We start from the raw sequence: 52,266 nt of genomic DNA, 5'->3' as shown, positions 1-52,266 counted from the left end.
TAGCCGACGCCCACATTCATCCCTTGACCGGAAGACGCCGGATCAGGCCTACTTCAACGCGCTGGCACCAATGACGGTGGCGGCATAATCGAGGCGGAAATCCACTTAGCGAAACGCCCGAAACTGTTCAGACAAACCGCGCCAGCTCTGTAGACGAGCTTCTGAAGCTTCATTGCGGTCATCTTGACCTGCTACTGAACTTTCATCCAGCGGCGGTTAGAGCCTCGGCGGCTTTGAATACGCCAAGTGGCGTGGTGTGAGCAACCGGCGGAAACGCGAAGCTTTCATCTTGCGCAGCGTTGGAGCCGGTTGCGGCGATGGTCCCGGCATAGTCTGCCGGGGTCTGATATCCGAGCGATGAGTGCGGCCGGAAATGGTTATAATCCTCAGCCCATTCAGCGATGGCGCTGCGGGCATGATCGAGGCCGAAGAAGAGGCTCTCGTTGAGCAACTCGTCGCGCATCCGACCGTTGAAACTCTCGACATAGCCGTTCTGCATTGGCTTTCCCGGCGCGATATAGTGCCACTCGACCTTGTGATCCTTCGACCAGGCAAGAATGGCATTCGAGGTGAATTCGGTGCCGTTGTCGGAGACAATCATGTCAGGCTTGCCGCGTCGTTCGATCAGCGCCGTCAGTTCTCGGGCGACACGTCGACCAGAGATCGATGTGTCCGGGACCGCTGCCAGGCATTCGCGCGTCACGTCATCGACAATGTTGAGCACGCGGAAGCGTCGGCCGCAGGCGAACTGGTCATGCACGAAGTCCAGCGACCAGCGGGCATTGGCCTTCGCTTCAACCAGGATCGGCGCACGCGTGCCGACCGCACGCCGCCGGGCTTTCCGCTTGCGAACGGAAAGACCTTCCTCGCGATAGAGCCGGTAGATGCGATTGACCCCGGACGGCTCTCCGTCCCGCCGAAGCAGGACGAACAGCCGACGGTAGCCGAAACGACGCCGCTCATTGGCGAGATCGCGCAGCTTCGTCCGCAGTTCAACCTCCGGCGGTCGGCTTGACCGGTAACGGATCATCTTGCGGTCGGCGGATATAATCTGGCAGGCCCGCCGCTCCGAAAGACCCATGAGGGCCTTCAGATGCGTGACAGCTTCACGCTGGGCGGCGGGCCCTACCATTTTTTTGCAAGAAGCTCACGGAGCGCGGCTGCATCAAGCATCTGTTCAGCCAGCAGCTTCTTCAGCCTCGCATTCTCGTCCTCGAGCGCCTTCAGCCGCTTTGCCTCGGAGACTTCCATGCCACCAAATTTGGCTTTCCAGTTATAAAACGTTGCTTCTGAAATCCCGTGCTTGCGACAGAGGTCGGCCACCTTCGCGCCTGCCTCCTGCTCCTTCAGCACTGCAATAATCTGCTCTTCCGTAAATCTCTGCTTCTTCATTCGTCCGTCCCTTAATAGGCCGGACTCTAATCCATTCTGGAGGAAATTCTCAGTGGCAGGTCACCCTAGACCTTCCTCGGAGGCTACCCCTTCAACAGTTCATCACAAGCGGGCTCTCCCCCTGTTCGCGAGCGTTGCCCTCAGCAGCCTAGGAGCATTCGTCGGCCTCGCTCTGGTGCTCAACGCGACCAGGTTTGGGTCGATGGGCAGATACCAATTCGCTTCCCGCTCTGACGGCAATATCGTTCGAATGGACACCACCACTGGCGAAATGTCGCTCTGCTATGGCTTCAGCCTCGTTAGACCCAAGTGCCTACCCTGGGGGCATGATGACCGACCATTCAAGACAATCCCGCAGCCTGCGCAGGCCGGTCAGCCGGGAGGTGGCGAATGAGTGTGCAATGGCCCACCCGAGCATCAGTGCTTGTTGGCATTTCTCTACTAGCTCTAGCCTCCTGCTCCGACGATGAGCTGGCAACCCGCAAGCAAGCCTGTGTGGACTACGTCAAGTTTGAGGTGATGGCTCAGGAGGATAGGTCGCAATGCGTGACCGACGAGCAGACCTTCAAGGTCGCCGCAGACAAGATGGCTAGTAGGATGACGAAGAACGTTTACCGTATCTTGGCGGAGACCGCTCAGCGCACTGCAACATCAGCCCGCAGGGTCAACCCCGGCATATACCCAGAGCTTTCTAGTGGCGTGGATTCTATCTCGGCATCCATAGACGGCGAGGGATTGCCGCCTCATTTCTATATCGACATTGAGCAGGTAACTTTCGCTCCGCCGACAGATAAGGGCGACGCTCCACATAGCGCTTGGCAGATAGGCGGCTCTCGCAAAAACATCGCGCACGATACATGGAAACTCGACATTTCCGGCATCGGTCCCCACGACTTTGAGCAGGCTAACGACGTTTGCCCTATCGTTGCCTATTCAAGCACGCTCCCAGGCTGCGGTGCCCGCGTCTTCGTAGACGTTGAACCCGGCCTAGTCCCGGAAATGCCCGAACTGAAGGTAATAGCCATTGAATTTGCTCCACCGACAATCGACCAGGTCCGGCAAATCCTTCTCGAAAACGAGATGGTCCGGTGGCGGCCGAAACCAGCTAGCTAGTGCTGACCGCGTTCGCGCCCAGGGCGCCCTTTACAATCCGGAAGTAGCTGGCACGGCTTATACCGAGTTCTGCTTGTATCTGGGCGGGAGTCTTGCCATCGCGCTTCAGGGCAAGCACCTTGTCGGCTTGTCGTCTAGCGGTCGGTGCCCTGCCCGAATATTTTCCTTCCCGTTTCGCCTTGGCAATTCCTTCCTTCTGTCGCTCCAGCATCAACTCGCGCTCGAACTCGGCGATGGACCCCAACAGGTTTAGCATCAGCTTTCCTGTCGGTGTGGAGGTGTCGAGGTTGAGGGCCAGGATTCGCAACTCTACCCCCTTGTCTCGGAGCCGCGCCGTGATCGCCATGAGGTCAGCCACAGAGCGGGCAAGGCGATCAAGCTTGGTGACGACCAGAATGTCGCCCTCACGGACATAATCCAGAGCACGCTCTAATTCAGGCCGATTGTTCGCCACCGAGGAGACTTCCTCCGTGAAGATTTTGGCGCATCCTGCCGCCCGCAGATCGCGAGTTTGAGCTTCCAGGCCAGCCTTCTGGTCTGCCGTCGAAGTGCGGCCATAGCCAATTATTGCAGTCGTCATCGCAGCCCCTTGAGTCTCACTAGGATCAGTTTCAATGAGACCATTGGTATCAAAAGTCAATACGGTAGCTGTGTGAGACTATTAGGGAGACTTATGGGGAGACTCACAAGGGCTTGGCCTATTGAGACTTATGGAAGGATGGCGTTATAGGCTGGGTGCGTTGCTGAAGGAGGATGGGGCGCAAAATGACGACATCAAAAGAATTTTCAGTTGCACAACTAGTGGCCGAAGCGGAGTTTTCTGCACTGGTTGCGGCTTTCGGATTAAGCGCTTTCTCTACCGCCGATTTCGCTAGCCTATTGGCAAGCAAGCACCCGAATTTGTGGGAAAAGGTTGAGAAACGCTATGGAGCGGGCGGCAAAGGCGCAAAGGTGAGGTACACCGCCTATTCGTTCGCATCGCGCGTTTTGGACTATTGGTCACGACGCGGCTTGGTCGATAAACTCGAATACGAGGAAGCCCCATTGCACTGGGGAAGCGAGGTTATCAGGTATTGGGCACGAGATCGCAACCGGATCGAGGAGGTTCTTTTTCCGGATGAACTCATTCCAGGAGATAGGCTATTCGATGAAGGTGCGGCAATTCCAGTCCAGGTCAATCGCTACGAGCGTGACATGGAGGCCAGGCAGCATTGTATTGATCATTACGGATTGAGATGCTCGGTCTGCGACATTGATTTCGAAGAGCGATATGGTGAGCGTGGTGTGGGCTTTATCCATGTGCACCATCGCGTATCACTAGGTTCTCGTGCCAAATCGCATAAAGTCGACCCGGTGAGGGACCTTGTCCCTGTATGTCCCAACTGTCATGCGATGCTTCACCGAAAGCGTGATGAACTTACCATCGAAGCTCTACGCGAACTTATCAAGAAATAAGCACCTTCGACCTTTGCCAGGGTTGCGTGCCGCAGGTGTTGTGGCGGAAGGGGTTGGTCTAGTTCATGGCAGCCGGCCCCGTCCGCTTTCACCGCAAAAACAATCCCGTCACCCCCCACCGGGGGGGGAATCGCGCGGGAACTGGCACGTAGATCACCTCTCAAATGCGTGACCCCTAGTTTTATAGGGTGCCGCCCTGCTGGCCACGACACAGCCCGAATTTGCGGACGCAGTGTGTGAACGCTCATCAACCCTTGCTTGTGGGCCGACTAGCCAATAGGCTCTGGTTACGAAGATTATTGCGCTGATGAATGCGCGGAGAGCCGATGCGAAACAATCTCATTTTGGTGCCGGTGGTCTTATTGACCGTTGCGGTGTTGCCCTTGCCATACGGCTACTATTCCTTCTTGCGGTTAGCCATCACTTTGAGCGCGGCATATCTGGCATGGGAAGCCTACAGGGAGAAGGATGCATTCAATGGGTGGGCGCTTATTCTCTCGATGGTGGCGTTATTGTTTAATCCCCTCATTCCGGTGTACTTGGATCGCGGAAGTTGGTTCGTCATCGACCTTGCAGTAGCGGGCATCTTCGCGATGCGCTGGTATGTTAGTGCGGAAGGTGACAGCGAGGAGAAATCGGGAAGCTAGGTATCCGCTTCGGGATCGAGACGGTGACGCGCGACGGATTTTTTGTGTCATCTTGCACCCCGACATTCCAGTTGAACGTGCAGGCGACCTTGTGCCCGCCTTATTATCGCTCATGAGAAAATATCCCGACTGCCGGCCCTGAGCTTGGCAGCATAAGGCCGCATGGCGTGCCGTGTGGCAAGCGTCGGGGCAAAACGTCGTGCATTTGGCCGACTATGTGAGAGCGTTATCGCGGCGTTCGACTATCCCGGTTGCGAAGTCTTGAAAGACCTCCAGCATTCTCCGCGAGTGGGCGTGATACGGATTTCTCGCTGCGTCTGGGTTAAGCTGGAGGATGATGCCAGTAAGCACGGTCAAAGCCGCGAAAGCTTCGACTAAACGTGGGCCTTGGCGGCTACCGTGGAGCCCACCGTTGAATTCGTTGTCGAGGCGGTCCACTTCCTTTCCCCACCGCACTGCCAAGTCTGCGGGCGCATGCAGTGCAATGAAAGCCCAAAGCCGGTTTTTATACTGGGGTTGTCCCACAGGCCGCCCCCTATGCAATTCGGTTGACGCCGGGAACAAGGCATCAGCAAGCTGCTCTAAAAAGCGCCGACCGGAAAGGGCCGCTTGGGCGATAGCTTCTTCATTGTCACTATGGGGTAGTCGCTCAAAGGCCGCTGCAAGGGTCCAGAATAGCCTAGGGCTCAGGTCTTCAAGAATGAATGCGAAGTCTGAGGCTCCGTCATCACCATCCGGCGCGAGCTGCGATATCGTACGCTTAAAAACCGCTAGCTGGCTAAAATGCTCGGGAGTGTCGTAGTCATCAAACACGGTACCGTGTGCACCCCTATCCTCCCAACCAACATCATCAAACCCATACCGTCTTACCTCGTCTAGGTCACTCTCAAAGCAAGAATTCTCCTCATCACTCATAGTATAGAATATGCGGCATTTGCTTCCCATTATCCTGTACTGAGTGCCAATATAGCTGCGGAAATATACAAGATGAGGGCCGTAGGAGAAATCGAGCTCCATTGCGCCGAGATAAGCTTTCGTCCGGACCATATTCTTGTGCAATGCCATGGCTATTGGCATGGTGATATTATGAATCACAATGGTGTAAACTGTCGATTGACCAAATGTCTGGTTTAAGCGCTGCACATTTATCTCGGACCACTTAGGCGAAGCGTAAACGCTTTTGAATATTCTGGCTTCATCCACCAGAACGTCCCCTCGGCCCATTTTGACGTGCCGGCCGGACTGCTGCAGGATACCGGACTTAAAGAGTAGCGTATTGGCGGCTATCGCGTAGTTGCTATGGCGCCTAAGGCGCCCTGCGTCAAAGAGAAATGCAGCGTCCAATTTCCGTATCCCCGGTGCATCTAAAACTTGGCGGTCTTACGCTCATGCGTAGCCGCTTGTCCCCCACTCAGCCCGCATTCTCAGCAAGAACGGTTGGCCAAGCCCGCCGTTCTTTTCCACAAAGGCCAGCAGCTCCTCTTTCCACTCATCCAGACGCTCGGCAAGCATCGGGCCAATCCCTCCGCTAAGCTCGGTTGCCGCGAGTGCTTCGAGGATAGCATCAGGCGTCACCTCGCGGCCCAAGGTTCTCAACGCAATACCAACCGCAAGGGCATGCGCAACGAAAAGCTGCTAGGTGAGGCAGAACACGGCGTATCTCCGCCGGAACCCGACGGCAGCATGCAAAAGGTTGTGGCCTTTAGAGACCGTAACCGAGGCTTTGACGCTCCGCCGCTCTAGCGATCGCCTAGAACAACCCGCCCGTGCCGGTCCCCTGGCGCCGGCTTTCAGCCACACGCTCCTCGCAAACTTCCTGCCACATAGTATAGGTCGAAGCCACCATGTCTTGCAGTTCGTCCATCGAATAGAGCCGCATACCGCTGGCATCGAAGAGGCGCACAGATCGCTCACCATCGTCATGATCAGTGAAACGGATGATCCCGAGGTTAACAGCGGCAAAGTCCTCATCAGCAGCCCGAATGCGCTCGTGCATCATAGAGAACACAAAGCGCCTCCCGAGAACGGTGAGCCCCGTGCTCCGGCGAGGGTCAATGAAGAGGGCGTAGGGCCGCTCATCGATAGCGAGAACCATTGGGAGCCAGAACGTTACCTTGCGGCCCATGCTCATTGCCAGCGGGAAGAACTCGTGGTGCCGGCCCTTGATGTGAGCTGAAGTAGCGTAATTGTGCAGGGCCTTGGCGATACGAAGATTGTTTGTGATCTCGTCACCTGCCTTGCAGGAACGCTCTAGGCGCTCTTTCACCTTCGCAAAGGGAGTTGCTTCGGCTGTACCGAACATCGGCGGCTGAATGTTGAAGATATCGCCGTAGCATTTGCGAACATGGTCATATGAAAATGTTGGGAACCCGGCTCGCATTTTTCTGAGGGCCGCCCGCTTCATGTCATCCGGCAGGGGAGCAATTCGCGCCAGATCGGTATCAGGCAAAAGGGGTATCGTCATTCGGATCTCCAGACAACGGCTCGGAGCCAACTGACATCTTGTGATGTCGGAATCGGTCCCTGATAACAGTATCTGAGATTCGTAGGCCGAACGCAACTTCTGCCCTAGCTTGCTGGACGACATACCACCACGGCGAGTCCTTGGCGTGAGACAGGTCCACCAACCGGCCCGATGGCATTCGCCCATAAGAATTTAAGACTTGCTGAAGCAAACCAATTAGCCGGGGATCGTCGGGCGTCCGCAACGGCCGGGGTTGGCCCGTAAGGGGGTCTTGCCCGGTAGCTCTATATGAGATCGCAGCGGAACCAGCATCCTTGAAAGCACGATAGGCTGCTGGGTGTACAGGACCAAACTGCCAAGCCTCGAAGTACCCCGACACAAGAGGCACCTTGGTCTGCATGAGGTAAATGCCGTGAGCGAAATAAAGGAGCTTCTGGAGGGACAGGTTCGTAAGCTTGATGCCAAGCCGCTCAGCTTCGTCAAGCATGAGATTGGCGACAGCTCGTGGGTCATATCCCGTGGTCATGACATTAAGCTCGTCTCTCCGAATGAGGTCATGTGCTGCTCCCCTGATTCTTGCCCATGCTGATTCGAAAAGCTACACCTCGTTGCGTTAATATCCCCTGATACCTGAGAACCGTGGGTACTCGCCGTGGGTACTTATTTGGGTACTCGTCAAAGCACCGCGTCGCCGTAAAGCACTGATTTCAAAGAAAAATTACTAATTAAGGAAGATTTGGTGGAGCTAAGCGGGATCGAACCGCTGACCTCTTGCATGCCATGCAAGCGCTCTCCCAGCTGAGCTATAGCCCCATCAGGGTGGTCCGGTATTTCTTCCGGTCCTGGGATACTCCGAAGCGGGCTAACCCGGCGGAGTGGCGGCTTATTACTTGCGGTTTTCGCAGATGGCAAGCCTAAAAAAACGGCCCGGAGATTTTTTGTCGTCCGGGCCGTGATTTCTGTCGTATCAGACTTCGTCTTCGTCGCCGGTAACGCCGATGATGTCGCTCATGTCGTCATCTTCATCGTCTTCGTCGGCTTCGAGGAAGGTATCGTCGTCGTCATCGCCTTCGATCTCGACGTCGTCATCGCCCATGTCAGGAATGTCGTCGCCGCTCGCGCCTTCATCGGCGTCCTCGAGCGAGACGAGTTCGACTTCCGTGCTCTCGGTATCGACTTCCTGCACGTCGTCGTCTTCGCTTGCCGCCTCAGCGGCTGCTGCAGCCGAGGTTTCCTGGAAGAAGGATAGGGGATAGGATTTGCCGGTGTACGGAGAAACGATCGGATCCCGGTTCAGATCGTAGAACTTCTTGCCGGTTTCCGGATCGGTACGCTTGGTTCCAAGTTCCGTTTTCGCCACTATAAGCCTCGTGAGAATGGCCGAATACATTCGGCTGTGCCGTGTAAACCGGCGTTCTTTTCGGAATTTATAAGCCGGTCCCCATAATCGTTGCGGCCAATGATGTCAAAGCGAAACTTCGTATCGCAAGATGACCGGCAAATAACATTGTGTTAGGAAGCGCCGAAGACACAGAAACCGGCGAGAAACCAATGTATCAGCCGCCTCACTTCCGGGAAGACGATCTGGCGACCCAGCACCAGCTGATCCGCGCCCATCCACTCGGACTGCTGATCACCGCCGGAGCGAGCGGATTGGTCGCCAATCCTGTCCCTTTCCATCTCGATGCCGCGGCGTCAGAAAAAGGGACGTTGCGGCTGCATCTGGCGAAAGCCAACGGCCAATGGCGCGACATCCAGGACGGAGCACCCATTCTTGCCGTCTTCCAGGGCGCCAACTCCTATGTGACGCCGTCCTGGTACAAGACCAAGCAGGAAACCGGCAAGGTCGTGCCGACCTGGAACTATGCGATCGTTCAGGCGCGCGGCAGCGCCCGGGTGATCGACGATGCGGACTGGCTGCGGTCGCAGATCAACGCGCTCACTGGCCAGCATGAGGGCAACCGCGAGAAGCCATGGGCCGTGGACGATGCGCCCGACGATTTCATCCGGGCGCAGATGAAGGGCATCATCGGCATCGAAATCGAGATATCGGCGCTTGAAGGCAAATGGAAGGTCAGTCAGAACCGCCCCGTTGCCGACCGCGAAGGCGTTGCTGCAGGATTGAGCGCGGCAAGCGGCCAGGAAGACATGATCGAGCTCGTCAGGCGCTACGGCGGGCTGGAAGGAAACCATTGAAAACGACATTCACGATTGCCATCGACGGCCCGGCAGCGGCCGGCAAGGGTACGCTTTCGCGCCGGATCGCCGATGAATACGGCTTCCACCACCTCGATACGGGGCTGACCTACCGGGCGACCGCCAAAGCGCTCATCGATGCCGCCCTGCCGCTCGATGACGAGGCGGTGGCCGAAAAGATCGCCCGCGAGGTTGAACTCGCCGGGCTCGATCGCGATATACTTTCGAAACATGAGATCGGCGAAGCCGCCTCGAAGATTGCCGTGATGCCTGCGGTGCGCCGCGCGCTTGTCGAAGCGCAGCAGCGCTTTGCCGGAATGGCGCCGGGAACGGTGCTCGACGGCCGCGACATCGGTACCGTCGTCTGCCCGCGTGCTCCGGTGAAGCTCTATGTGACGGCTTCGCCCGAGGTGCGCGCGAGGCGGCGCTACGACGAAATCACGGCCAAGGGGACGGCTGCCGATTTCGAGGCGATTTTCGAGGATGTGAAGCGGCGCGACGAACGCGACATGGGACGAGCCGACAGCCCTTTGAAACCAGCCGATGACGCGCACTTGCTTGATACGTCGGAAATGAGTATAGAGGCCGCGTTTCAAGCCGCAAAGTCGATCATCGATGCGGCCTTGAGCCGAAATAACTGAAATTCGAGCGGTCCGGTGGCGCCTTGCGCGGCGGGACGCTTTTTAAAAGCCTGAAATTCCGTCCAAGCGCCGGATTGCTTCCCTTAAGGAGGCGGACTGGGTTCAGGCCTGTTCAACACGAACCAACCGGCGCATACGTGGGCCTTGCAGCTATCGAAGGCCACGCAGGAGATTTTATGTCAGTAGCTACTCCCTCTCGCGAAGATTTCGCGGCCCTTCTCGAAGAGTCCTTTGCCAAGAACGACCTGGCCGAAGGCTATGTCACCAAGGGCATCGTCACCGGCATCGAAAAGGATGTCGCTGTTGTGGACGTCGGCCTGAAGGTCGAAGGCCGCATCGCGCTCAAGGAATTCGGCGCACGCGCCAAGGACGGTTCGCTGAAGGTCGGCGACGAAGTCGAAGTTTACGTCGAGCGCATCGAAAACGCCCTTGGCGAAGCTGTTCTGTCGCGCGAGAAGGCTCGCCGCGAAGAAAGCTGGATCAAGCTCGAAGCCAAGTTCGAAGCTGGCGAGCGCGTCGAAGGCGTGATCTTCAACCAGGTCAAGGGCGGCTTCACGGTCGATCTCGACGGTGCGATCGCCTTCCTGCCGCGTTCTCAGGTCGACATCCGCCCGATCCGCGACGTTTCCCCGCTGATGCACAACCCGCAGCCCTTCGAAATCCTCAAGATGGACAAGCGCCGCGGCAACATCGTGGTTTCGCGCCGTACGGTTCTGGAAGAATCCCGTGCCGAGCAGCGTTCTGAAATCGTTCAGAACCTCGAAGAAGGCCAGGTTGTTGACGGCGTCGTCAAGAACATCACCGATTACGGTGCGTTCGTTGACCTCGGCGGCATCGACGGCCTGCTGCACGTTACCGACATGGCATGGCGCCGCGTCAACCATCCGTCGGAAATCCTGAACATCGGCCAGCAGGTCAAGGTTCAGATCATCCGCATCAACCAGGAAACCCACCGCATCTCGCTCGGCATGAAGCAGCTCGAGTCGGATCCGTGGGATGGCATCCAGGCGAAGTATCCAGAAGGCAAGAAGATCTCCGGTACCGTCACGAACATCACCGACTACGGTGCGTTCGTCGAGCTGGAGCCGGGCATCGAAGGCCTGATCCACATCTCGGAAATGTCCTGGACCAAGAAGAACGTACATCCCGGCAAGATCCTGTCCACGAGCCAGGAAGTCGAAGTCGTCGTTCTCGAAGTCGATCCGTCCAAGCGCCGTATCTCGCTCGGCCTCAAGCAGACGCTGGAAAATCCGTGGGCAGCATTCGCCCGCAACAACCCGGCTGGCACTGAAGTCGAAGGCGAAGTCAAGAACAAGACCGAATTCGGCCTGTTCATCGGCCTCGACGGCGACGTTGACGGCATGGTGCACCTTTCTGACCTCGACTGGAACCGTCCGGGCGAGCAGGTCATCGAAGAGTTCAACAAGGGCGATGTCGTCAAGGCTGTCGTTCTCGATGTTGACGTCGAAAAGGAACGCATCTCGCTCGGCATCAAGCAGCTCGGCAAGGATGCAGTCGGCGACGCCGCTGCTTCTGGCGACCTGCGCAAGAATGCAGTCGTTTCCTGCGAAATCACCGCAGTCAACGACGGCGGCATCGAAGTGAAGCTCGTCGAACACGAAGACATCACCTCGTTCATCCGCCGTGCAGATCTCGCACGCGACCGCGACGACCAGCGTCCGGAACGCTTCTCGGTTGGCCAGGTTGTTGACGCCCGCGTCACCAACTTCTCCAAGAAGGACCGCAAGATCATGCTGTCCATCAAGGCTCTGGAAATCGCAGAAGAGAAGGAAGCTGTCGCTCAGTTCGGTTCGTCCGACTCCGGCGCTTCGCTCGGCGACATCCTTGGCGCGGCTCTGAAGAACCGCGGCGAGTAATCGCTTCAAGCATTGAAACAAAGAACCCGCCGGAGCGATCCGGCGGGTTTTTCTTTGCCCCGATTTTTTGAAGAAACGTTATTCCCAACCGACCATGCGCTGATAGAGCGCGAAGACAGGGTCGGCGGCCGGCGGCTCTTCGTGGCGCGCTTCGATCTCGGGAAGATCGGCGGGCACCCTGCCCTGCGGACGCTGCTCCTGCTGAGAGGCCGATTGCTGCTCCTCGCCAGACTGCGCATCCTGCTCTTCTTCGCTCGCACTGCCTTCATAGTCGCTGCGATGCATCTGGCCATCGCGGCGTTCGGCGCCATCCTTGGCGAATTGATAGGGCTGAGCGATATAGCCGACGCCGTCGGGTGAGCGCAGCAGACCGGCTTTCTGAACCATCTCAGCAAGATCGGCCGGTAGGATCTGCGGCTGGGCGACGATCTCCTTCTGCTGGCGAGCGAGCTGGGCCGGATCGGCTGCAGGCGCTGCGCGTGCCGCTTCCGCCGGCGCGGCTTTGGCGCTCGCCATCTGGTCCGGACCATCCATCGCTTCGTGCATGTCATCACTCGCCGGCTGATCGAGCGCTGCTTCGATATCCTCAGGTGCGTCCGCCAGGGCCTCGAGAAGCGTTGCGGTCTCCTGTTCGTTGATGATGGCGACCAGCAGTTCGGATGCTTCCCCGGTGATCGACGCGAGAACAGCAGGCCAGATCTTCGGAATATCGGGTTCGGCGCGCTCCCTGGCGAGAGGCGCGTGTGGCGCTTCGGCTTCCTCAAGCACCTGCGGCGCATCAGGCGCCATCGCTTTCGTTTCCGGTTGCTCCGGGTCTTCCGATGCGACAGCCTGCGCCAATTCGTTGGCGGCCAGCGGCTCTTCGGCAATCTCTTCGATCACGCCGACCGGTAGATCGGACAAACCGGCAAGCGGAGAAGGCTGGGCCGCAAATGCTGCCGGTCTGGCTTGCGCCTGCGGTTGCGCTTCATGCGCTGCATCGGTCCCTGATTTCGGAGCCGGCAGAACGCTGTCTTCGTGCAGTGCTATGTCAGGTCGTGGTTCCGCCCGAAGCGGTGAAGCATCGTTCTGACGATACGAACGAACGACCGCGCGGGCTACCAGATCGCGATCCTTGTAGCGGACGGTCTCCAGATAGGCGACGACCCGGGCGGCTTCCGGCCCGGCCGGATTCTTCAGTGCTTCGGCGATCAGGCGCAGCGGCAGCGTGTGCCCATCGGCGGCGAGCTGCGTTTCGATCTCGTTGATGCGGGTCGCAGGCAGCTTCTGGATGACATCGGCAAGGCGGGACGCGAAGGTAAGATTGGTTTCGCCATCCTGACGCGGCAGCGGCAGGGCCTCGGATGCTGCATTGATGGCATCGAGCAGCGCGTCGAACATGCGTTCGCGGGCTGCCGCCAATAGGAGATTAAGTTTTCCGGCAATTGCCGAATTCAGATCGGAGCCTTCGACCGCCTGGCCGGGCGCCGGGGCAACGATCGACCGTGCAAGTCCGCTGGCGACAATCGCCGCAGCCTGTCCGTTGGAAGAAAGACTCGTATTTGACGCTGCACGAACCGGAGTCAACATGGCATGCTCCTACTTTCGCAAGTGACAATCGAAGCAGATCACACGAGGGTCGCGCTCATCGGACCCCTCGCATTCTTCCGCAGATCCTCCCGTCCGCATGGCGCGTCATCGCACCGACGAATGCTTAAAAATTGATGATGATTCTACCGAATGGCCGTTAATGAAAAACTAACGGCCGGACAGGATGCCAATCCTGCCCGGCCGTATCATGGCTCTCAAAGATCGCGTTGCTCAGCTGTGGGCGAAAATATCGGTCTCTTCCCAGCCGAGAAGATCAAGCTTGGCGCGGGTGGGCAAGAACGCGAAGCAGGCGGTGGCGTGGTCGAATCGGCCATCGCGCAGCAGGCGCTCGGTCAGCTTGTCGCGCAGCGCATGGAGATGGAGCACGTCGGACGCTGCATATTCGAGCTGTGCCTGCGAGAGCGTCGCCGCCGCCCAATCCGACGATTGCTGTGCCTTGGAGATATCGACCTCCAGCATCTCTTTCAGATTGTCCTTCAGGCCGTGGCGATCCGTATAGGTGCGCGACAGGCGCGAGGCGATCTTGGTGCAGAAGACAGGTGTCGTGGTTACGCCGAAGGTGTGGAACAACACGGCGATATCGAAGCGGCCATAGTGGAAGATCTTCTGGCGGGCCGGATCGGCCAGCATCATCGTCAGGTTCGGCGCTTCCTTCTGACCGGAGGCGATACGGATGACATCGGCCGTGCCGTCGCCCGGAGACAACTGGACGACGCACAGGCGGTCGCGGCGCGGAACGAGACCCAACGTCTCGGTATCGATCGCGATTGCGCCCTTGTAGCGCGCGGCATCCGCCGCGGAGATATCGCCTTCATGATAACGGATGGTGGCGGCCATGGCTCTTCTTTTACCTCGCGTGTTTCTTCCGGCGCTATAGCGCAAAGGCGCTGGCGGCGATACGGCTTTCGACCTCAGAAGGTCGGCGGCGTATTGATCCAGAGCAACACCGTTTCGCCATCATGGCGATTGCGCCAGGAATGATAGCGGCGGCTTTCGAAATAAAGCGAGTCTCCGGGGCCCAGATCGAAGAACTGGTCGGAATCGAGAACCAGCTCCAGGCGGCCCGACAGGACATGCATGAATTCCTCGCCCTCATGCCGGTAGGCGCCTTCGCTGGTGGCGCCGGGCGCCAGCACGAAACGGTGGCAATCCATCATCCGCCGCCCTTCGGCGAGCAGCTGCACGGTGACGCCCGGCGTGGTTTCCGGCCAGGTGCGCCATTCGCCGAAACGGACGACCGCCGTCGCATCATCGGCTTCTTCGCCCGAGAGGCGCGAAACGGTGGTGCCGTAATATTCGGCGAGATCATGTAGGGTCTTGAAGCTCACACCCTGTGACGTGCGCTCCAGCGTCGATAGCGTCGATGACGTGATGCCCATCTCGCCAGCGACCCGATCCAGCGTCTTGCCGGCGGCATGGCGAAGGCTGCGGAGCCGGCGGCCGATATCGGACGCGCCGCCTGTCTCGCCATTGTCGCCGGAGGGCTCTTCGCTTTCGAGCGCCTCGCGGATCGCGGCCGGGTTGAGGCCACGCTCGACACGATACCAGGAAATCTTCTTCAACCGCGCGACGTCGTCGGCGCTGTATTGCCGGTGACCGGTCTCCGAACGATCCGGCACAAGCAGGCCCTGGCTTTCCCAAAGCCGCACTGTGGAGGCGGAAATTCCCGCCAGCCGCGCTGCCTCGGCGACCTTGTAGCGCACCGGCCCGTTATTGTTCATTCGCCAATAAATCCCTGATTCCGTGGTGCTTTATGCATCCTGCCGCGACAGAATCTCTGGTCGTGAGCATCCATCAAAAGGCGTGATGTTTGAAGCAAAAAATGCCGCTTGATTTCTTGCAGGAAAAATGTAGGACTTTTCTACATATCTTGCAGAACTTATGCAAGACAATTCCCAATCCCTTTGAGCGCAGGAGCGCATAGATGAACGCGACCACCCTTACGGACCGGAAGAATGCCGCAATTTCCCGCGGCGTCGGCATGACGACACAAATCTACGCCGACCGCGCAGAGAATGCCGAAATCTGGGACAAGGAGGGCCGCCGCTACATCGATTTCGCCGCTGGCATCGCCGTTCTGAACACCGGCCACCGCCATCCGCGCGTCATCGCTGCCGTCAAGGACCAGCTCGACCATTTCACCCACACCTGCCACCAGGTCGTGCCCTACGAAACCTATGTGCATCTTGCCGAACGCCTGAACGAGCTGGCGCCCGGCAACTTCGCCAAGAAGACGATCTTCGTCACCACGGGTGCGGAAGCCGTAGAGAATGCCGTGAAGATCGCCCGCTCCGCGACCGGCCGTTCCGCCGTCATCGCCTTCGGCGGCGGCTTCCATGGCCGTACCTTCATGGGCATGGCCCTGACCGGCAAGGTCGTGCCTTACAAGGTCGGCTTCGGCGCGATGCCTGGCGATGTCTTCCACGTGCCCTTCCCGGTCGAGCTGCATGGCGTCAGCGCCGAGCAGTCGCTCGCAGCCTTGAAGAAGCTGTTTGCTGCCGATGTCGATCCGCAGCGTGTTGCCGCCATCATCATCGAGCCCGTGCAGGGCGAAGGCGGTTTCTATGCGGCACCTGCCGCCTTCCTGAAGGCGCTGCGCGAACTTTGCGACCAGCACGGCATCCTGCTGATTGCCGACGAAGTGCAGACCGGGTTTGCCCGTACCGGCAAGATGTTTGCGATGGATCACCATGAGGTCGCTCCTGATCTGATGACCATGGCGAAGAGCCTCGCCGGCGGCTTTCCGCTCGCTGCCGTCACCGGCCGTGCCGAGATCATGGATGCACCCGGCCCCGGCGGCCTCGGCGGCACCTATGGCGGCAATCCGCTCGGCATCGCCGCTGCTCATGCCGTTCTCGATGTCATCAAGGACGAAGATCTCTGCAACCGCGCCAACCAGCTCGGCGGCCGCCTGAAGCAGCGTCTGGAATCGTTGCGCGACAAGGCGCCGGAGATTGTCGATATCCGCGGCCCGGGCTTCATGAACGCTGTCGAATTCAACGACAAGACCACCAAGCTGCCGAGCGCCGAATTCGCCAACAAGGTGCGCCTGATCGCGCTGGAAAAAGGTCTCATCCTTTTGACCTGCGGCGTGCACGGAAACGTCATTCGCTTCCTTGCCCCGATCACCATTCAGGACAATATCTTCGGCGAAGCGCTCGATATCCTCGAGGCCTCCATTCTTGAAGCAAGCGCGGGCAAGTAACCGCCTTCGGAGTAAATGACATGGCATTCACGACCGCACTGACCAAACACGTCCCATTCTCCTCTCCGTTCCTGCGCGACACCGGCTACATCAACGGCGAATGGACGAAGGGCGGCGCAACGAAAACCTTCGACGTCCTGAACCCGGCCACCGGCGAAGTTCTGGCCTCGCTGCCTGATATGGGCGCTGCCGACACCCGCAAGGCGATTGATGCGGCCTATGCAGCCCAGCCAGCCTGGGCGGCAAAACCCGCCAAGGACCGCAGCGCCATCCTGCGCAAGTGGTTCGACCTGATGGTCGCCAATGCCGACGAGCTGGCGGCGATCCTGACAGCCGAAATGGGCAAGCCATTTGCCGAAGCGCGCGGCGAGATCCTCTACGCTGCCGCTTACATCGAATGGTATGCGGAAGAAGCCAAGCGCATCTACGGCGAAACCATTCCGGCACCGTCGAACGACAAGCGGATGATCGTCATCAAGCAGCCGGTCGGCGTCGTCGGCACGATCACGCCCTGGAACTTCCCGGCAGCGATGATCACCCGCAAGATCGCGCCGGCGCTTGCCGTTGGCTGCACCGTCGTTTCGAAGCCCGCGGAACAGACCCCGCTTTCGGCCATCGCGCTTGCGGTTCTCGCCGAACAGGCCGGTGTTCCCGCCGGTGTCTTCAACGTCATCGTCGGCGAAGACGGCCCCGCGATCGGCAAGGAGCTTTGCGGCAACGACAAGGTGCGCAAGATCAGCTTCACCGGCTCGACCGAAGTAGGCCGCATCCTGATGCGCCAGTGCTCCGACCAGATCAAGAAGGTCAGCCTCGAGCTCGGCGGCAACGCACCCTTCATCGTCTTTGATGATGCGGATCTCGATGCCGCCGTCGAAGGCGCGATCGCTTCGAAGTACCGCAATGCCGGGCAGACCTGCGTCTGCGCCAACCGTCTCTACGTACAGTCAGGCGTCTATGATGCCTTCGCGGCCAAGCTGGCTGCCAAGGTTGAAGCCATGTCGGTTGGCGACGGCTTCACCTCGGGCATCACCATCGGCCCGCTGATCGACGAGCAGGGTCTTGCCAAGGTCGAGGACCATGTCAGCGACGCGGTCTCCAAGGGTGCCAAGGTGCTGACCGGCGGCAAGCGTATCGAAGGTGCCGGCACCTTCTTCACGCCGACCGTACTCACGGGCGTTGCCAAGGGCATGAAGGTCGCCAGGGAAGAGACCTTCGGCCCGGTCGCGCCGCTCTTCCGCTTCGACACCGTTGAAGAAGTCATCCAGCAGGCCAATGACACCGAGTTCGGCCTCGCCGCCTATTTCTTCGCGGGCGACCTGAAGAAGGTCTGGAAGGTTGCGGAGGCGCTCGAATACGGCATGGTTGGGATCAATACCGGCCTGATGTCGACGGAGACCGCGCCCTTCGGCGGTATCAAACAATCCGGCAACGGCCGCGAAGGCTCGCGCCATGGCGCCGACGATTACCTCGAGATGAAATATCTCTGCATCGGCAATCTCTAAAATCCAAAGGGCGCCTTCGGGCGCCCTTTTCATTTCGGCATTCAATAATGCGGCGGCTTGGTCACGGCCGGCGCTTCCAGCGATTGCTCTTCGAGCGACAGGAAGCGTTCCGTCAAGCGGTCCAGTTTCGCCCGGGTCTGTTCGACCACTTTCCATTGCTCGGCAAGCTGATCCGAAAGCTCTTCGATGGTCTTTGCCTGATGGGCCAAGGCTTCTTCAAGCTGGGTAATGCGGCTGATGTCTTCGGCCATGGTTGTTCTCCACCGGTTTGCTGCTCTTCCAAAACCTATAGCGGCGGCTGCGTCAATGGGGCGCCCGGCATCGATTCCTAAAGTGAACTCATTGGTTACTAATGGGCCTTGCCGTGTCTTTGATCGTGGAGTAGGCCCTAACCCATCAGGGAGGAAATCTTATGGATTCACGAAACGGCTTTCTTCACCAGGACCGGCTTTTTCCGGCCGATCCAGCAACCCGCAGCATCGCGCGCGACCTCTACGAGACCGTCGCCGCTTTGCCGATCGTCAGCCCGCACGGGCACACCGAGCCTTCATGGTTCGCTGACGACAAGCCGTTTGAAGATGCCGCCTCGCTGCTCGTCATCCCCGACCATTATCTGTTCCGCATGCTGCACAGCACCGGCACAAGGCTCGATGAGCTCGGCGTTCCCCGGCTTGATGGCAAGCCTGTCGCCAAGGGCCGTGACATCTGGCGCGCTTTCGCTGCCAAATATCATCTCTTCCGCGGCACGCCGTCCAGCCTCTGGGTCGATCATGCGATGTCGGCCGTGCTCGGCTGTACCGAGCCGCTGACGCCTGACAATGCCGATGCGCTCTACGACCATATCAACGAGCAGCTCGCCAAGCCCGAGTTTCGCCCGCGTGCGCTGCATCAGCGCTTCGGCATCGAGACGATCGCCACGACGGAAGGCGCGCTGGATCCGCTGGTGCATCACCAGAAGATGCAGAAGGATGGCTGGATCGGTAAGGTTCGTACGACATACCGCCCTGACAGCGTGACCGATCCTGACGCTGTTGGCTTCCGCGACAATCTCATCAAGTTCGGTGAGATCACCGGCTCTGACGTCACCAGATGGGACGGCATGATCGACGCGCATCGCAAGCGCCGCGCCTATTTCCGCCAGTTCGGCGCCACAGCGACCGACCACGGCGTGCCGACCGCATTCACCGCGGATCTCTCGGCCACCGAGCGGCAGGCGCTTCTCGACAAGGCATTGAAGGGTCCACTTTCGGCTGCCGATGCCGAGCTGTTCCGTGGTCAGATGATGACCGAGATGGCCGGGCTTTCGGCCGAAGACGGAATGGTCATGCAGATCCACGCGGGCTCGCGCCGCAACACCGACAGCGGTCTGTTTGCGACCCGCGGTCCGAACATGGGCGCCGATATTCCGACCCGGACTGACTGGATCGGCGGGCTCAATGCGTTGCTGTCCAAGTACGGCCATTCGCAGGGCCTTCGCATCCTGCTCTTCACGCTCGACGAGACGACCTATTCGCGCGAGCTGGCGCCGATGGCCGGACATTGGGAATGCCTGATGATTGGCCCACCCTGGTGGTTCCACGACAGCCCGAATGGCATCCGCCGCTATCTCGACCAGGTCGTCGAGACCGCCGGCTTTGCAAATCTTGCCGGCTTCAACGACGATACCCGCGCCTTGCTCTCGATCCCCGCCCGCCACGACGTCTGGCGCCGCGAGGTTTGCGGCTTCCTGGCGCAGCTTGCCGCCGAGCACCGGATCTCCAGGAAAGATGCGGCAATCGTCGCGCGCGAACTCTCCTATGACAACGCGAAGAAGGCCTACAAGCTGTGAGCAATCGACTGAAGGACCTGAACGGCCTGGCGCCGACCGCAAAGCTTCCCGCCTATGACCGCAGCGCGCTGAAGGCGGGCATCCTGCATCTCGGCCCCGGCGCCTTCTTCCGTGCCCATTTCGCGCCGTTTACGGATGCGGCGCTGGCCGCTGACGGCGGCGACTGGGGCATCGAGGTGGCGAGCCTGCGCACGCCTGACGTTGCCGATAATCTCAACGCCCAGAACGGCCTCTACACCGTGTTGATCCGTGATACGTCGGGCACCCCGGCCGAGGTGATCGGTCCGATCCTGAAGGCGCATGTGGCTCCGCGCGATCCGTCGCTGCTCTTGTCGCGTCTCGAAGACCCGGCGATCCGCATCGTCAGCCTGACGGTGACGGAAAAGGCCTATGGCCTCGACGTTCGTACCGGCGGACTTGATCTGACGCATCCGGATGTTGCCGCCGATCTTGCCGACCGCCACGCGCCGCGCGGCGTCGTCGGCTATCTGGTCGAAGGCCTTGCCCGCCGCCGCGCCAAGGGTATCGCCCCCTTCACGCCGCTCAGCTGCGATAATCTGCCGAGCAACGGCGCGGTGCTGAAGCGCCTCGTCCTCGATTTCGCCGGCCGTGTCGATCCGGAGCTTCGCACCTGGATCGAAACCAATGTGCCCTTCCCCTCGACCATGGTCGACCGCATCACGCCCGCCAGCACCGACGCCACCTATGCGGATGCCGAGCGGCTGACAGGACGGCAAGATCTTGCAGCAATCGAGACCGAGCCCTTCACCCAATGGGTGATCGAAGACCATTTCGCCAACGGCCGCCCTGCATGGGACAAGGCCGGCGTGCTGATGGTCGATGAGGTCTCGGCCTATGAAAAGATGAAGCTCCGCATGCTGAACGGCGCGCATTCGCTGCTCGCCTATCTCGGCTACATAGGCGGCTATGAATATATCCGCGACGTGATGGAAGATGAAGGATTGGCGGCTCTCGCCCGACGCCAGATGAATGCTGCGGCCGAGACGCTCGATCCAGTCCCCGGCATCGATCTCGACCACTATGCCGATGAACTGATAGCGCGCTTTGCAAACAAGGCGATAGCCCACCGTACCTACCAGATCGCCATGGACGGAACGCAGAAGCTGCCGCAGCGGCTGCTGGAGCCGGCAACCGAGGCACTGGCCCACGGCAGCAAGGCCGAGACCTACGCCATCGCCGTCGCCGCCTGGATGCGCTACGCCATCGGCGTCGACCGCAACGGCAAGGCATACGAGCTGCGAGATCCGCGTGCGGAGGAGATTGCGGCGCTGCTCGCTGATATCCCACGCAACGGTGGGGCCGTTTCGGCGGCGTTGTTCAAGCTGCCGGGGCTGTTCCCGAAGGCATTGACGGACAATGTTGGTTGGACCGAGGATGTGGCGAACAAGCTCGATATTCTGATCCAGGATAACAGGCTGCCGTTGTTCTGAGGTGATCTAGGAAAAGAGGGCACCAACCTCTCCCTCCTCATCCCTGTGTCCTTAGGGCTGCGCCCACGGGATGTCACAGGGATCCAGCCGGCCCGAGGACTTGGGCCGGAAAGACTCTTCGTCCAACTGAAAGATTCATTCACCGCGCAGACGCGCGGTGGCTAGATTTCTGTGACGTCCCGTGGGCGCAGCCCTAAGGGCACAGGAATGAGGGAAGCATTGGCGGCACCACCGGTGTCCAAAGGCAACAGCCTACCCCTTCACCCTCTTCATCTCGGGATCATACAACGGCTTCAGCGACACCGAGCACGGCACCCGCTCGCGGGCGACATCGAGCTCGTACTTGCCCGACAGCACAAAATCCTCCGTCACGCCCTCAACGTCGCGCACATAGCCGTAGCCAATCGCCTTGCCAATCGTGTAGCCGAAGCCGCCGCTGGAGAGCCATCCTACGCGTTTTCCATCGCGGTAGATGGTTTCGCGGCCGAGCAGGACGATATCAGGGTCATCGGGCACGAAGCAGGCCAGCATCTTCTTGACGCCACCCGTCAATTGACGCTCCACGGCATCGCGGCCACGGAACGGGATGTTCTTTTTGCTCTTAACGGCCCAGGCAAGACCGGCCTCGACGGGCGTATGGTCGGGACCAATATCCGATCCCCAGGCGCGATAGCCCTTTTCCAGGCGGCAGCTTTCGATGGTGCGGTAGCCGGCGTTGACGAGACCGAGGCCGTTTCCGGCGGCCATCAGCGCATCATAGACGGTCGTTGCATACTCGACCGGCACATGCAGCTCGTAACCGAGCTCGCCGACATAGGTGATGCGCAGTGCCCTGACCGGGCAGCCTGCGATGCCGACGGTCTTGACGCGGCCGAAGGGGAAGGCAGCGTTCGAGACATCCGATGAGGTGACCTTCTCCAGCACCAAACGGGCATTCGGGCCCATCAGCGACAGAACCGAATAGGCGGAGGTGACATCGACAAGCTCGGCCTGCATGCCATCAGGAATATTGCGGGCTATCCAGTCGAAATCGTGGGTCGCAAAGCCGGTGCCGGTGACGATGTAATATTCGTTCTCGGCGATGCGGGCGACGGTGAGGTCGCATTCGATGCCGCCCTTGTCGTTCAGCATCTGGGTATAGACAAGCGAGCCGACAGGCTTTGACACATCGTTCGAAGCGATCCAGCTGAGCGCTGCTTCGGCATCGCGGCCCTTCAGCACGAACTTGGCGAAGGAGGTTTGGTCGAAGATGACCGCCGCCTCACGCACGGCCTTGTGCTCGCGGCCAACGGCCTCGAACCAGTTCTGCCTGTTGTAGCTGTAGATGTCCTTCGGCTCCTCGTTGGCGAAGAGATCGGCAAACCAGTTCGGCCGCTCCCAGCCGAGCTTCTCGCCGAAACAGGCGCCCTGAGCCTTCAGGCGATCGTAGAGCGGTGACTTGCGGCAGGGGCGACCGCTCGAATGCTCTTCGAAGGGGAAGGCCAGCGTATAATGTTTGCCATAGGCTTCCAGGGTGCGGGTGCGGACCCAGTCGGTGTCGAAATGCGGGCGGCCGAAGCGGCGGATATCGACCGGCCAGAGATCGTAGGGCGGCTCTCCCTTCGCCACCCATTCGGCCAGCGCCATGCCGGCACCGCCGCCGGACGCAATGCCGAAGGCGTTGAACCCGGCGCCGACGAAGAAGTTCTTGAGTTCCGGCGCTTCGCCGAGAATGAAGTTTCCGTCAGGCGTGAAGCTCTCCGGCCCGTTCAGCAGCTGCTTGACGCCGGCGGTTTCGAGAGCGGGAACGCGGGCCAGCGCCTGTTCCATGATCTGCTCGAAATGATCGTAATTGCTGTCGAGCAGCGTGTAGTGGAAACCGTCGGGAATGCCGCCAGTCGCCCAGGGAATCGGGTTCGGCTCGTAGCCGCCCATGACCAGACCGCCAACCTCTTCCTTGTAATAGGTCAGACGATCGGGATCGCGCAGCGTCGGCAGGTTCGAGGGTACGCCGAAGGATTCGGTGATCAGATATTGATGCTCGGCGGAGACGAGCGGCACATTGACGCCGAAGCGCGCCGCGAAACTGCACGTCCATTGACCGGCGCAGACGACGACGCGCTCGCATTCGATGCGGCCATTGGCGGTGACGACGGCGCGGATACGGCCCTTGTCGATTTCGAGATCGATGACTTCGGTGTCTTCAAAGATCGAGACGCCAGCCATGCGGGCGCCACGGGCAAGCGCCTGAGTGATGTCCGAAGGGTTGGCTTGGCCGTCGGTCGGGAGATAGGCCGCGCCGACGAGGTCATCAATCGTCATCAGCGGCCAGAGATCGAAGGCCTCCTGCGGCGTCAGCAGATGCATCTCGAGGCCAAAGGACTGCGCAGTCGTTGCCTGGCGCTTGACCTCGGTCCAGCGCTCCTCGTTGCAGGCGAGCCTCAGGCCGCCATTCATCTTCCAGCCGGTGCCGAGCCCGGTTTCCGCTTCAAGCTTCTTGTAGAGATCGACGGAGTAGCCGAGCAGCTGGGTGATGTTGGCGCTGGTGCGCAGCTGGCCGACGAGGCCGGCAGCGTGGAAGGTCGTGCCCGATGTCAGCTTCTTGCGCTCGAGCAGCACGGTATCGGTCCAGCCGAGCTTGCCGAGGTGATAGGCCGTCGAGCAGCCGATGATACCGCCGCCGATGACCACGGCCTTCGCCGTCTTCGGTAATTCCTTCGTCATTCTACTGATCCTGTTCAAATGCATTGTAGGCGCGCTCGAAGCGCGCGAGATTCTCGGCGGTATAGGCAGCATAATCGAAATCGATGGTCGAATGGATCTCGGAGACCATGCTCCAAAGTGCCTCGCGTAGCAGAGAGGCGCATTTCATCGCGCTGTAGCGGCGCCAGAGATCGGGGGTCAGCGGCTTTTCGAAATAGCTTTCAAGCATCGTCCGTTCGGCGGCTTCCGGGAGCTCGTTGTTCGAGGCAAGGCCGCCGAGATCGAAGAGCGGCGTGTTGAAGCCGGCATAGTCCCAGTCGATCAACCAGAGCCGTTTGCCGTCATCGAGGAAATTCGCGGCCAGCAGATCGTTGTGCCCGAAGCCGATTTCGAAGGGGCCGGCCGCAGCTTCCAGACGCTCGGCCTTTTCTAGCAGACCTGGCAGAAGCGGCGCATAGGCGCTGCCCGCAGTGCCGAGATTTGCGGCATAATCGCGGATAACGTGGAAGACCCAGAAGATCATCGCCTGGCCGCGGAAGTGGCGGGCGATGTCGCCGTGGCAGGCGCGGACCAGCGGCAGCGTCCGCAGCAATGTTGCTTCATCTTGCAGATCAGCCGCGGTCAGTGCCCGCGATTCGATGAAGTCCAGAACGAGGATACCGGGCGCATGATGGATGACGGCGGGCGAAAGACCAGCGACATGAGCAGCAATGCTGGCGGCAAGCTCATTCTGGCGGTTGATGTGATGAACCGGGATATCATCGCCCAACCGGACGACGCGCCGCGTGTTGCGATCCCTGACGAGGTAGTTGCGGTTGGTGATGCCGCCGGTGATAGGTTCGATCTCGAGCGGTCCGTGCCAGATGCCGAGTGCATGAATCCTATCTTCAGGCGTCACGCTTGTCCCCCTCGTGGCCCATTTTCAAAATGATGGGCCAGAGGAGGATCGGCTGTCAAGCAGAGGCCCGGTCAGATCGTGGCGCCGGACGCATCGAAGACGTGACAGCGGGCCGGATCGAAGGAGGTCTTCACATTGGTGCCGCGCTCGACCTTTTGCTGGCCATCGAGAGCGATGGTCAGCTGCTGGCCATCCGGCGTCGTCGTGTAAAGCATCGTGGCGCCGCCGAGATTTTCGACGAGATCGACATTGACGGTCGCAAGGGCTGTTCCGGCATCGGCAACGCCGAGATGCTCAGGGCGAATTCCGAATGTCACATCCTGGCCTGCGGAGCCCTTCAGACGCCGCGGCAGGCGAATCGAACTGCCGCAGACACTGACGGTGGTGTCGGCATCACTGACCTGCTCGATCTTCGCCTTCAGGAAGTTCATCTTCGGGCTGCCGATGAAACCGGCGACGAAGCGGTTGGCCGGGTTGTTGTAGAGGTCGAGCGGGGCGCCGACCTGCTCGATGCGGCCGGAATTCAGGACGACGATCTTGTCCGCCATGGTCATCGCCTCGACCTGATCGTGCGTCACATAGATCATCGTATTGCCGAGGCTGCTGTGCAGGCGGGAAATCTCGACGCGCATCTGCACGCGCAGTTCCGCATCGAGGTTCGACAGCGGCTCGTCGAAAAGGAAGATGCGCGGCTCCCGGACAATAGCGCGGCCGATGGCAACACGCTGGCGCTGGCCGCCGGAAAGCGCCTTGGGCTTGCGTTCCAGCAGCTTTTCGATCTGCAGAATCTCGGCGGCGCGGCGCACCTTCGGCTCGATTTCGGCCTTCTTGTAGCCGGCTGTCTCCAGCCCGAAAGCCAGATTCTTGTAGACCGACATATGCGGATAAAGCGCATAGGACTGGAACACCATAGCGATCCCGCGCTTTGCCGGCGCGACCTCGTTCATGCGCTCGTTGTCCAGAAGCAGCGCGCCGCCGGAAATCTCCTCGAGCCCGGCTATCATCCGCAGCAGCGTGGACTTGCCACAGCCGGACGGGCCGACGAAGACGGTGAACTCACCGGGATCGATCGTCAGGTCGATGCCATGAATGACATCCAAGGAACCGTAGCGCTTCTCGACCTTTTGAAGAACGACACTCGTTGCCATCTTCCCAAATCCTCTCCTGATCCCGTTATCGCGTTTTTGCACGCCAGTCGGCGTATTTGGGGCTCTCCGGCCCGATCGGCAGCGCAACGTCAGCTCCGCTGTCCGAGGATTGATAGATTGCCGTCACCAGCTCCAGAGCGCGGCGCGCATCCGCCGATGTCACCGGCAGCGGCCCACTGCCACTGAGATAGTCGTGGAAGCGGACCATCTGCGTGTTGAAGCGCGGCGCCACCGGCTGCCAGTCGGCGAGCGCTTTGTCGACCTGCGCCTGCACGTCATCATTTGCGGCGATGATCTGCCAGGGGCCTTTGCCCGGCGAGTAGGGTTCGTGATTGCTCTCGAACGTGACGTTTTCGAAATGCAGCCGGAGGCGGCTGATTTCCTGCTGGGAGCCGAGCGTGCACGAGAGCGACACGAAGGCGCCGTTGTGCATCTCAAGGCTCACCGAGGCACAGTCTTCGACCTCGATATCGTTGACGCGTGTAGCAACACGGCCGAAGACGCGCGCAGCCGGGCCAGCAAGATGGAAGAGCATATCATGCAGGTGCAGCGCATGCGTGACCAGCACACCGCCAAGCTCGGTCGCCCATTTGCCGCGCCAAGGCACGGCGTAATATTCGGGTTTGCGCAGCCAGAAGGTCTCAACCGAACCCATATAGAACTTGCCTGCAATGCCGGCATCTACGATGCGCTTCGCCTGCTCGATGCCATCGCCGTAGCGATACTGGAAGATCGGCATCAGCGTGCCCCTGGCCGTCTTCTCGGCACGCATGATCTCGTCGACGCCAGCCAGCGATCCCGTCAGCGGCTTTTCGCAGACGACGTGCTTTCCAGCAGCAAGGGCTGCGATCACCTGCTCCTTGTGGATGCCAGGCGGCGTGCAGATATCGATGATGTCGATACCGTCGTCCGCCAGAAGCTCGTCGAAGGACGTGGTGCGGCGCTCGATGCCGAATTCGTCACCGACGGTCTTCAGCCGTTCCTCGTTCAGGTCGCAGATCGCTGCGACCTTGAAGCGATCAGGATGCGGCAGATAGCCCTCGACGATATGCGAACGCCCGATACCGCAGCCGACGATGGCAACAGTCTTGATGCTCATGTCACTCTTTCCCATCGGCATCAGCGCTTCATGCCTGTTGTAGCGATGCCCTCGATCAGCAGGCGCTGGAAGAACAGGAAGAAGAAGAACACCGGCACCAGCGTCAGCGTCGACATGGCGAACAGGCCACCCCAGTCCGATGCGCTGGTCGAGTCGACGAAGGTGCGCAGGCCGAGCTGGATCGTGTAGGTGTTCATGTCGTTCAGATAGATCAGCGGCCCGAAGAAATCGTCCCAGGTCCAGATGAAGGAGAAGATGGCAGCCGTTGCCAGCACCGGCAGCGACAGCGGCAGCATGATCTTCCAGTAGATCCGCCAGGCGCTGCAGCCATCCATCATCGCCGCTTCATCGAGTTCGCGCGGAATGCCGCGGAAGAACTGCACCATGAGAAAGATGAAGAAGGCGTCGCTGGCGAGGAACTTCGGCACGACCAGCGGCAGGATGGTGTTGACCCAGCCGAGGTTGAGAAACAGCACATATTGCGGGATCAGCGTTACGTGATACGGGATCATCAGCGTGCCGAGCATGATCGCGAACCAGAAATTCCGGCCGGCAAAGCGGAGACGCGCGAAGGCGAAAGCCGTCAGCGAGCAGGCGATGACATTGCCGGTCACCGTCAGCAGCGAGATGACCAGCGAATTCCAGAAGAAGCGCCCGAAGCTGATATCGAGGCCGGTCCAGCCGCGCACGTAGGACGCGAAATCGATCGATGACGGAATAATCGAGGTCGACGAGAAGATCTCGTTTTCCGGGCGCACGGAGGCCGAGAGCATCCAGAGCAGCGGATAGAGCATCAGCAGCGACGCACCGATCAGCAGGGCATGGACGACGATCGAACCCGGCAGGCTGCGCTTGTTAATGTCGGATGGCGGCCTGGCCGCGGTAACTGCAGCGGTCATCTCAGTCATCGTAGTGAACCCAATAGCGCGAGGACAGGAACGAGAAGGCGGTGAAGATCGCGATGATGACCACCAGGATCCACGCGAGTGCCGAAGCGTAGCCCATGCGGAAATTGCCGAAGGCTTCCTGGTAGAGATAGAGCGTATAGAACAGCGTCGAATTGATCGGACCGCCGGTGCCGCCTGAGATGATGAAGGCAGGCGTGAAAGCCTTGAAGGCTTCGATCGTCTGCACCACGGCATTGAAGAAAATGACGGGCGTCAGAAGCGGCAGGGTGATCTTGTAGAACTGGCGGAATGTCGAGGCGCCGTCGAGGCTGGCCGCCTCATACATATCCTGCGGGATCTGGCGCAGACCGGCGAGGAAGATGATCATCGGCGAGCCGAACTGCCAGACGGACAGCGCCACCAGCGTGTAGATCGAATAGCTCGGATGCGAGATCCAGCTCGGACCCTGAATGCCGAACTGTGCCAGCGCCGCGTTGACTAGGCCGTCACTGGCGAAAAGCTGCCGCCAGAGAACTGCGATGGCGACGCTGCCGCCAAGCAGCGAGGGCAGATAGAAAATGGCGCGGTAAACAGGAAGACCGCGAATGCCCCGGTTCAGTGCCATTGCCACCATCAGCGCAAAAGTGAGCTTGAAGGGGACGGAGAGCACGACATAGGTCAGCGTCACCTTCATCGCCGCGGCGAATTTCGGATCGGCGGTGGCGATGCGCACATAGTTGTCCGTGCCGACCCAGCCCGGCGCTCTCAACATGTCGAAGTCCGTGAACGACAGGTAGAGAGAAATCAGGGCGGGGCCGAGCGTCAGCCCGAAAAAACCCAGGAGCCAGGGCAGCAGGAAGAGATAGCCTGGAGCATTGGCATTCCACAGCCGCCTGAGGCGGCTGTCTGCCACTGCTCCCTGGTAACGTTCCACCGTCACGGCTCCGTCGGCCGTTGTGCGCATCGCATTGTTCATGTGGTTCAACCCCGCGCGAGGACGCGCGTAATTTCATCCACGAGCTGCTTGCCGGCATCGGCAGGGGTTACCTGACCGAAGGCAACCTGCTCGGCGAGCTGACGCAGAACCGTCTGACCTTCACCTGCACCTGTCGGCGGCGGTGGCGGCAACGGACCGGCGAGATCGCCAAGATTGGCCACGTAGTTCAGCGGGATCTTGCCGACATCATCGAGCGTACCGGCGACGACATCACGCATCGACTTCGATTCCGGAATGCCGCGCTCGACGTCGAGCACCTTGGCGGCATCGGGATTCATGACGAAGAAGTTGACGTAATCGACGGCCTGATCGAGGACCTTGGACTGCGCCGACACCGAGAAGAACATCGATGGCTTACGGTAGTGGCCGCCCTTCGAGTCCGCGGTGACGCGCGGGTAGTTGCTGAGCGTCAGCTTGTCCTTGACGACGGCCTGGAAGCCGACGAACTGGTTGCTGTGCGCGTAATCGATCGCAGCCTTGCCCATCGTCAGCGGGGCGGTGTCGATCGTATCCTTGTAGAGCGCCTGAACATCAGGCGGCACACAGGCACCGGCCTCACGGAACTTCGCCCACATGTCGAACCATTCAGACGCATCTTCAACGCCAAAGGCGATCTTCGAATCCGCCGTGTACAGCGCCTTGCCGCGCTGGCGAACGTAGTTTTCGAAGAGCGGCTCGGCGCCGCTACCGTCGGCAAAGCCGAAGAAGCCCTTGCGCTTGCCGGCCTTGGTGATTTCGGCGCCGATCTTGCCGAGTTCTTCCCAAGTCGTCTTGTTGTTCGGGGCTTCGACGCCAGCTTCCTGCAACGCAACGGTGTTGATAACAGTTGCTGCCGAGTTCGCGCCGAGGCTGATGCCATAGAGATGGCCGTCAACCTTGCCGCCTTCGATCTGCGCCGGATCGAAATCGCCGAGCTGCAGTTTCGAGGGCATGTAGGATTCCAGCGGAGCAAGAGCGCCGCGCCGGGCATATTCGACGATATAGCGGTAATCCATCTGGATCACGTCAGGGGCGTTCTTGCCGGCGACCTGGGTCGCGAGCTTCTGCCAGTAATCGCCCCAGCCCAGGAATTCGCCGGTAATCGAAACACCGGAATTCTTGGCCTTGTAGAGATCCGACACCTTGTTGGTGCGGTCTGCGCGGGGCTGAGAGCCCCACCAGATCAGCCGGAGACGGGCGTCCTGCGCAAATGCAGGGGCACCCATACCCGAAAGCGCGAGCAGCGAAGCCCCTCCCGCCATGAACCCACGTCTATTAATGCTGAATGTCATCTGTTTTTCCTCCTCCCTTGGGGAGCGCCTCCACACGCTCCTTGCTGGTTTCTCTTGCAACAAATAACTAATTGGTTACAAGCTATGGACAAGCACGAAGCCTGTCAAGCGGTCTTGGTTTCGCGAGGTCTCCTCTTCGAATTTCGCTTGTACAAGCTCGCACCGAAGCCTTATGAGCGCAACATTAGCGTCTGGGGAGATAAGCCGATGAACGATACTGGCCAGACTGGGGACAAGAAAAAGCCGAAGCGCGCCAGCGGCGAGCGCGTGCTTCAGCGCGACCCCGAACGGACCAAGGCGGCGATCCTTGAGGCGGCAACGCAGGAATTTGCCGAGAACGGCATGGGCGGCGCCCGCGTCGATGCGATCGCCGAACGTGCCGGCACCAACAAGCGGATGCTCTACCACTATTTCGGCGACAAGGAGCAGCTGTACCTGCGTGTGCTCGAAGAAGCCTATGTCGGTATCCGCACCGCCGAACGCGCACTGCATATCGGCGACCGAAATCCGGAAGAAGGCATCACGGAACTCGCGCTCTTCACCTGGCGCTATTTCCTACAGCATCCGGAATTCCTCAGCCTGCTCGGAACGGAAAATCTGCATCGCGCCCGCTGGCTGCGCCAATCGGTGCGGCTGAAGGAGCTTCACTCGCATCTGATCGGCGAACTGGCCCAGGTGCTTGAACGCGGCAAAAAGGAAGGCGTCTTCATCGAGACGGCCGATCCGCTGCATGTCTATCTGACGATCGCATCGCTCGGATATTTCTATCTTTCCAACCAGTACACGCTCTCGACCATCTTCGGCCGCCCCCTGATCGAGGCCACGAATCTGGACATCTGGGAGCGCCATATCGTCCATGTGACGCTCGCCTCCATCAAGCGCTGAGAAGCCGAAACGGATTTGCCTATTGACAGGTCCGGTTTCCTTCTGCCATCAAGTAACTGTTTAGTTACTGGCTTGGGAGGGCTGGGCCAAGCCCGCTCCCTGCCGGAAAACGATTGGCAGGGAGGAACAAATGGCACGTCTCGGGATCATTTTGCACGGCGTTACAGGCCGCATGGGATACAATCAGCACCTGGTGCGATCGATCCTGGCCATCCGCGATCAGGGCGGCCTTCTGCTGAAATCGGGGGAACGGCTGGAGATCGATCCGATCATTGTCGGCCGCAACCGCGACAAGATGGAAGAGCTGGCGAAGAAGCATAACATTAAGCGCTGGTCGACCGACCTTGACGCCGCACTTGCCAACCCCGACGACCATATTTTCTTCGACGCCGGCACGACGCTGATGCGTGCCGAGCTGCTGTCCCGGGCGCTTGATGCCGGCAAGCATGTCTATTGCGAGAAGCCGATTTCCGACGACCTGCAGGTTGCGGTCGATCTTGCCCGGAAGGCCCGCTCTTCCGGGCTCAAGCACGGCGTCGTTCAGGACAAGCTGTTCCTGCCGGGGCTGCGCAAGCTGGCGCTGCTGCGCGATTCCGGCTTCTTCGGCAAGATTCTCTCGGTGCGCGGCGAGTTTGGTTACTGGGTGTTCGAGGGCGATTGGGGCGTTCCGGCACAGCGTCCGTCCTGGAACTACCGCAAGGGCGACGGCGGCGGCATCATCCTCGATATGCTGTGCCACTGGCGCTACGTGCTCGACAATCTCTTCGGCGAAGTGAAATCCGTCTCCTGCCTCGGTGCCACCCATATCGGCAGCCGCGTCGACGAAAAGGGCAAGACCTATCCTTGCGATACCGACGACGCCGCCTACGCGACCTTCGAACTTGAAGGCGGGGTGATCGCGCAGATCAACTCGTCGTGGGCGGTTCGCGTCCGCCGCGACGACCTCGTAACGTTCCAGGTCGACGGCACGCATGGTTCCGCGGTCGCGGGGTTAACGAAATGCTGGACCCAGCACCGCGTCAACACGCCGAAGCCGGTCTGGAATCCCGACCAGCCACAGACGATCGACTTCTACAAGACCTGGGACGAGGTGCCGGATACGCAGGTCTTCGACAACGGCTTCAAGGCGCAGTGGGAAATGTTCCTGCGCCATGTCGCCGAAGATGCGCCGTGGCCCTATGGCATGGAGGCTGGCGCCAAGGGCGTGCAGCTCGCCGAACTCGGCCTCAAGTCGTGGGCCGAACGCCGCTGGCTTGACGTTCCCCGGCTGGAATTCTGATCATGGCAAGAACGATCAATCTCCCGCTAGACGGCAAGATCGCGCCCTATCAGCTGACCGGCGTGCCGATCGAAGTGAAGAAGCGCGATGCCAAGGATTTTCCGCGCGTCGTCTATGCGGCGGCCCATGTGGTGGCCGATCCGCTTCAAGACAACGACCCGTGGCTGACACCGGCGATCGACTGGGAACGGACGCTTGCGTTCCGCCACCGGCTCTGGGATCTCGGTCTCGGCGTTGCCGAGGCGATGGATACGGCTCAGCGCGGCATGGGCCTCGGCTGGCCTGAGGCCCGCGAGCTGATCCGCCGGGCGTTGCGCGAGGCACGCACCCGAAAGGACGCGCTGATTGCCTGCGGCGCCGGCACCGATCATCTGACGCCCGGCCCTGATGTGACCATTGATACGATCATCCGGGCTTACGAGGAGCAGATCGAGGCCGTCGAGGCGGAAGGCGGGCGCATCATCCTGATGGCAAGCCGGGCGCTGGCCGCCGTCGCCAAGGGCCCGGACGACTATATCCGGGTCTATGACCGCATCCTTCGCCAGGTCAAGGAACCCGTGATCATCCATTGGCTCGGCGAAATGTTCGATCCGGCGCTCGCCGGCTATTGGGGCAATGACGACCACATCAAGGCAATGTCCACTTGCCTTCAGGTAATCGAAGCCAATGCCGCAAAGGTCGATGGCATCAAGATTTCGCTGCTTTCGAAGGAGAAGGAAGTGGCGATGCGCCGCCAGTTGCCCAAGGCGGTGCGCATGTATACCGGCGACGACTTCAACTATGCCGAACTGATCGCCGGCGACGAAGAGGGGCATTCGGACGCCCTGCTCGGCATTTTCGATGCGATCGCACCGGCGGCTTCGGCGGCAATGGATGCGCTCGGGCGCCACAGCAACAACGAGTTTTTCGATCTGCTCGACCCGACCGTTCCGCTGTCGCGCCACATCTTCAAGGCGCCGACCCGCTTCTACAAGACCGGTGTGGTGTTCCTTGCCTATCTGAACGGGCTGCAGGACCATTTCGTGATGGTCGGCGGACAGCAAAGCACAAGGTCTCTGACGCATCTCGCCGAACTGTTCCGGCTGGCCGACAAGGCGCGGGTGCTCGCCGATCCCGATCTCGCGGTCACCCGCATGAAGCAGGTGCTCGCCGTTCACGGCGTACAGTGACCCATCAGGCAGGGAGGACATGACATGCAGGTCGAAGGACTTTCGATCAATCTCGCAACGATCCGCGAGCAATGCGGCTTTGCCGAAGCCGTCGATCTCTGCCTGAAGCACGGCATCACCAAGATCGCGCCCTGGCGCGATCAGGTCGCCAAGGCCGGTCTCGACGAAGCCGTCCGCATCGTGAAATCGAACGGCCTGAAGCTGACCGGCCTTTGCCGAGGGGGCTTCTTTCCGGCGGCGAATGACCGCGATTGGCAGAAAAACCTCGACGACAACCGACGAGCGATCGACGAGGCCGCTGCGCTTGGCGCCGATTGCCTGGTGCTCGTTGTCGGTGGATTGGCGGGCGGATCGCGGGATATCGGTGCTGCCCGGCAGATGGTTTCGGACGGCATCGCCGCCGTTCTGCCGCATGCGAAAGCCTCGGGCGTGCCGCTGGCGATCGAGCCACTGCACCCGATGTATGCCGCCGACCGCTCCTGTGTGAACACCCTGCGCCAGGCGCTCGACATGTGCGAACTGCTCGGTACCGATGTCGGCGTCGCGATCGACGTCTATCACGTCTGGTGGGATCCGGAACTCGCCGAGCAGATCGCGCGCGCCGGGCAGATGAAGCGCATCTTCGCGCATCATATCTGCGATTGGCTGGTGCCGACCAAGGACATGCTGACCGACCGCGGCATGATGGGCGACGGCGTGATCGATCTCAAAGGCATCAGGCGGATGATCGAGAAGGCGGGCTTCTTCGGCGCGCAGGAGGTCGAGATCTTTTCGGCAGACAACTGGTGGAAGCGCCCGGCGGAGGAGGTCATCGCCACCTGCGTCGACCGGTATCATGGCTGCTGCCTGGTTTAATTGGATATATTCGTTTCAGCACGTATGAAGGAGGATCATTCGATGGAGAAGCGCCGTTTTGCACTGATAGGGACCGGCAATCGCGGGACCACGATGTGGGGGAAAGATCTGCTCGCCGGGTGGCGCGAGCATGTGGATCTCGTCGCTATCGTCGAGAAGAATTCACTGCGCGGCGAGCGGGCGCGCACGATGATCGGCAGCAACGCCCCGATCTATGACGACATCGATGCGATGCTGAAGGAGGTCAAGCCCGACCTCGTGATCGTCTGTACGCCTGATCATACGCATGATGCGATCGTCGTGCGGGCGCTCGAGGCCGGGATCGACGTGATCACCGAAAAGCCGATGACGACGGCGGTCGACAAGATCCGGCGGATCATGGACGCCGAGAAGCGGACAGGCCAGCGCGTCGATGTTTCGTTCAACTACCGCTATTCGCCGACGGCAGCGCGCATCAAGGAGCTACTGAACTCCGGCGAGATCGGCCGCGTCACCTCCGTCGATTTTCATTGGTACCTGAACACCAAGCACGGCGCCGATTATTTCCGCCGCTGGCATGCCTATACCGAGAATTCGGGCAGCCTCTTCGTCCACAAGGCGACACACCATTTCGACCTGCTGAACTGGTATCTCGACAGCGATCCCGAAGCCGTCACATCCTTTGCCGATCTGCAGAATTACGGCCGCAAGGGCCCCTTCAGCGGCCCGCGCTGCAAGCTCTGTCCTCACACTGCCGACTGCGATTACTATCTCGACCTTGAGGCAGATCCGTTCCTGGACACGCTTTACGAAGACCCCTCGAAGATCGACGGTTACTTCCGCGACGGCTGCGTCTTCCGCGAGGATATCGACATACCCGATACGATGGTGGTCAGCATCCGCTACCGCAACAACGTGCATGTCTCCTACTCGCTGAACACCTTCCAGCCGATCGAGGGTCATCATCTGGCGTTCAACGGCACCAAGGGCCGGATCGAGGTTCGCCAGCATGAAACGCAGCCATGGGAGGTGAAGAAGGAGGACGAGATCCTGCTGATCCGCAATTTCCCCAATGGCAAGGAAGCGCTCGAACGCATCGTCGTTCCACATTCGTCCGGCGGGCATTACGGTGGTGACGACCGGATGCGCAACATGATCTTCAAGCCCGGCATGGAAGATGGACTGCATCAGCGCGCCGGTACGCGCGCCGGGGCGATGTCTGTTCTCTGCGGGATTGCAGCACTGGAGAGTTCGCGCACGGGCAAGGTGGTGACGCTTGCCGACCTGATGCCGGAGCTCGCCAATGACGGTTCGCCGAATAGCGTAAAAGCCGGCTAATAAAATTCAAGCGCCAGTTCTTGTGAAGCTGGCGCTTTTGACGCCATATGTTGATGCAGAACCTAAGCGAGCCGGTCGAGATCGGCCAGCGTCAATGTGTAGAGCAGCGGCTCACCCTTCAGAAAGCGCTCGATCTCATCGACGGCCATTGCGCCAAGTCTGGAACGCTCCAATCCGACCGCGCCGGCGATATGCGGCGTGAGGAACACGTTCGGCAGGTCGTAGAATGCCGAACTCGTCTCTGGAATCTCCGGATCGGTGACGTCGATGATTGCGTCGATACGGCCGGTGGCCAGCGTCGCCAGCAATGCCGCCTCATCGATGATCGCGCCACGCGCCGTGTTGATCAGCGTCGCGCCATCCTTCATCAGCGCCAGCTTCGACGCATCGATCATGTGGCGGGTCGATGGAAGCGACGGCGCATGAAGAGAGACGATATCCGACATGCGCATCAGCGTATCGAGGTCGCATTTTTCAGCGCCCAGCTCTGCGCATTGCGCTGTGCTCAATGTCGGATCGAAAAGCAGGATCTTGAATTCGAAGGATTTCAGCAGATCGATCACCCGCCGCCCGATCCGCGAAGCGCCGATGATGCCGACCGTCCGGCCGTAGTTGCCGATCGCCAGCCGCTGCATCGGATAGGTCCGCTCGCGGTTCCGGTCATCCGTGTAGTAGTCCCGGAAGCGAAAGACCTGCTTGCCGGCAAACACTATCGCCGCAAGGGTGAATTCCGCGACGGGAATGGCATTGGCCTCCGCCGCATGGGTGACCTGCACACCTGATCTGAAGACCTCCTCGCCGATGATGCCTTTGACCGTGCCGGCGGCATGGGCCACAAGTTTCATCCCTTTCGCGGCCGAAAGCACATCGGCACCAACATGAGGCGCGCCCCAGCCGGTGATCAGGATTTCGGTTTCGGCAAGGATGCGCCTGGCGCGCTCATCGCTGAAATTCTCGAGCGGATTCCGGTCGAGCAGGACACCGAGCTGTTCCAGCCGGTCGAGCAAGGCATCAGGGAGAACATGCTCCGTCCGCTGCCCGGGCTGCATGGCAAGCGCAATACCTGTTTGTCTCATGGCATTTGCCCTGGCGCCTCGATGGCGCTGACCGTGATGCCTTCCTTGGCGACGATCGCTTCCAGCGAAGACAAATCCGGCCGTTCAGGCGGCGTGCGCCATGCCCCCGACACAGCCTGCCGGTCACCCGTGGCTATCACGGCCGTGAACAACACGGTCTCGCCCGCAGGAACTTCACCGCGCAGCTGTGGCACCAGGGTCTTGGCAACCATCATGTTGGTATTCGGCAACGCCTTTTGCACGAAGCCGTGGCGCTCGATGCTGGAGCCGAGATCAGCGATGCCGGAGAAGTCAGCTTCGCCAATGGCGTAGGCCTGGCCGGCAGCGGTTTCGAGCGTATCGCGGTCGAAATCCTGCTTAGCAATCGCAAAACCGCCCTCGGCAATCTGCAACGCACGCGGCGACTGGATGCGATGAACGCGAATATGCCAAGGTGCCGCCGGAACGAGCCAGGTTTCGACGCTGACCTCCTTGAAAGGCGACCATTTTGCATAGAGCACGTCGCCGGCAATCTTCGCCATCGTGTTGGTTTCACGGACGCGATAGTGAAAGCCGTCATCGCTGAAAGCCAGCGCCGAATCGAAGGTGGCGCCGGCAAAACTCCGCTCGTCGGCTTCGACGCTGAAGCCATAGCGGGCCGAATATGCGAATTTGGCGTATTTTTCGGTACCAAACCGCATCTGAAGATTTTCCTGCCCCGATGACAGGGCCACCGCATCTTCGCCGGTGTGCATGATCACCATGCCGGGATGGCGCTGCGGTGTGACAGGTGCGGCGGCCGGTACCACCTCTTTCACCGTCCAGAACGGATGATCTTCCGGGATCGCCAGCGGCAGGAAAGCCTTGAACGCCCAGTATGGCGAACCGGCCGAATTATAGCTCTCGGACATCAGCAAATTCGGATAGCCGAAGCCGATCGACAGAATACCGTCGCGATTGGTCATCGGTTTGTCCCGCCACCAGCGCAGATGCTGCAGGCAGAGATGCTTGACCTCGCCCCACGGAAGCGCTTCCAGATCCGCAAACGCAAGCGCCGACCAGAAGCCTGCGCAGGCGAAACGGTAGGTGAGGCTGCGGCCGAAGGGGATGGTCGCGCCATCATCGGCAAACCAATGCCGGAAATCCCGGGCAAAGAGCAGGGCCCGTTCCCGGTAGCGCTTCGCATAGTCGTCATCGACGAGCTTCGAATAGATCAGCCCGTAGAAATGCATGGCGAAGGGGATGTAGTGATCGACGCGGCGAACGTTGCCATCGCGGTACCAGCCATCACCAACATAGAAGCCTTCGAGCTCTTCGAGATATTGCTTCGTCAAGCTGCGATCGAAATCGGCCCCGACGCGATCGAGTGCGATGTCGACGAAGATGCGGAAGAATTTCCAGTTGTTGTCGGCATAATCGAATTGGCGGGCATGCTTGAGATAGGCGATAACATTGGCGCGCTGGGCGGTATCGAGCGGCTCCCAGATCTTCTCCGGCACCAGCGCGATGGCAAAGCCCAGAGCCGCAAGTTCCACCATCCGCTGATCGCGCCCCCCGACCGTGCCCCAATATTCCGGGTGATCGGGATCGGTGCCGTTGGCGATACCGTCGGTGAAACGCTGCCAATGGGCGAAGTCGCCTTTTCCGGCGCCAAGTGGCGCCAGGCCCCAGAGAGGCCGGGCAAAACCTTCAAGATCAGCGGCCGCCCGGTCGAAATGTGCGCCCGCGCCATCGAGCCTGACACGCGCGTTGCCCTCGGAAAAATAGGGAAGCAGCGGATTGAAGAGATCATGAAGGGCGCGGCTCATGTCGCTGCGCGTCTGGAGAGGATTGCCTGCGAGCGGATTGGCGCTGGCCGGATCATAGGTCATCTGCATCACTCATCGATTCTTGCATCTGGCACAGTCCCCCCGGCAACCGGGACGACCGCATGGCATACATGGCGCGCAGGAGCCGTCCTGTCGCGGAAGCGGGCTATCATCAAGGCAATCGCCTCACGGCCGATTGCGGCCCGGTCGACATGCATCGTCGACAGCGGTGGGTTGGTCATCATCGCACAGGGGAGATCGTCGAAACCGACGATCGCAAAGTCTTCGGGAACGCGAAGGCCCGCTTCGGTGACGGCTTCGAGGACGCCGACGGCGACGAAATCGTTCATGCAGAAGGCGGCGGTAAAACCCTTGTTTTCCACGAGAACTGCGGCCATCAGCTCATGCGCCTCACGCGAGGCGCTACCCTGAAATCCCATCGACACTAGTCGCCGCTCGCCGCCATGAACGGCGACAGCCGCATCGAAGCCGCGAACGCGTTCGCGGATCGTATGGCGATGCAATCCGGTGAAGTGAAGGATCTTGCGATGTCCGGCAGCGAGCAGACGCTCGGCTGCCTGATAGGCACCGAAGAAATTCGACGGCGACACGCCGTCGATCTGCAGGCGGGGATCCGTTCCGTTGACGAGCACCACCGGCACTTTCTCCGCCTCTATCCAGCCGCGAAGCGCATCGCTCGGATCGATACCGACAAGAAAGAGCCCCTCGGCCCGCGCCGTCGTCATGTAGCTGCGAACAACCTCGGGCGTGGCGCGGTCCTCCCGGATGAGCCGGACTTCGAAAGCCATCCCGGCTTCCAGAGCGCTCGCCCGCAGCCCTTCGACGATCGCTTCGTAGAAAACGCTGAGCCCGCCCGTAACCCCGTCGCTGGCGATCAGCGCCAACCCGCCGGGCGGCGGCTCGACCGTGGACCTCGGCTGATAGCCATATTCGGCGGCCACCCGCAGAATATGCTCGCGCACATTGCCGCTGATACCCGGCTCATTGGCGAGCACGCGAGAAACCGTGGAAACGGACACGCCGGCCGCCGTTGCGATATCGGCCTGCCGCGGCCGTTTGGGTTTCATTTCGTTCATGGCCCGATCTTATGCAAATAATGCAAATTTGCAATTGTTATATAATTTCTTGCAAGTTTATTTTTTTTGCGTAGTCTTCGCCGCATTGCCCTCAGATGTTGGAGGACGGCGAGGGGCAGGCACAAGGAGGAACATCATGCAGATCAATCGACGGACATTTCTGATGGGTTCGGCTGGCGTCGCCACCGGGCTTGCCTTCGGCGCCGGAAGCGCCATCCCCGCATATGCAGAGGGCACAGAGCTACGCGCCATGTGGTGGGGATCGAACGATCGCGCCAAGCGGACACTCGACGTTGCCAAGCTTTATGAAGGCAAGACGCCAGGTGTGAAAATCGTTGGCGAATCCATGAGCGGCGACGGCTACTGGACGAAACTGGCGACGCAGATGGCCGGCCGCGCCATCGCCGACGTCTTCCAGCTCGAGCCGGGAACGATTTCCGATTATTCCAAGCGCGGCGCCTGCCTTGCTCTCGACGAGTTCGTCCCATCGACGCTGAAGGTCGATGCGTTCGGCAAGGACATGCTGAAGCTGACGACTGTCGACAACAAGCTCTATGGCATCGGCCTTGGGCTGAATTCCTTTGCGCTGTTCTTCGACCAAGCCGTATTCGAAAAGGCGGGCCTGCCGCTTCCGACGACGGATCTGACCTGGGACGAATATGCCAAGCTTGCCGTCGAGCTCACCAAGGCCGGCGGCAAGGATAATTATTGGGGCGGTCCCTACGGTGCCCGCTATACCTATGTCTTCGATGCCTGGCTGCGCCAGCGCGGCAAGAGCCTTTATGCTGACGGCAAGCTCGGCTTCGGCGTCGACGATGCCAAGGAGTGGTACAGCTTCTGGGAGGATCTGCGCAAGAAAGGTGGCACGGTCGCTGCCGACGTGCAGACACTCGACCAGAACACCATAGATACCAACGCGCTGGCACTCGGCAAGTCGGCTATGGRCATGGCCTATTCCAACCAGCTCGTCGGCTACCAGCTGATCTCCAAAAACAAGCTGGCGATAACCACGCTGCCACGCGAGAAGAAGGGCGGACCTTCCGGCCACTACTATCGCCCGGCACTGATCTGGAGCGTCGGCGCGACGACGAAGAATGGCGAAGCTGCGGCCAAGTTCATCGATTTCTTCGTCAACGACCCTGATGCTGGTAAGATCCTCGGCGTCGAGCGCGGCGTACCGATGTCGCCGGCCGTGCGCCAGGCGATCCTGCCGAATCTCAACCCGACGGAGCAGGCAGCGGTCAAATACGTGGATCTTCTGAAGGACCAGGTCGGCGACTATCCGGCACCGGCGCCATTGGGATCGACGGAGTTCGACCAACGCCTGTTCCGCCCGATCGCCGATGAACTCGCCTTCGAACGAACCACGCCCGCCGAGGCTGCGCAGCGGCTCGTCGAAGAAGGCAAGGCGACGATCAGAAGCTGAAGTTTCAGCTGAAAACAACGAAAGAGCCCGTCGATCCGGGCTCTTTTGCGTTGCAGTTGGCCGCCGCAAGATAATGGACATGGAAGTCTATCATCTTGCAATGGACACCACTCGTTCTGGACGGGGCCTTCGTCAGCCTCAATCCAGCCTGTCGTGCCACTGGTTTCCCATCACCCGTCAGAATCAGCACGGCCGTAATGGAGAAGACATGCAAGACCTCTTACAGGCATCGGGTTACCGCAAGAACGGTAAAATCTGGACATATCAGGACGCCCGAGGCGCTTTTCGCTATAACGATGGCGACGCATCCGAAACGCGTATTCTGAATATCATGCAGTCGGCGACCGATACCTCGCTCTTCTCGAAAGAGCTCGCAGGCGCGATCTCCGACTGGCCGTCGAACTACCATCTCAGCCCGATACGAGCCAATCTCTTCCGTCCGATCAAGCATATGCTGCGCGGACCTATCCTCGAGATCGGCGCCGGCTGCGGCGCGATCACCCGCTTCCTGGGTGAGGAAGGCCACACCGTTCTCGCGCTTGAGGGCAGTGCGCGCCGCGCAAACACGATCGCCGAGAGATGCCGTGACCTTCCGAATGTCACCGTACTCGCCGAGCCGCTGCAGCATTTCGAGGTACAGCAGAAGTTCGCGACGGTGACGCTGATCGGCGTGCTGGAATATGCCCGCGTCTTCTTCGGCGCGGAAGCAGGCCAGGACGCGATCGATCACATGCTGGCAAAAGCCCGGTCCTTCCTCGAGCCCGGCGGTCAGCTGATCATCGCCATCGAAAACCAGATAGGCCTCAAGTATCTCGCAGGCTTCCCCGAGGATCACCTGTCGCGGCCGATGGTCGGTGTCGAGGACCAGTATACGCAGACGGGGCCTGTCACCTTCGGCAAGCGCGAGCTGTCGCACCGCGTCAGGGCTGCCGGCCTGCCGCATCAGAAATACTGGTTCCCCTTCCCGGACTACAAGCTGCCCCGCTTCGTGCTGAACGACGAGGCACTTGATGCCGACCTGCCGACCGACTTTTCGTCGCTGATCCGCAGCGCCGTCAATACCGACCCGCAGCGGCCGAGCCTTCTCGCGTTCGAGCAGGACCTCGCCTGGGATGTGATTGCTCGAAACGGTCTTCAGGGCGACCTCGCGAACTCGTTCCTTCTCGTGTCCTCGGATCAGGCTATCCCCGCACATGATGTCATGGCGACGCATTTCACCGGCGGGCGAGAAGCCCATTACCAGAAGCTGGTGCGGTTCGTCCGCAAGGGCAATGAACTGGTGGTCGAGCGCGAGGCACTCAAGCCTTCCGAGGATGATGCCGGTAGGCCGTTGAAGATCAATCTCGAGAACGAGAGTTTCGAGAACGGACTGCTGTGGCGCGACATCGGCAAGCGGTGCCTGCTGCAGGATGGATGGTCCGCCGCTCATCTGGCAAATTGGATCGGCGTCTGGCGCGAGGCGCTGGCACAGCACCTTGCCGGCATGGGCCATCCGGCACCCTCAGCCTTGACGGATCTGATCCCGGGCTCGCTGCTCGACGCCATTCCGCGCAACCTGATCGTCGGTGAACAGCAGCGCTTCATCGACCTCGAATGGTCCTATGACCAGCCGATCGAATTCGGCTACCTGATTTTCCGCGCATTGTGGGACCTGCTCTCGGACATGCGCGGCGTGGCGCCTCCCACTTCCGATACCAAGGATAAGATCGGCGACTTGATCTTCCAGACCTTCGAGCATCTGGGATACGACGTGGCTGCTCAGACGATCATCGACTACTACGTTGCCGATCTCCGCTTCCATAGTTCCGTCACTGGCATCAATCTGCAACCCAACGCCTCGGCGCTGGTGGCGCCCCTCGGCCGGAGAATCAACTTCGCCAATATCCGCGATCTGGTGAGCCAGTCCCGGAAACTGACCGAGCAGAATCAGGCTTTGATGCAGGAACTGGAAGCCGAGCGCCGCAAGGTCCGCGAGATGCTTGACGCGGTGAACGGGTACAGTCTGCGGACAGCCTGACCTGCGCCGGCTGATCTGACCTGAGCGCAGCTGCAAACTGCCCTCGCTGAAAATCGCAAACAGATGTAATCTGCGGCGAGGTTTAGCGAGGATCGGTGCGCAAGAGGCGGGCGGCCGGGTTGGGAGAGTTGATGGCGTTGATGATCATTCGGCGGCGGCATATCCCTGAACGGCTGCCGCGGCCATGACGAACAGTCTCACCATCCCATCCTTCAGCATGTCGCGCCTCCTGCGCCGGGAATGGTTTCTTGCGGTCGGGCTGCTGACCAGCGCCATCATCCTCGGTTTCGGCGAGCCTCTGTTTGCACAGATGTCCAGTCCGGCCGGGTTCGTGCTGGTCTTCTTCTGGCTCTTTGCGGCGGTTCTTGGCTCGGCGCTGTCGGTGGTACGGCACGCCGATCATCTGGCAGAACAGCTCGGCGAGCCCTACGGCACGCTGATCCTCACGCTGGCAATCACCTCGATCGAAGTCATGGCCATCTCGGCCGTGATGATCCACGGGGCGAACAATCCAACGCTCGCCCGCGACACGCTCTTTGCCGTGGTCATGATCATCCTGAACGGCATGGTGGGCCTGTCGCTTCTGGTTGGTGGCTGGCGGCGTCCGGAGCAGTCGCACAACATGCAGGGCGCAAACGCTTATCTCGGTCTCATCGTGCCGTTGGCGGCGCTAAGCCTGATCCTGCCGAGTTTTCTTCATACCGACGGCAGCCAGGCCTCGACGCCAAGGCAGATGATCCTGGTTGTCATTTCGGTTGGCCTCTACGGCGTGTTCTTGATGCTCCAGGCAGGACGCCATCACCGCTATTTCACCGATGGCAGCGAACCGCGGCATGAGAAGCGCGATGGCGCAGCGCAGAAGAGCACGATCCTGCTCCATGCCGTGTTGCTCTTCGCCTATATGGCGCCGGTGGTCTTTCTCGTCGAACAACTGGCACGGCCGATCGACTACATCATCGAGACCGTGCACGCGCCCGCCGCTCTGGGCGGCATCATCATGGCAGTGCTGGTAGCAACGCCGGAGGCGCTCAGCGCCGTTCGCGCCTCGATCGCCAACAACCTGCAGCGCTCGGTCAACATCTTTCTCGGCTCCGTGCTTTCGACCATCGGCCTGACAGTGCCGGCGATGCTGCTCGTTGCCCATCTAACCAGTCATCCCATCACCTTGGGTCTCGAAGGCAGCGATCTGGTGATGCTGACCTTGACGCTTGCCGTCAGTATGATCACGTTTGCCAGCGGCCGGACCCACATGATGCAGGGAGCCGTCCATCTGGTGCTTTTCCTGGCCTACGTCCTGCTGATCTTCCAGCAATAAGCCGCAACGGCAGGAGCCTGCAGCAATGACTTTCGAGCTTCTGATTGCGAAATACGGCTTGCTGGCAGTCTTTCTTGGCGCCGGGATAGAAGGGGAGACGATCGTCATTCTGGGTGGCGTGTTTTCGCATCGCCACCTCATGACGTTCTGGGAGGCAGCCATTGCTGCGAGCTCCGGTTCCTTCATCGCCGACCAGCTGTTTTTCTTCACCGGCCGCCATGCGCGGCGCTGGCCGCGAATCCAGAAAATCGCCGGGAGACCGGCCTTTCAGCGCGCTACCCAGCTTCTGGAGCGCCACCCTGCGAGCTTCATCTTCGCATTTCGCTTCATCTACGGATTGCGGACGATCAGCCCGGTTGCGATCGGCATGTCCGATGTCCCGGYCGCGAAATTCATGGCCGTCAATGCCGCCGCGGCCGTGATCTGGGGAACGGTCTTCACCGCCATCGGCTATCTCTTCGGACAAGGCATCGAACAGATTTTTGGCCATCTGCCGCTTCACCGGCACGTTCTCATCGCCATCGCGACCGCAGTGGCCCTCGTGATCGCCTGCGCATTGACCTATCGGAAAGTCCGCGCGGCCTAGCCCTTTGGTCTTAGCCTGATGCCGTCCTTCCTGTGCAATCGAGGGCTATTGCAATTCTTCAAAATGCGGCTTCATATTGTGGCAGCTTTGAACCTTGCAACCGGTAGGCTGCAAAGGGACGCGCATGAGGACTGCAACTCGTAAATTATGAGGTGACAGGATGCGTGAGGGGGGGTCTCGAGGTCTGCAATTGTTCGCCGCGGCTTTATGCGCGACGGGCCTTGCAGCATGCGACAGCGGCAGCAACACCTATGTTGCCCCGCCGCCGGCAAAAGTGCATGTGGCACCGCCGCTGCAGCAGAATGTAACCCAATATTTCGAACTGACCGGCAACACGGCGGCGTTCAAATCGGTCGATATCGAAGCCCGCGTCCAAGGGTTCGTCGAAACCATCGACTATCGCGACGGTATGATGGTGACCAAGGGCACGCAGCTCTTCGGCATCCAGAGCAACACCTATCAGGCGCAGGTCGACCAGGCGCAGGCAACGCTCGCTTCGTCGCAGGCCGCACAGGTCGGCGCCAATCAGGAATATACGCGTCAGGTCAATCTCAGCGCCCAGAAGGTCGGAACGCAGACGGCACTCGACAGCGCCAAGGCAACGCTCGACCAATCGAACGCAGCGATCCTCAATGCCCAAGCGAGTCTCGATCTCGCCAAAATCAACCTCGGATACACCAAGGTCGAGGCGCCGTTCGATGGCACAGTGACAGCGCATCTCGTCGATGTCGGCACGCTGGTCGGTGTATCCGGCCCGACGACGCTGGCGACGATCGTCCAGACGGATCCGATCTATACCAATTTCAGCATTAGCGAGACGCAGGTGCTGTTGATCAAGCAGGGTATGGCCGCTCAGGGCAGGACCTTCAAGCAGACAGATCTTCCCGCCATCCCGTTCGAAATCGGCCTGCAGGGCGAGACCAGCTATCCTTTCAAGGGCCATCTCGACTATGCGGCGCCACAGGTCGATGCGGCGACGGGCACGCTGACCGTGCGCGGGATCATCGACAACAAGGACCATGCCCTTATCCCGGGCCTCTTCGTTCGCGTTCGTGTGCCTGTTGGCCATCAGGACAAGGCGCTTCTGGTTCGGGACGATGCGATCGGCACCAACCAGCAGGGCAGCTACGTATTGGTTGTCGGCAAGGACGATACGATTGAGCAGAAAACCGTAAAGACCGGCCAGAGCGAGGGCCGCCTGCGCGTTATCGAATCCGGCCTCAGTGCTGAAGACCTGGTGGTGATCGAAGGAATCCAGCAGGCGATTCCGGGCAACAAGGTGGCGCCTGAAAAGGTGACGATGGACGTTCCAGCGGCAGAGGCGTCAGCCGCTACCGCACCCCAGGCTGTCGCGCAATGAGCCCGCGCCCGGCATCGTCAGCTCAGCGGAGGAGGATGGCATGATCTCGCGCTTCTTCATCGAGCGGCCGGTTCTCGCCAATGTCCTGGCGCTGGTTTTCGTTCTCATCGGCGCCGTTGCGCTGTTCCAGCTGCCGGTGGCACAATATCCGAATGTCGTGCCGCCGACCGTGCAGGTTTCGACCCGCTATCCCGGCGCCAGCGCCAAGACCCTGATCGACACCGTGGCACTGCCGATCGAGCAGCAGGTCAACGGCGTTCAGAACATGCTCTACATGCAGTCGACGAGCGCCAGCGACGGCACCTATTCGCTGACCGTTACCTTCGCAATCGGCACCGATCCCGATCAGGCGCAGGTTTTGGTACAGAACCGCGTGGCGATCGCCATGTCCTCGCTGCCGGACGCGGTTCAGCTGCAGGGCGTCACGACGCAAAAGAAATCGACCTCGATCCTCGAATTCGTCAGCCTGACATCGCCTGACGGCCGATACGACAGTCTCTTCCTTTCCAACTATGCCGTCATCAATCTGCAGAACGAGCTCGCCCGCCTGCCCGGCGTCGGCAACGTGGCTGTGTTCGGCGCCGGCCAATATGCGATGCGGATCTGGATGAACCCCGGATTGCTGCAATCCCGCGGGCTGACACCGCAGGATGTCATCAACGTGGTGCAGCAGCAAAGCCAGGAGGTGACCGCCGGTCAGGTCGGCATTCCGCCGGTGCCTGCCGGTCAGGACTTCCAATACACGCTCAATGTCAACGGCAGGCTGAACGACGCCATCGACTACGAGAACATCATCATCAAGGTCGACGACCAGAGTGGAGGCCGGATCACCCGCATTCGCGATATCGGCCGCGTCGAGCTGGGTGCGCAGACCTACAGCCAGTCCTTCATGCAGAACGGGCGGCCGGCGGCCGGTATCGGCATCTTCCAGCTTCCCGAGGCCAACGCCATCGACGTCGCCAAGGATGTCGCGGCGAAGATGACCGAGCTTTCGAAAGGCTTTCCCCCCGGTCTCGCCTATACCGTGCCATTCGATACGACCAAGTTCGTGAAGGCCTCGATCGATGAGGTCTATGTCACGCTGATCGAAGCCGGCGTTCTCGTGCTGATCGTTATTCTCGTCTTCCTGCAGGATTGGCGGGCGATGCTGGTTCCGGCGACGACGGTGCCGGTGACGATCATCGGCGCCTTTGCGGCCATGGCGGCGCTCGGCTTCACCGTCAATCTCTCGACGCTCTTCGCCATAGTGCTGGCGATCGGCATCGTCGTCGATGACGCCATCGTCATCGTCGAAGGTGTTGCCCGCCATATCGAGGAGGGGATGCCCGGGAAGAAGGCGGCCGAAAAGGCGATGGACGAGCTCTTCGGCCCTGTTATCGGCATCACGCTGGTGCTGATGGCGGTGTTCATTCCTGCCGCCTTCCTTCCGGGGCTGACAGGGCAGCTCTACAAGCAGTTCGCATTGGTCATCGCCGCCACGGCGCTCATCAGCGCCATCAACGCCATGACGCTGAAACCAACGCAATGCGCCTTGTGGCTGCGTACGCCGGTGCCTCCCGAAAAACGCAATTTCTTCTATCGCGGTTTCAACAAGGTCTACGACAAGGCCGAGAACGGCTATGCGAAACTGATCGGCAACATGATCCATCACAGCGCCATTGCCGTTCTTTTCGCGCTGGCGCTGATCGGCGTCGCCATCTGGGGGCTTACCCGCCTGCCGACGGCATTTTTGCCGCTCGAGGATCAGGGCTATGTTCTGATCAGCGCGCAGCTGCCCGACGGCGCCTCGAAGGAGCGCACCGACGCCGTGATGGCGGAGGTCGGCAAGATCGCGCAGCAAACGCCGGGCGTCGATCAGGTATTGACGATCAGCGGCATATCGATCCTCGACAACAGCGCCAGCCTGCCGAATGCCGGTGTCGCCTATGTCGTGCTGAAGGACTGGGATGTCAGGGGCAAGGAAAAGGGACAGGACCTGCTGTCGATCTACGAGCACCTGAACGGCGCACTGTCGGATGTCTTGAAGGCGAAGACCCTCGTCGTCGTGCCGCCGCCGATCCAGGGCATCGGCAATGCCAACGGCTTCACCATGCAGGTGGAAATCCGCAACGGCAATTTCGACTATCCGCTGCTGCAGAGCATGGCCGATACCATCGTCAGCAACGGCAATGCCCAATCGTCGCTGCAGCGGCTGAGCACTTCGTTTCGCGCGGGCGTACCCCAGCTTTCGGTGTCGGTCGATCGCATCAAGGCCGAGACGCTCGGCATCACCGTCGGGCAGGTGTTTTCAGCACTGTCAGGCTATGTCGGATCGAGCTACGTCACCCAGTTCAACAAGTTCGGACGAACCTTCCAGGTCTATGCGCAGGCAGCGCCGGAATTCCGCGTTCGCCCCGACGATATCCGCAACCTGAAGGTCAAGGCTGGCGACGGCACGATGGTGCCGCTCGGCACTGTCGTCGACGTTAAGAGCGTTCAGGGGCCGTCGCTGATCAGCCTCTATAACCTCTATCCGACCGCCACCATCGTCGGCGGGGCTGCCGCCGGATTTAGTTCGGGGCAGTCGCTCGATGTCATGGAGCAGATCGCCGACAGGACATTGCCGCCCGGTGCAGGCTACGAGTGGACAGCCCTCTCCTATCAGGAGAAAACCGTCGGCGGGCAGATCTACTTCGTTTTCGCGCTTGCCATGCTGCTCGTCTATTTCGTGCTTGCCGGGCAATATGAGAGCTGGATCCTGCCACTCGCCGTATTGCTGGCGGTGCCGCTGGCGCTTCTCGGAACGGTCGGCGCGCTAAGTGCCGCCGGTGTTGCCAACAATCTCTACACGCAGATCGGCCTGATCCTGCTGATCGCGCTCGCATCGAAAAACGCGATCCTGATCGTCGAATATGCGCGCGAGAAGCGGGCTGAGGGCATGGAAATCCTCGAGGCCGCGGTCGAGGCCGCACGCCTTCGCTTCCGGCCGATCCTGATGACATCCTTCGCCTTCATCCTCGGCGTCCTGCCGCTGGTGCTGGCGAGCGGCGCCGGCGCATCGGCCCGCAAGTCGATCGGCATATCGGTTTTCAGCGGCATGATCGCCTCGACCTGCCTTGCCGTTCTCTTCGTTCCGTCGTTCTATGTGGTGCTGCAACGGTTCGAGGAATACAGAAAGCGGCGCACGAGTACGGCGCCGCAGGCGGCAGAGTGATCAGCGCTTCGCTCTATTGAACGACGACGCGCACATAGACGCCGCCGCTCTTGGCGTAATAGCCGGATCCACACCTGTAATAATAGCCACCGTAATAGGCGCCGTAGACGCAGCCCGCGGGCAAGACGGCAATCGTCGTCGTTGTCCTCGTCACCACGCGCCGCGTCGTCCTGCGCGCAACGCCAGCGTAGGAAAGCGGGGTCAACGGCCGGCCGATCACGGCGTTGGCGGGCGTGCCAAAGCTGAGCGATAACGGTACCCATCCGCCGGGCTCGACATGAGCGTCGGCAAGGAGAAAGGCGCCGGTCAGCCCGGCAACAAGCAGGGATTTCGGATATCTCATTTGCTGTCTCCCGGTTGGGTGGGTGTGGGCAGTTCATCGAGCGACTGCAATTCGCTGAGATCGACCTTCTTGGCGCTTTTCGGAATCTCGATTGCATAGGACGCCTTGGCCACATCCGGCCCGCTCTTGAAATCGCTGATCTCCAGCGTGTATTGCGGCGCCTGCCCGACATGCTTGCTGGTGATGACATAGCGCCGCGGCACAGGCTTGGCGCCCGACTGTATCCAGATCTGCCAGTCGATCTCGGGCGTGCGGAACGTCAGATATTCGCATTCGACCCCACCGACATAAGCGCTGGAAATATGCTTGGCATCCGTTACGTCGGTCATCAGGATGTCGAAAACATGAGCCGACAGCAGATCGGCCCCCGGCGCCTCGATACCCGCATCCGCCAACCGCTCGAACAGTTCGTCCACCGAGCCCTTGGCCTCGATACTGGCATAGGCATCGAGGTTCTTGCCGTGCACCGTCAGYGTCGTCCCGTCAAAACTGACATCGACATCGGCAAATCCGCCGGTTCTGGTGACCCGCAGCTTGTCCGGCCGTGCCAGGCTCGCAGTTCCCGAACTGACGAACTGCAGCTTCTCGAAGTCAGGCGTTACCGCTTCGATCGACGATTGGTAGCTGAACGATATCGCCTTCTGCCCCGCCAAATAGTCCGACATGGACTTCAGGATATCTTTCGCATCGTCGGCGGCAGCCGTCGCGGGCAGCATCAGGCTGGCGGCAAAGGAGCTGCAGACGAGCAGATGACGGAGCGTTCTGAAATGGGGAACCGATGACATTGCAATGCCTTCCCTTCGATCATGTTGATCCCCAAGTCCCCGGACAGGTGCCCTTCAGCGAGAATCCTACCGGCGATCTGCAAGATCAGAGAATGGATGAAATTTCAGCATTATCGATGCAGGCGATGCGCAGCCGCGAGCGGTCGCCAGGTTTGGGAATCATGAATAGAGTACACCACTCCCATCTCCCCTCCACGGCAATGGGAACGTCTGAAGATCGCGAAGCTATAGGCCGCTGGTCAGCACCCGCTGACATGTCGGCGATAGCCGTTGAAAGTTATCCCGCAGACAATTGACCCCACGGCCGCCACCGAGCGGCACGGAGCGGCAAAGCGCCCGGAAATCCGGCCCGCAGGTGCGCCGGAGAACAATCAGTTCCTCGCGCGGCGTGAATGACGCCATGGGCATCGCTGCCATCGCTCCAGCACCGCCGACCGCCTTGGCTGTATTGGCAGCAGGAAGAGACGATCCGTTTCCTCCAATCGCGCCAATGGCGGCCTGACAGGATGGCGAAAGCGCCGCATTATGCTGCTGCAGGCAGGCAAGCGCCTGCGCTCCACCCGGCGTCACACCCGAGCACTGCGCCATGAAATCCGAGCGGCAGGCCGATTTGATCGCATCGCGCTGCGCCTCCGTGGGCTGCGCAGTCTGTTTTGGTGAAACGGCCGGAGCTGCAGCTGTGGCTGCCTGGACCGCCGGCGTTTGCGCCGGCGCCGCATCGGTCGATTTCCTCTTCGTCCCGCCCAAAGCCGAGATCGCGTCGCGGCAGGCCTTGGAGAGCGATGCATCATGCTGCTGAAGGCAATTCAACGCCTCCATGCCCCCGGGCGTCACACCCGAACATTGCGCAATGAAATCGGACCGGCACGCCGACCGGACCGCATTCCGCTGGGCATCAGTCGGCTGCTGCGCGTAAGTTGCGCCGGCCGCAAGGCACATCGCGGACAAGACAAGAAGGCCGAAAGACCTGCTCGCTGAAAACGCGAATATGATATGCAGAATATTCGCCAGAAAGGCCGCAAATTTCCCCATGGCTCCCTCCCCGAGGAAGAAATTATCTGGATATATGCAGATACGTGGCGGGGCCGATGAAATAACGCTGGCCTGACAAACTGTCGCCACGCAGGGCATGATCAAAATCTATCACTGCAGGTTTACATTAGCACGTAAATATACTGTCGTGAAGATTGCGTCGTGAGACATGGCGAGCGGTAAAGTCTTCGGCTTTTTGGCCTACTTCATTTCTTCCCCGCCCAATCCCGCGTGCCGTCCGCTCACACTAAGGTTGAACGCAAAATACCCGCTTAACGCGGGTTCTGTCTATTCTGTGGTTTTATCGTCTAGGAAAGATTTGGTTGCGGGGGCAGGATTTGAACCTGCGGCCTTCAGGTTATGAGCCTGACGAGCTACCGGGCTGCTCCACCCCGCGTTAC

Annotated in this window: 45 protein-coding genes and 2 tRNA genes; 21 read left to right on the top strand and 26 right to left on the bottom strand. The window is 60.3% G+C overall.

Features of this window, described 5'->3' with window-relative positions:
- Nucleotides 1-202 precede the first annotated feature (202 nt).
- Nucleotides 203-1,392, bottom strand: a protein-coding gene (locus tag AC1DNK_RS28685; RefSeq protein WP_477944542.1) for an IS3 family transposase whose coding sequence is annotated in 2 segments (ribosomal slippage) — nucleotides 203-1,140 and nucleotides 1,140-1,392 — 1,191 coding nt in all. Because the reading frame shifts where the segments join, the coding sequence is not laid out codon by codon here.
- 495 nt (nucleotides 1,393-1,887) lie between these two features.
- On the opposite strand from AC1DNK_RS28685, the gene AC1DNK_RS28680 reads away from it, so the two are divergent.
- The gene (locus tag AC1DNK_RS28680) at nucleotides 1,888-2,505 is read left to right on the top strand and encodes a hypothetical protein (protein ID WP_477944540.1); all 618 of its coding nucleotides are present in this window, start codon (nucleotides 1,888-1,890) and stop codon (nucleotides 2,503-2,505) included.
- Here AC1DNK_RS28680 and AC1DNK_RS28675 read toward each other — a convergent pair.
- Entirely contained in the window at nucleotides 2,498-3,085 is a 588-nt protein-coding gene (locus AC1DNK_RS28675; RefSeq protein ID WP_477944538.1) for a recombinase family protein, read from the bottom strand. The two genes, AC1DNK_RS28680 and AC1DNK_RS28675, sit on opposite strands and share 8 nt — an antisense overlap.
- Before the next feature lie 185 nt (nucleotides 3,086-3,270).
- Here AC1DNK_RS28675 and AC1DNK_RS28670 point away from each other — a divergent pair, with 185 nt between their 5' ends.
- Both AC1DNK_RS28670 and AC1DNK_RS28665 read left to right on the top strand, forming a co-directional pair.
- Nucleotides 3,271-3,960, top strand: coding sequence for an HNH endonuclease (locus AC1DNK_RS28670; RefSeq protein ID WP_477944536.1), 690 nt, complete (start codon nucleotides 3,271-3,273; stop codon nucleotides 3,958-3,960).
- A gap of 326 nt (nucleotides 3,961-4,286) precedes the next feature.
- Nucleotides 4,287-4,607 carry a DUF6804 family protein gene (locus tag AC1DNK_RS28665; protein ID WP_477944534.1) on the top strand — a complete coding sequence of 107 codons (321 nt, stop codon included), beginning with the start codon at nucleotides 4,287-4,289 and terminating at the stop codon, nucleotides 4,605-4,607.
- A gap of 213 nt (nucleotides 4,608-4,820) precedes the next feature.
- Here AC1DNK_RS28665 and AC1DNK_RS28660 read toward each other — a convergent pair whose 3' ends face one another.
- From AC1DNK_RS28660 to AC1DNK_RS28635, 6 genes are all read right to left on the bottom strand, one after another.
- Nucleotides 4,821-5,810, bottom strand: coding sequence for a hypothetical protein (locus AC1DNK_RS28660; protein ID WP_477944532.1), 990 nt, complete (start codon nucleotides 5,808-5,810; stop codon nucleotides 4,821-4,823).
- Nucleotides 5,811-5,993: 183 nt separating this feature from the next.
- Nucleotides 5,994-6,119: a hypothetical protein gene (locus AC1DNK_RS28655; protein WP_477944530.1), complete on the bottom strand. Its 126-nt coding sequence runs from the start codon at nucleotides 6,117-6,119 to the stop codon at nucleotides 5,994-5,996.
- A 238-nt stretch (nucleotides 6,120-6,357) separates the two neighbouring features.
- Nucleotides 6,358-7,071, bottom strand: a complete 714-nt coding sequence (gene socB / locus AC1DNK_RS28650; RefSeq protein ID WP_477944528.1) for a type VI toxin-antitoxin system SocB family DNA replication inhibitor toxin — start codon at nucleotides 7,069-7,071, stop codon at nucleotides 6,358-6,360.
- Nucleotides 7,049-7,597, bottom strand: a complete 549-nt coding sequence (gene socA, locus AC1DNK_RS28645) for a type VI toxin-antitoxin system SocA family antitoxin (RefSeq protein ID WP_477944526.1) — start codon at nucleotides 7,595-7,597, stop codon at nucleotides 7,049-7,051. The genes socB and socA overlap by 23 nt, the downstream gene beginning before the upstream one ends.
- Nucleotides 7,598-7,808: 211 nt before the next feature.
- Nucleotides 7,809-7,884, bottom strand: a tRNA-Ala gene (locus tag AC1DNK_RS28640).
- 154 nt (nucleotides 7,885-8,038) lie between these two features.
- A complete protein-coding gene (locus AC1DNK_RS28635) occupies nucleotides 8,039-8,431 on the bottom strand; it encodes a TIGR02300 family protein (protein ID WP_112385374.1) in 393 nt (130 codons plus the stop codon).
- A gap of 191 nt (nucleotides 8,432-8,622) precedes the next feature.
- Here AC1DNK_RS28635 and AC1DNK_RS28630 point away from each other — a divergent pair, with 191 nt between their 5' ends.
- The 3 genes from AC1DNK_RS28630 (at nucleotide 8,623) to rpsA (ending at nucleotide 11,785) form a co-directional block, all read left to right on the top strand.
- Entirely contained in the window at nucleotides 8,623-9,267 is a 645-nt protein-coding gene (locus AC1DNK_RS28630; protein ID WP_477944525.1) for an FMN-binding negative transcriptional regulator, read from the top strand.
- A complete protein-coding gene (cmk, locus tag AC1DNK_RS28625) occupies nucleotides 9,264-9,908 on the top strand; it encodes a (d)CMP kinase (protein WP_477944523.1) in 645 nt (214 codons plus the stop codon). The genes AC1DNK_RS28630 and cmk overlap by 4 nt, the downstream gene beginning before the upstream one ends.
- Nucleotides 9,909-10,084: 176 nt before the next feature.
- Nucleotides 10,085-11,785, top strand: coding sequence for a 30S ribosomal protein S1 (rpsA, locus tag AC1DNK_RS28620; RefSeq protein ID WP_112384986.1), 1,701 nt, complete (start codon nucleotides 10,085-10,087; stop codon nucleotides 11,783-11,785).
- Between the two features lie 78 nt (nucleotides 11,786-11,863).
- On the opposite strand, the gene AC1DNK_RS28615 is transcribed toward rpsA, so the two are convergent.
- The 3 genes from AC1DNK_RS28615 to AC1DNK_RS28605 all read right to left on the bottom strand — a co-directional run bounded on the left by AC1DNK_RS28615 (nucleotide 11,864) and on the right by AC1DNK_RS28605 (nucleotide 15,096).
- Nucleotides 11,864-13,354 carry a hypothetical protein gene (locus AC1DNK_RS28615; RefSeq protein ID WP_477944521.1) on the bottom strand — a complete coding sequence of 497 codons (1,491 nt, stop codon included), beginning with the start codon at nucleotides 13,352-13,354 and terminating at the stop codon, nucleotides 11,864-11,866.
- Between the two features lie 231 nt (nucleotides 13,355-13,585).
- Nucleotides 13,586-14,212 carry a ribonuclease D gene (locus tag AC1DNK_RS28610; protein WP_310293699.1) on the bottom strand — a complete coding sequence of 209 codons (627 nt, stop codon included), beginning with the start codon at nucleotides 14,210-14,212 and terminating at the stop codon, nucleotides 13,586-13,588.
- A 74-nt stretch (nucleotides 14,213-14,286) separates the two neighbouring features.
- Nucleotides 14,287-15,096, bottom strand: a complete 810-nt coding sequence (locus tag AC1DNK_RS28605) for a MerR family transcriptional regulator (protein WP_477944519.1) — start codon at nucleotides 15,094-15,096, stop codon at nucleotides 14,287-14,289.
- Between the two features lie 203 nt (nucleotides 15,097-15,299).
- Here AC1DNK_RS28605 and AC1DNK_RS28600 point away from each other — a divergent pair, with 203 nt between their 5' ends.
- Nucleotides 15,300-16,580: a 4-aminobutyrate--2-oxoglutarate transaminase gene (locus AC1DNK_RS28600; protein WP_477944517.1), complete on the top strand. Its 1,281-nt coding sequence runs from the start codon at nucleotides 15,300-15,302 to the stop codon at nucleotides 16,578-16,580.
- A gap of 20 nt (nucleotides 16,581-16,600) precedes the next feature.
- On the top strand, nucleotides 16,601-18,082 hold the full coding sequence (locus tag AC1DNK_RS28595; protein ID WP_477944516.1) for an NAD-dependent succinate-semialdehyde dehydrogenase: 1,482 nt from the start codon (nucleotides 16,601-16,603) through the stop codon (nucleotides 18,080-18,082).
- A 41-nt stretch (nucleotides 18,083-18,123) separates the two neighbouring features.
- Here the strand turns inward: AC1DNK_RS28595 and AC1DNK_RS28590 are convergent, their stop codons facing one another.
- Nucleotides 18,124-18,333: a SlyX family protein gene (locus AC1DNK_RS28590; RefSeq protein ID WP_477944514.1), complete on the bottom strand. Its 210-nt coding sequence runs from the start codon at nucleotides 18,331-18,333 to the stop codon at nucleotides 18,124-18,126.
- A 161-nt stretch (nucleotides 18,334-18,494) separates the two neighbouring features.
- Here AC1DNK_RS28590 and uxaC point away from each other — a divergent pair, with 161 nt between their 5' ends.
- Both uxaC and AC1DNK_RS28580 read left to right on the top strand, forming a co-directional pair.
- Nucleotides 18,495-19,910, top strand: a complete 1,416-nt coding sequence (uxaC, locus tag AC1DNK_RS28585) for a glucuronate isomerase (RefSeq protein ID WP_477944512.1) — start codon at nucleotides 18,495-18,497, stop codon at nucleotides 19,908-19,910.
- Complete coding sequence (locus tag AC1DNK_RS28580; protein ID WP_477944510.1) at nucleotides 19,907-21,361, top strand: mannitol dehydrogenase family protein; 1,455 nt, start codon at nucleotides 19,907-19,909, stop codon at nucleotides 21,359-21,361. Before uxaC ends, AC1DNK_RS28580 begins: the two co-directional genes overlap by 4 nt.
- Before the next feature lie 252 nt (nucleotides 21,362-21,613).
- On the opposite strand, the gene AC1DNK_RS28575 is transcribed toward AC1DNK_RS28580, so the two are convergent.
- The 7 genes from AC1DNK_RS28575 to AC1DNK_RS28545 all read right to left on the bottom strand — a co-directional run bounded on the left by AC1DNK_RS28575 (nucleotide 21,614) and on the right by AC1DNK_RS28545 (nucleotide 30,343).
- Entirely contained in the window at nucleotides 21,614-24,064 is a 2,451-nt protein-coding gene (locus AC1DNK_RS28575; protein ID WP_477944508.1) for a GcvT family protein, read from the bottom strand.
- A gap of 1 nt (nucleotide 24,065) precedes the next feature.
- Nucleotides 24,066-24,941: a phosphotransferase gene (locus AC1DNK_RS28570; RefSeq protein WP_477944506.1), complete on the bottom strand. Its 876-nt coding sequence runs from the start codon at nucleotides 24,939-24,941 to the stop codon at nucleotides 24,066-24,068.
- A gap of 71 nt (nucleotides 24,942-25,012) precedes the next feature.
- Complete coding sequence (locus tag AC1DNK_RS28565; RefSeq protein WP_477944504.1) at nucleotides 25,013-26,089, bottom strand: ABC transporter ATP-binding protein; 1,077 nt, start codon at nucleotides 26,087-26,089, stop codon at nucleotides 25,013-25,015.
- A 25-nt stretch (nucleotides 26,090-26,114) separates the two neighbouring features.
- Nucleotides 26,115-27,188 carry a Gfo/Idh/MocA family protein gene (locus tag AC1DNK_RS28560; protein ID WP_477944503.1) on the bottom strand — a complete coding sequence of 358 codons (1,074 nt, stop codon included), beginning with the start codon at nucleotides 27,186-27,188 and terminating at the stop codon, nucleotides 26,115-26,117.
- A gap of 20 nt (nucleotides 27,189-27,208) precedes the next feature.
- Nucleotides 27,209-28,096, bottom strand: a complete 888-nt coding sequence (locus AC1DNK_RS28555; protein WP_112384973.1) for a carbohydrate ABC transporter permease — start codon at nucleotides 28,094-28,096, stop codon at nucleotides 27,209-27,211.
- Nucleotides 28,089-29,051: a carbohydrate ABC transporter permease gene (locus AC1DNK_RS28550; RefSeq protein WP_477944502.1), complete on the bottom strand. Its 963-nt coding sequence runs from the start codon at nucleotides 29,049-29,051 to the stop codon at nucleotides 28,089-28,091. Before AC1DNK_RS28550 ends, AC1DNK_RS28555 begins: the two co-directional genes overlap by 8 nt.
- Nucleotides 29,052-29,056: 5 nt before the next feature.
- Nucleotides 29,057-30,343: an ABC transporter substrate-binding protein gene (locus AC1DNK_RS28545; protein ID WP_112384971.1), complete on the bottom strand. Its 1,287-nt coding sequence runs from the start codon at nucleotides 30,341-30,343 to the stop codon at nucleotides 29,057-29,059.
- 207 nt (nucleotides 30,344-30,550) lie between these two features.
- Here AC1DNK_RS28545 and AC1DNK_RS28540 point away from each other — a divergent pair, with 207 nt between their 5' ends.
- The 5 genes from AC1DNK_RS28540 to AC1DNK_RS28520 all read left to right on the top strand — a co-directional run bounded on the left by AC1DNK_RS28540 (nucleotide 30,551) and on the right by AC1DNK_RS28520 (nucleotide 35,848).
- A complete protein-coding gene (locus tag AC1DNK_RS28540; protein WP_477944500.1) occupies nucleotides 30,551-31,228 on the top strand; it encodes a TetR/AcrR family transcriptional regulator in 678 nt (225 codons plus the stop codon).
- 130 nt (nucleotides 31,229-31,358) lie between these two features.
- Entirely contained in the window at nucleotides 31,359-32,507 is a 1,149-nt protein-coding gene (locus tag AC1DNK_RS28535) for a Gfo/Idh/MocA family protein (RefSeq protein WP_477944499.1), read from the top strand.
- Nucleotides 32,508-32,509: 2 nt separating this feature from the next.
- Complete coding sequence (locus tag AC1DNK_RS28530; RefSeq protein ID WP_477944497.1) at nucleotides 32,510-33,676, top strand: dihydrodipicolinate synthase family protein; 1,167 nt, start codon at nucleotides 32,510-32,512, stop codon at nucleotides 33,674-33,676.
- A 24-nt stretch (nucleotides 33,677-33,700) separates the two neighbouring features.
- On the top strand, nucleotides 33,701-34,531 hold the full coding sequence (locus tag AC1DNK_RS28525) for a sugar phosphate isomerase/epimerase family protein (RefSeq protein WP_477944495.1): 831 nt from the start codon (nucleotides 33,701-33,703) through the stop codon (nucleotides 34,529-34,531).
- A 42-nt stretch (nucleotides 34,532-34,573) separates the two neighbouring features.
- Nucleotides 34,574-35,848, top strand: coding sequence for a Gfo/Idh/MocA family protein (locus AC1DNK_RS28520; RefSeq protein WP_477944493.1), 1,275 nt, complete (start codon nucleotides 34,574-34,576; stop codon nucleotides 35,846-35,848).
- 62 nt (nucleotides 35,849-35,910) lie between these two features.
- Here AC1DNK_RS28520 and AC1DNK_RS28515 read toward each other — a convergent pair whose 3' ends face one another.
- The 3 genes from AC1DNK_RS28515 to AC1DNK_RS28505 are packed head-to-tail and all read right to left on the bottom strand — an operon-like array spanning nucleotide 35,911 to nucleotide 39,808.
- Complete coding sequence (locus AC1DNK_RS28515) at nucleotides 35,911-36,924, bottom strand: hydroxyacid dehydrogenase (RefSeq protein WP_477944491.1); 1,014 nt, start codon at nucleotides 36,922-36,924, stop codon at nucleotides 35,911-35,913.
- Nucleotides 36,921-38,774 (bottom strand): DUF2264 domain-containing protein, encoded by a 1,854-nt coding sequence (locus tag AC1DNK_RS28510; protein WP_477944489.1) that lies wholly within the window; start codon nucleotides 38,772-38,774, stop codon nucleotides 36,921-36,923. Before AC1DNK_RS28510 ends, AC1DNK_RS28515 begins: the two co-directional genes overlap by 4 nt.
- A 5-nt stretch (nucleotides 38,775-38,779) precedes the next feature.
- Nucleotides 38,780-39,808: a LacI family DNA-binding transcriptional regulator gene (locus AC1DNK_RS28505; RefSeq protein ID WP_477944488.1), complete on the bottom strand. Its 1,029-nt coding sequence runs from the start codon at nucleotides 39,806-39,808 to the stop codon at nucleotides 38,780-38,782.
- Nucleotides 39,809-39,944: 136 nt separating this feature from the next.
- Here AC1DNK_RS28505 and AC1DNK_RS28500 point away from each other — a divergent pair, with 136 nt between their 5' ends.
- The 6 genes from AC1DNK_RS28500 (at nucleotide 39,945) to AC1DNK_RS28475 (ending at nucleotide 49,705) form a co-directional block, all read left to right on the top strand.
- On the top strand, nucleotides 39,945-41,234 hold the full coding sequence (locus tag AC1DNK_RS28500) for an ABC transporter substrate-binding protein (RefSeq protein WP_477944486.1): 1,290 nt from the start codon (nucleotides 39,945-39,947) through the stop codon (nucleotides 41,232-41,234).
- Nucleotides 41,235-41,442: 208 nt separating this feature from the next.
- Nucleotides 41,443-43,251 carry a class I SAM-dependent methyltransferase gene (locus tag AC1DNK_RS28495; protein ID WP_477944484.1) on the top strand — a complete coding sequence of 603 codons (1,809 nt, stop codon included), beginning with the start codon at nucleotides 41,443-41,445 and terminating at the stop codon, nucleotides 43,249-43,251.
- A gap of 184 nt (nucleotides 43,252-43,435) precedes the next feature.
- Nucleotides 43,436-44,566 (top strand): calcium:cation antiporter, encoded by a 1,131-nt coding sequence (locus AC1DNK_RS28490; protein ID WP_112384961.1) that lies wholly within the window; start codon nucleotides 43,436-43,438, stop codon nucleotides 44,564-44,566.
- Nucleotides 44,567-44,591: 25 nt separating this feature from the next.
- Nucleotides 44,592-45,152, top strand: coding sequence for a DedA family protein (locus AC1DNK_RS28485; RefSeq protein WP_477944482.1), 561 nt, complete (start codon nucleotides 44,592-44,594; stop codon nucleotides 45,150-45,152).
- Between the two features lie 160 nt (nucleotides 45,153-45,312).
- The gene (locus tag AC1DNK_RS28480; protein WP_477944480.1) at nucleotides 45,313-46,512 is read left to right on the top strand and encodes an efflux RND transporter periplasmic adaptor subunit; all 1,200 of its coding nucleotides are present in this window, start codon (nucleotides 45,313-45,315) and stop codon (nucleotides 46,510-46,512) included.
- A 40-nt stretch (nucleotides 46,513-46,552) separates the two neighbouring features.
- Complete coding sequence (locus AC1DNK_RS28475) at nucleotides 46,553-49,705, top strand: efflux RND transporter permease subunit (protein WP_477944478.1); 3,153 nt, start codon at nucleotides 46,553-46,555, stop codon at nucleotides 49,703-49,705.
- Nucleotides 49,706-49,718: 13 nt separating this feature from the next.
- Here the strand turns inward: AC1DNK_RS28475 and AC1DNK_RS28470 are convergent, their stop codons facing one another.
- From AC1DNK_RS28470 to AC1DNK_RS28455, 4 genes are all read right to left on the bottom strand, one after another.
- Nucleotides 49,719-50,048 carry a hypothetical protein gene (locus tag AC1DNK_RS28470; protein ID WP_112384957.1) on the bottom strand — a complete coding sequence of 110 codons (330 nt, stop codon included), beginning with the start codon at nucleotides 50,046-50,048 and terminating at the stop codon, nucleotides 49,719-49,721.
- Nucleotides 50,045-50,833: a DUF2092 domain-containing protein gene (locus AC1DNK_RS28465; RefSeq protein ID WP_477944477.1), complete on the bottom strand. Its 789-nt coding sequence runs from the start codon at nucleotides 50,831-50,833 to the stop codon at nucleotides 50,045-50,047. Before AC1DNK_RS28465 ends, AC1DNK_RS28470 begins: the two co-directional genes overlap by 4 nt.
- Nucleotides 50,834-51,058: 225 nt before the next feature.
- Nucleotides 51,059-51,865, bottom strand: a complete 807-nt coding sequence (locus AC1DNK_RS28460) for a cysteine rich repeat-containing protein (protein ID WP_477944544.1) — start codon at nucleotides 51,863-51,865, stop codon at nucleotides 51,059-51,061.
- A gap of 320 nt (nucleotides 51,866-52,185) precedes the next feature.
- A tRNA-Met gene (locus AC1DNK_RS28455) sits at nucleotides 52,186-52,262 on the bottom strand.
- Between the last annotated feature and the right edge of the window lie 4 nt (nucleotides 52,263-52,266).

It is taken from the genome of Rhizobium sp. 01N424 (assembly GCF_056399485.1).
Note: the sequence above shows the minus strand (reverse complement) of the source record. Positions and strands in the feature narration are given on the sequence as shown.

Excerpts from the sequence above, each read along its gene's own strand:
- AC1DNK_RS28675 (WP_477944538.1), bottom strand. The coding sequence starts at position 3,085 with ATGACGACTGCAATAATTGGCTATGGCCGCACTTCGACGGCAGACCAG.
- AC1DNK_RS28670 (WP_477944536.1), top strand. The coding sequence starts at position 3,271 with ATGACGACATCAAAAGAATTTTCAGTTGCACAACTAGTGGCCGAAGCG.
- AC1DNK_RS28665 (WP_477944534.1), top strand. The coding sequence starts at position 4,287 with ATGCGAAACAATCTCATTTTGGTGCCGGTGGTCTTATTGACCGTTGCG.
- AC1DNK_RS28655 (WP_477944530.1), bottom strand. The coding sequence starts at position 6,119 with ATGCTTGCCGAGCGTCTGGATGAGTGGAAAGAGGAGCTGCTGGCCTTT.
- socB (WP_477944528.1), bottom strand. The coding sequence starts at position 7,071 with ATGACGATACCCCTTTTGCCTGATACCGATCTGGCGCGAATTGCTCCC.
- socA (WP_477944526.1), bottom strand. The coding sequence starts at position 7,597 with ATGACCACGGGATATGACCCACGAGCTGTCGCCAATCTCATGCTTGAC.
- AC1DNK_RS28630 (WP_477944525.1), top strand. The coding sequence starts at position 8,623 with ATGTATCAGCCGCCTCACTTCCGGGAAGACGATCTGGCGACCCAGCAC.
- rpsA (WP_112384986.1), top strand. The coding sequence starts at position 10,085 with ATGTCAGTAGCTACTCCCTCTCGCGAAGATTTCGCGGCCCTTCTCGAA.
- AC1DNK_RS28615 (WP_477944521.1), bottom strand. The coding sequence starts at position 13,354 with ATGTTGACTCCGGTTCGTGCAGCGTCAAATACGAGTCTTTCTTCCAAC.
- AC1DNK_RS28610 (WP_310293699.1), bottom strand. The coding sequence starts at position 14,212 with ATGGCCGCCACCATCCGTTATCATGAAGGCGATATCTCCGCGGCGGAT.
- AC1DNK_RS28605 (WP_477944519.1), bottom strand. The coding sequence starts at position 15,096 with ATGAACAATAACGGGCCGGTGCGCTACAAGGTCGCCGAGGCAGCGCGG.
- AC1DNK_RS28600 (WP_477944517.1), top strand. The coding sequence starts at position 15,300 with ATGAACGCGACCACCCTTACGGACCGGAAGAATGCCGCAATTTCCCGC.
- AC1DNK_RS28595 (WP_477944516.1), top strand. The coding sequence starts at position 16,601 with ATGGCATTCACGACCGCACTGACCAAACACGTCCCATTCTCCTCTCCG.
- AC1DNK_RS28590 (WP_477944514.1), bottom strand. The coding sequence starts at position 18,333 with ATGGCCGAAGACATCAGCCGCATTACCCAGCTTGAAGAAGCCTTGGCC.
- uxaC (WP_477944512.1), top strand. The coding sequence starts at position 18,495 with ATGGATTCACGAAACGGCTTTCTTCACCAGGACCGGCTTTTTCCGGCC.
- AC1DNK_RS28575 (WP_477944508.1), bottom strand. The coding sequence starts at position 24,064 with ATGACGAAGGAATTACCGAAGACGGCGAAGGCCGTGGTCATCGGCGGC.
- AC1DNK_RS28565 (WP_477944504.1), bottom strand. The coding sequence starts at position 26,089 with ATGGCAACGAGTGTCGTTCTTCAAAAGGTCGAGAAGCGCTACGGTTCC.
- AC1DNK_RS28560 (WP_477944503.1), bottom strand. The coding sequence starts at position 27,188 with ATGAGCATCAAGACTGTTGCCATCGTCGGCTGCGGTATCGGGCGTTCG.
- AC1DNK_RS28555 (WP_112384973.1), bottom strand. The coding sequence starts at position 28,096 with ATGACTGAGATGACCGCTGCAGTTACCGCGGCCAGGCCGCCATCCGAC.
- AC1DNK_RS28550 (WP_477944502.1), bottom strand. The coding sequence starts at position 29,051 with ATGAACAATGCGATGCGCACAACGGCCGACGGAGCCGTGACGGTGGAA.
- AC1DNK_RS28545 (WP_112384971.1), bottom strand. The coding sequence starts at position 30,343 with ATGACATTCAGCATTAATAGACGTGGGTTCATGGCGGGAGGGGCTTCG.
- AC1DNK_RS28540 (WP_477944500.1), top strand. The coding sequence starts at position 30,551 with ATGAACGATACTGGCCAGACTGGGGACAAGAAAAAGCCGAAGCGCGCC.
- AC1DNK_RS28535 (WP_477944499.1), top strand. The coding sequence starts at position 31,359 with ATGGCACGTCTCGGGATCATTTTGCACGGCGTTACAGGCCGCATGGGA.
- AC1DNK_RS28530 (WP_477944497.1), top strand. The coding sequence starts at position 32,510 with ATGGCAAGAACGATCAATCTCCCGCTAGACGGCAAGATCGCGCCCTAT.
- AC1DNK_RS28525 (WP_477944495.1), top strand. The coding sequence starts at position 33,701 with ATGCAGGTCGAAGGACTTTCGATCAATCTCGCAACGATCCGCGAGCAA.
- AC1DNK_RS28520 (WP_477944493.1), top strand. The coding sequence starts at position 34,574 with ATGGAGAAGCGCCGTTTTGCACTGATAGGGACCGGCAATCGCGGGACC.
- AC1DNK_RS28515 (WP_477944491.1), bottom strand. The coding sequence starts at position 36,924 with ATGAGACAAACAGGTATTGCGCTTGCCATGCAGCCCGGGCAGCGGACG.
- AC1DNK_RS28510 (WP_477944489.1), bottom strand. The coding sequence starts at position 38,774 with ATGACCTATGATCCGGCCAGCGCCAATCCGCTCGCAGGCAATCCTCTC.
- AC1DNK_RS28505 (WP_477944488.1), bottom strand. The coding sequence starts at position 39,808 with ATGAACGAAATGAAACCCAAACGGCCGCGGCAGGCCGATATCGCAACG.
- AC1DNK_RS28495 (WP_477944484.1), top strand. The coding sequence starts at position 41,443 with ATGCAAGACCTCTTACAGGCATCGGGTTACCGCAAGAACGGTAAAATC.
- AC1DNK_RS28490 (WP_112384961.1), top strand. The coding sequence starts at position 43,436 with ATGACGAACAGTCTCACCATCCCATCCTTCAGCATGTCGCGCCTCCTG.
- AC1DNK_RS28480 (WP_477944480.1), top strand. The coding sequence starts at position 45,313 with ATGCGTGAGGGGGGGTCTCGAGGTCTGCAATTGTTCGCCGCGGCTTTA.
- AC1DNK_RS28475 (WP_477944478.1), top strand. The coding sequence starts at position 46,553 with ATGATCTCGCGCTTCTTCATCGAGCGGCCGGTTCTCGCCAATGTCCTG.
- AC1DNK_RS28470 (WP_112384957.1), bottom strand. The coding sequence starts at position 50,048 with ATGAGATATCCGAAATCCCTGCTTGTTGCCGGGCTGACCGGCGCCTTT.
- AC1DNK_RS28460 (WP_477944544.1), bottom strand. The coding sequence starts at position 51,865 with ATGGGGAAATTTGCGGCCTTTCTGGCGAATATTCTGCATATCATATTC.